The sequence below is a fragment of the Geobacillus sp. CCR genome, assembly GCF_052906625.1.
In genome coordinates, this window is the sequence record NZ_JBREBQ010000023.1 from 1 (window position 1) to 56,493 (window position 56,493).

The 56,493-nt window shown below is 54.4% G+C and carries 52 protein-coding genes, 1 riboswitch and 1 other annotated feature; of the genes, 17 read left to right on the forward strand and 35 right to left on the reverse strand.

What is annotated here, in order from left to right:
* Positions 1-236 precede the first annotated feature (236 nt).
* The 6 genes from ACVBDQ_RS12295 to ACVBDQ_RS12320 form a co-directional block, all read right to left on the reverse strand.
* On the reverse strand, positions 237-335 hold the full coding sequence (locus ACVBDQ_RS12295) for a transcriptional regulator (RefSeq protein ID WP_021322701.1): 99 nt from the start codon (positions 333-335) through the stop codon (positions 237-239).
* Positions 336-680: 345 nt separating this feature from the next.
* The gene (locus ACVBDQ_RS12300) at positions 681-995 is read right to left on the reverse strand and encodes a rhodanese-like domain-containing protein (protein WP_013144427.1); all 315 of its coding nucleotides are present in this window, start codon (positions 993-995) and stop codon (positions 681-683) included.
* Positions 996-1,052: 57 nt separating this feature from the next.
* Positions 1,053-3,470 (reverse strand): leucine--tRNA ligase, encoded by a 2,418-nt coding sequence (leuS, locus tag ACVBDQ_RS12305; protein ID WP_011232314.1) that lies wholly within the window; start codon positions 3,468-3,470, stop codon positions 1,053-1,055.
* 75 nt (positions 3,471-3,545) lie between these two features.
* Positions 3,546-3,767, reverse strand: a binding site (T-box leader).
* Positions 3,768-3,858: 91 nt separating this feature from the next.
* Positions 3,859-5,058: an MDR family MFS transporter gene (locus tag ACVBDQ_RS12310; protein WP_042381897.1), complete on the reverse strand. Its 1,200-nt coding sequence runs from the start codon at positions 5,056-5,058 to the stop codon at positions 3,859-3,861.
* A 210-nt stretch (positions 5,059-5,268) separates the two neighbouring features.
* Complete coding sequence (locus ACVBDQ_RS12315; protein WP_011232316.1) at positions 5,269-5,433, reverse strand: hypothetical protein; 165 nt, start codon at positions 5,431-5,433, stop codon at positions 5,269-5,271.
* 18 nt (positions 5,434-5,451) lie between these two features.
* The gene (locus ACVBDQ_RS12320) at positions 5,452-5,715 is read right to left on the reverse strand and encodes a YtzC family protein (protein ID WP_011232317.1); all 264 of its coding nucleotides are present in this window, start codon (positions 5,713-5,715) and stop codon (positions 5,452-5,454) included.
* A 285-nt stretch (positions 5,716-6,000) separates the two neighbouring features.
* On the opposite strand from ACVBDQ_RS12320, the gene ACVBDQ_RS12325 reads away from it, so the two are divergent.
* On the forward strand, positions 6,001-6,588 hold the full coding sequence (locus tag ACVBDQ_RS12325) for a tRNA (mnm(5)s(2)U34)-methyltransferase (RefSeq protein WP_042381894.1): 588 nt from the start codon (positions 6,001-6,003) through the stop codon (positions 6,586-6,588).
* 47 nt (positions 6,589-6,635) lie between these two features.
* Here ACVBDQ_RS12325 and ACVBDQ_RS12330 read toward each other — a convergent pair whose 3' ends face one another.
* Positions 6,636-7,745: a tetraprenyl-beta-curcumene synthase family protein gene (locus tag ACVBDQ_RS12330; RefSeq protein ID WP_014196592.1), complete on the reverse strand. Its 1,110-nt coding sequence runs from the start codon at positions 7,743-7,745 to the stop codon at positions 6,636-6,638.
* 338 nt (positions 7,746-8,083) lie between these two features.
* On the opposite strand from ACVBDQ_RS12330, the gene ACVBDQ_RS12335 reads away from it, so the two are divergent.
* Positions 8,084-8,632, forward strand: coding sequence for a gamma carbonic anhydrase (locus ACVBDQ_RS12335; protein WP_011232320.1), 549 nt, complete (start codon positions 8,084-8,086; stop codon positions 8,630-8,632).
* A 22-nt stretch (positions 8,633-8,654) separates the two neighbouring features.
* Here ACVBDQ_RS12335 and metK read toward each other — a convergent pair whose 3' ends face one another.
* Entirely contained in the window at positions 8,655-9,866 is a 1,212-nt protein-coding gene (gene metK / locus ACVBDQ_RS12340) for a methionine adenosyltransferase (protein WP_011232321.1), read from the reverse strand.
* Positions 9,867-9,995: 129 nt separating this feature from the next.
* Positions 9,996-10,110: riboswitch (SAM riboswitch) on the reverse strand.
* A 218-nt stretch (positions 10,111-10,328) separates the two neighbouring features.
* Between metK and pckA the strand changes: the two genes are divergently transcribed.
* Both pckA and ACVBDQ_RS12350 read left to right on the forward strand, forming a co-directional pair.
* Positions 10,329-11,915, forward strand: coding sequence for a phosphoenolpyruvate carboxykinase (ATP) (gene pckA, locus ACVBDQ_RS12345; protein ID WP_025039216.1), 1,587 nt, complete (start codon positions 10,329-10,331; stop codon positions 11,913-11,915).
* Between the two features lie 645 nt (positions 11,916-12,560).
* Positions 12,561-13,808, forward strand: a complete 1,248-nt coding sequence (locus ACVBDQ_RS12350) for an MFS transporter (RefSeq protein WP_042381890.1) — start codon at positions 12,561-12,563, stop codon at positions 13,806-13,808.
* A gap of 291 nt (positions 13,809-14,099) precedes the next feature.
* On the opposite strand, the gene ACVBDQ_RS12355 is transcribed toward ACVBDQ_RS12350, so the two are convergent.
* The 3 genes from ACVBDQ_RS12355 to ACVBDQ_RS12365 all read right to left on the reverse strand — a co-directional run bounded on the left by ACVBDQ_RS12355 (position 14,100) and on the right by ACVBDQ_RS12365 (position 16,466).
* Positions 14,100-15,062: an Rpn family recombination-promoting nuclease/putative transposase gene (locus ACVBDQ_RS12355; RefSeq protein WP_042381887.1), complete on the reverse strand. Its 963-nt coding sequence runs from the start codon at positions 15,060-15,062 to the stop codon at positions 14,100-14,102.
* A gap of 280 nt (positions 15,063-15,342) precedes the next feature.
* Positions 15,343-15,585: a DUF2584 domain-containing protein gene (locus ACVBDQ_RS12360; protein WP_011232325.1), complete on the reverse strand. Its 243-nt coding sequence runs from the start codon at positions 15,583-15,585 to the stop codon at positions 15,343-15,345.
* 92 nt (positions 15,586-15,677) lie between these two features.
* Positions 15,678-16,466, reverse strand: coding sequence for an alpha/beta hydrolase family protein (locus tag ACVBDQ_RS12365; RefSeq protein WP_011232326.1), 789 nt, complete (start codon positions 16,464-16,466; stop codon positions 15,678-15,680).
* A gap of 291 nt (positions 16,467-16,757) precedes the next feature.
* On the opposite strand from ACVBDQ_RS12365, the gene ACVBDQ_RS12370 reads away from it, so the two are divergent.
* The 3 genes from ACVBDQ_RS12370 to ACVBDQ_RS12380 are packed head-to-tail and all read left to right on the forward strand — an operon-like array spanning position 16,758 to position 19,365.
* Entirely contained in the window at positions 16,758-17,762 is a 1,005-nt protein-coding gene (locus ACVBDQ_RS12370; protein ID WP_011232327.1) for an ABC transporter substrate-binding protein, read from the forward strand.
* Between the two features lie 18 nt (positions 17,763-17,780).
* The gene (locus ACVBDQ_RS12375; protein ID WP_011232328.1) at positions 17,781-18,572 is read left to right on the forward strand and encodes an ABC transporter ATP-binding protein; all 792 of its coding nucleotides are present in this window, start codon (positions 17,781-17,783) and stop codon (positions 18,570-18,572) included.
* Positions 18,556-19,365 (forward strand): ABC transporter permease, encoded by an 810-nt coding sequence (locus tag ACVBDQ_RS12380; RefSeq protein WP_011232329.1) that lies wholly within the window; start codon positions 18,556-18,558, stop codon positions 19,363-19,365. The genes ACVBDQ_RS12375 and ACVBDQ_RS12380 overlap by 17 nt, the downstream gene beginning before the upstream one ends.
* 118 nt (positions 19,366-19,483) lie before the next feature.
* On the opposite strand, the gene ytkD is transcribed toward ACVBDQ_RS12380, so the two are convergent.
* From ytkD to ACVBDQ_RS12400, 4 genes are all read right to left on the reverse strand, one after another.
* Entirely contained in the window at positions 19,484-19,951 is a 468-nt protein-coding gene (gene ytkD / locus ACVBDQ_RS12385; protein WP_011232330.1) for an RNA deprotection pyrophosphohydrolase, read from the reverse strand.
* 58 nt (positions 19,952-20,009) lie between these two features.
* Complete coding sequence (locus ACVBDQ_RS12390) at positions 20,010-20,342, reverse strand: hypothetical protein (protein WP_011232331.1); 333 nt, start codon at positions 20,340-20,342, stop codon at positions 20,010-20,012.
* 61 nt (positions 20,343-20,403) lie between these two features.
* Entirely contained in the window at positions 20,404-20,799 is a 396-nt protein-coding gene (locus ACVBDQ_RS12395) for a phage holin family protein (protein WP_011232332.1), read from the reverse strand.
* A 152-nt stretch (positions 20,800-20,951) separates the two neighbouring features.
* Positions 20,952-21,392 carry a Dps family protein gene (locus tag ACVBDQ_RS12400; protein ID WP_011232333.1) on the reverse strand — a complete coding sequence of 147 codons (441 nt, stop codon included), beginning with the start codon at positions 21,390-21,392 and terminating at the stop codon, positions 20,952-20,954.
* Between the two features lie 552 nt (positions 21,393-21,944).
* Between ACVBDQ_RS12400 and ytzI the strand changes: the two genes are divergently transcribed.
* Positions 21,945-22,106, forward strand: a complete 162-nt coding sequence (gene ytzI, locus ACVBDQ_RS12405) for a YtzI protein (RefSeq protein ID WP_075261502.1) — start codon at positions 21,945-21,947, stop codon at positions 22,104-22,106.
* 22 nt (positions 22,107-22,128) lie between these two features.
* On the opposite strand, the gene ACVBDQ_RS12410 is transcribed toward ytzI, so the two are convergent.
* Positions 22,129-22,605, reverse strand: a complete 477-nt coding sequence (locus ACVBDQ_RS12410) for an S-ribosylhomocysteine lyase (RefSeq protein WP_011232335.1) — start codon at positions 22,603-22,605, stop codon at positions 22,129-22,131.
* A 213-nt stretch (positions 22,606-22,818) separates the two neighbouring features.
* On the opposite strand from ACVBDQ_RS12410, the gene yidD reads away from it, so the two are divergent.
* Both yidD and ACVBDQ_RS12420 read left to right on the forward strand, forming a co-directional pair.
* Positions 22,819-23,064, forward strand: a complete 246-nt coding sequence (yidD, locus tag ACVBDQ_RS12415; protein WP_011232336.1) for a membrane protein insertion efficiency factor YidD — start codon at positions 22,819-22,821, stop codon at positions 23,062-23,064.
* A gap of 103 nt (positions 23,065-23,167) precedes the next feature.
* Positions 23,168-24,154 (forward strand): metal ABC transporter substrate-binding protein, encoded by a 987-nt coding sequence (locus ACVBDQ_RS12420; RefSeq protein ID WP_446663240.1) that lies wholly within the window; start codon positions 23,168-23,170, stop codon positions 24,152-24,154.
* A 216-nt stretch (positions 24,155-24,370) separates the two neighbouring features.
* On the opposite strand, the gene ACVBDQ_RS12425 is transcribed toward ACVBDQ_RS12420, so the two are convergent.
* From ACVBDQ_RS12425 to ACVBDQ_RS12440, 4 genes are all read right to left on the reverse strand, one after another.
* Positions 24,371-26,329, reverse strand: a complete 1,959-nt coding sequence (locus tag ACVBDQ_RS12425; protein ID WP_328212904.1) for a beta-propeller fold lactonase family protein — start codon at positions 26,327-26,329, stop codon at positions 24,371-24,373.
* Between the two features lie 96 nt (positions 26,330-26,425).
* Positions 26,426-28,504 carry a hypothetical protein gene (locus ACVBDQ_RS12430; RefSeq protein ID WP_094239129.1) on the reverse strand — a complete coding sequence of 693 codons (2,079 nt, stop codon included), beginning with the start codon at positions 28,502-28,504 and terminating at the stop codon, positions 26,426-26,428.
* A gap of 148 nt (positions 28,505-28,652) precedes the next feature.
* Positions 28,653-29,141: a hypothetical protein gene (locus tag ACVBDQ_RS12435; RefSeq protein WP_013524470.1), complete on the reverse strand. Its 489-nt coding sequence runs from the start codon at positions 29,139-29,141 to the stop codon at positions 28,653-28,655.
* 18 nt (positions 29,142-29,159) lie between these two features.
* Positions 29,160-29,450 (reverse strand): DUF2325 domain-containing protein, encoded by a 291-nt coding sequence (locus tag ACVBDQ_RS12440; protein WP_011232341.1) that lies wholly within the window; start codon positions 29,448-29,450, stop codon positions 29,160-29,162.
* A 328-nt stretch (positions 29,451-29,778) separates the two neighbouring features.
* Here ACVBDQ_RS12440 and ACVBDQ_RS12445 point away from each other — a divergent pair, with 328 nt between their 5' ends.
* Together ACVBDQ_RS12445 and ACVBDQ_RS12450 are read left to right on the forward strand one after the other, a co-directional pair.
* Positions 29,779-29,940, forward strand: coding sequence for a DUF1540 domain-containing protein (locus ACVBDQ_RS12445; protein WP_011232342.1), 162 nt, complete (start codon positions 29,779-29,781; stop codon positions 29,938-29,940).
* 65 nt (positions 29,941-30,005) lie between these two features.
* On the forward strand, positions 30,006-30,203 hold the full coding sequence (locus ACVBDQ_RS12450; protein WP_011232343.1) for a hypothetical protein: 198 nt from the start codon (positions 30,006-30,008) through the stop codon (positions 30,201-30,203).
* Positions 30,204-30,509: 306 nt separating this feature from the next.
* Here ACVBDQ_RS12450 and ACVBDQ_RS12455 read toward each other — a convergent pair whose 3' ends face one another.
* From ACVBDQ_RS12455 to ACVBDQ_RS12475, 5 genes are all read right to left on the reverse strand, one after another.
* Positions 30,510-31,982: an o-succinylbenzoate--CoA ligase gene (locus tag ACVBDQ_RS12455; protein WP_011232344.1), complete on the reverse strand. Its 1,473-nt coding sequence runs from the start codon at positions 31,980-31,982 to the stop codon at positions 30,510-30,512.
* A 115-nt stretch (positions 31,983-32,097) separates the two neighbouring features.
* Positions 32,098-32,916: a 1,4-dihydroxy-2-naphthoyl-CoA synthase gene (gene menB / locus ACVBDQ_RS12460; protein WP_011232345.1), complete on the reverse strand. Its 819-nt coding sequence runs from the start codon at positions 32,914-32,916 to the stop codon at positions 32,098-32,100.
* Positions 32,917-33,729, reverse strand: a complete 813-nt coding sequence (gene menH, locus ACVBDQ_RS12465) for a 2-succinyl-6-hydroxy-2,4-cyclohexadiene-1-carboxylate synthase (protein WP_011232346.1) — start codon at positions 33,727-33,729, stop codon at positions 32,917-32,919.
* An 11-nt stretch (positions 33,730-33,740) separates the two neighbouring features.
* Positions 33,741-35,474 (reverse strand): 2-succinyl-5-enolpyruvyl-6-hydroxy-3-cyclohexene-1-carboxylic-acid synthase, encoded by a 1,734-nt coding sequence (menD, locus tag ACVBDQ_RS12470; protein ID WP_015375677.1) that lies wholly within the window; start codon positions 35,472-35,474, stop codon positions 33,741-33,743.
* Positions 35,467-36,843: an isochorismate synthase gene (locus ACVBDQ_RS12475; RefSeq protein ID WP_033006477.1), complete on the reverse strand. Its 1,377-nt coding sequence runs from the start codon at positions 36,841-36,843 to the stop codon at positions 35,467-35,469. The genes menD and ACVBDQ_RS12475 overlap by 8 nt, the downstream gene beginning before the upstream one ends.
* A gap of 168 nt (positions 36,844-37,011) precedes the next feature.
* On the opposite strand from ACVBDQ_RS12475, the gene ACVBDQ_RS12480 reads away from it, so the two are divergent.
* From ACVBDQ_RS12480 to ACVBDQ_RS12490, 3 genes are all read left to right on the forward strand, one after another.
* Positions 37,012-37,941, forward strand: coding sequence for a 1,4-dihydroxy-2-naphthoate polyprenyltransferase (locus ACVBDQ_RS12480; protein WP_011232349.1), 930 nt, complete (start codon positions 37,012-37,014; stop codon positions 37,939-37,941).
* An 86-nt stretch (positions 37,942-38,027) separates the two neighbouring features.
* Positions 38,028-38,837, forward strand: coding sequence for a yteA family sporulation protein (locus ACVBDQ_RS12485; protein ID WP_014196611.1), 810 nt, complete (start codon positions 38,028-38,030; stop codon positions 38,835-38,837).
* 99 nt (positions 38,838-38,936) lie between these two features.
* Positions 38,937-39,731: a TIGR00266 family protein gene (locus ACVBDQ_RS12490; RefSeq protein WP_011232351.1), complete on the forward strand. Its 795-nt coding sequence runs from the start codon at positions 38,937-38,939 to the stop codon at positions 39,729-39,731.
* A gap of 114 nt (positions 39,732-39,845) precedes the next feature.
* Here the strand turns inward: ACVBDQ_RS12490 and ACVBDQ_RS12495 are convergent, their stop codons facing one another.
* The 5 genes from ACVBDQ_RS12495 to glgB are packed head-to-tail and all read right to left on the reverse strand — an operon-like array spanning position 39,846 to position 47,795.
* On the reverse strand, positions 39,846-42,260 hold the full coding sequence (locus tag ACVBDQ_RS12495) for a glycogen/starch/alpha-glucan phosphorylase (protein WP_446663241.1): 2,415 nt from the start codon (positions 42,258-42,260) through the stop codon (positions 39,846-39,848).
* Positions 42,247-43,704 carry a glycogen synthase GlgA gene (gene glgA, locus ACVBDQ_RS12500; RefSeq protein WP_446663242.1) on the reverse strand — a complete coding sequence of 486 codons (1,458 nt, stop codon included), beginning with the start codon at positions 43,702-43,704 and terminating at the stop codon, positions 42,247-42,249. Before glgA ends, ACVBDQ_RS12495 begins: the two co-directional genes overlap by 14 nt.
* Positions 43,701-44,735 (reverse strand): sugar phosphate nucleotidyltransferase, encoded by a 1,035-nt coding sequence (locus ACVBDQ_RS12505; protein WP_014196616.1) that lies wholly within the window; start codon positions 44,733-44,735, stop codon positions 43,701-43,703. The genes glgA and ACVBDQ_RS12505 overlap by 4 nt, the downstream gene beginning before the upstream one ends.
* Complete coding sequence (locus ACVBDQ_RS12510) at positions 44,732-45,901, reverse strand: glucose-1-phosphate adenylyltransferase (RefSeq protein WP_025038910.1); 1,170 nt, start codon at positions 45,899-45,901, stop codon at positions 44,732-44,734. Before ACVBDQ_RS12510 ends, ACVBDQ_RS12505 begins: the two co-directional genes overlap by 4 nt.
* Positions 45,783-47,795, reverse strand: a complete 2,013-nt coding sequence (glgB, locus tag ACVBDQ_RS12515; RefSeq protein WP_047819394.1) for a 1,4-alpha-glucan branching enzyme — start codon at positions 47,793-47,795, stop codon at positions 45,783-45,785. The genes ACVBDQ_RS12510 and glgB overlap by 119 nt, the downstream gene beginning before the upstream one ends.
* Before the next feature lie 206 nt (positions 47,796-48,001).
* Here glgB and ACVBDQ_RS12520 point away from each other — a divergent pair, with 206 nt between their 5' ends.
* Positions 48,002-48,952 (forward strand): cation diffusion facilitator family transporter, encoded by a 951-nt coding sequence (locus ACVBDQ_RS12520; RefSeq protein ID WP_069304483.1) that lies wholly within the window; start codon positions 48,002-48,004, stop codon positions 48,950-48,952.
* A gap of 123 nt (positions 48,953-49,075) precedes the next feature.
* Here ACVBDQ_RS12520 and ACVBDQ_RS12525 read toward each other — a convergent pair whose 3' ends face one another.
* Positions 49,076-50,623 carry an acetyl-CoA hydrolase/transferase family protein gene (locus ACVBDQ_RS12525; protein ID WP_414842598.1) on the reverse strand — a complete coding sequence of 516 codons (1,548 nt, stop codon included), beginning with the start codon at positions 50,621-50,623 and terminating at the stop codon, positions 49,076-49,078.
* Positions 50,624-50,758: 135 nt separating this feature from the next.
* On the reverse strand, positions 50,759-51,406 hold the full coding sequence (locus ACVBDQ_RS12530; RefSeq protein ID WP_041470742.1) for a LytTR family DNA-binding domain-containing protein: 648 nt from the start codon (positions 51,404-51,406) through the stop codon (positions 50,759-50,761).
* Positions 51,407-51,710: 304 nt separating this feature from the next.
* Between ACVBDQ_RS12530 and ACVBDQ_RS12535 the strand changes: the two genes are divergently transcribed.
* A complete protein-coding gene (locus ACVBDQ_RS12535) occupies positions 51,711-52,337 on the forward strand; it encodes a LysE family translocator (RefSeq protein WP_033009727.1) in 627 nt (208 codons plus the stop codon).
* A 37-nt stretch (positions 52,338-52,374) separates the two neighbouring features.
* Here ACVBDQ_RS12535 and ACVBDQ_RS12540 read toward each other — a convergent pair whose 3' ends face one another.
* The 3 genes from ACVBDQ_RS12540 to ACVBDQ_RS12550 form a co-directional block, all read right to left on the reverse strand.
* The gene (locus tag ACVBDQ_RS12540; protein ID WP_162924028.1) at positions 52,375-52,623 is read right to left on the reverse strand and encodes a hypothetical protein; all 249 of its coding nucleotides are present in this window, start codon (positions 52,621-52,623) and stop codon (positions 52,375-52,377) included.
* 62 nt (positions 52,624-52,685) lie between these two features.
* Entirely contained in the window at positions 52,686-53,318 is a 633-nt protein-coding gene (locus ACVBDQ_RS12545) for a LysE family translocator (protein ID WP_069304485.1), read from the reverse strand.
* An 800-nt stretch (positions 53,319-54,118) separates the two neighbouring features.
* A complete protein-coding gene (locus ACVBDQ_RS12550; RefSeq protein WP_069304487.1) occupies positions 54,119-56,158 on the reverse strand; it encodes a bifunctional 2',3'-cyclic-nucleotide 2'-phosphodiesterase/3'-nucleotidase in 2,040 nt (679 codons plus the stop codon).
* Between the last annotated feature and the right edge of the window lie 335 nt (positions 56,159-56,493).

A 56,493-nucleotide genomic window follows, 5' to 3' on the forward strand; every position in this document is an offset into this window, starting at 1 on the left:
TCCGACGTTGTACATGTTCTTGGCAATATGGCACAGTTCTCGAAGAGTCAAGTATTCTTCTTTGGTCAAACCATTTAGCTGTTGTTTGATACAAAAATACATTTTTTCACCTCCCATCTAACTATATGATACTATATTTTACTGAATCTATCCTATTTTCAGCAAAATATAGTTAAGGCGATTCATCTCCCACTTACTCCGCTTCGCTTCGTTGAAGTGGGAGTCTTCTCGCCTAATTAAGATAAATAAGAAACCGAAATAATGCCTTCAGCCGTTTCTTCTTGGGTCAGGCCTTTCATCAAGCGGGCGAATTTCAAGCGGTCGCCGAGTTTCAACAGAGAGCTCCTCCTTCGAACAAGTGTCTGATTTTACCGAAAATTATATCCTTTCCTTTTTTTTCTTGCATCACACTTTGGTACTAAAACAAAATGGAAAAAGCGCCCCAAAAAGCTGGGACGCTTTTTCGCTCCTACCCCGCAAGCGGACCGGGGAAGCGCAAGCCGCCGACGCATGAAAAGGCCCGCGGCAGCCAGCCATTCCTCTGCCTCTTGACTGAACGGGGCCGTTCGGATGGATCCATTTCCCATCCGCTGACACGTTCCGTCGTTTTGGTCTCGACAAAAACGGGATCACTTGGATGACGGCCCGCCGCCATGCCCTGTTCTTTGAGCCGGAAGCGCTTATCGCTTCGGCACTGTTTCGCCTTCCCACTCGAGCATGCCGCCCGTCATGTTGCGGACGCGATAGCCAAGCTCTTGCAAGTAGCGGCAGACGTTTTCGCTCCGCCGTCCGGAGCGGCAGACGAAAATATATTCTTCGTTGCGGTCGAATTCCTCAAGCCGATCGGGGATGTCGCCCATTTTAATATGTTTGGCGCCGGGGATCATGCCGAGGGCGACTTCCTCGTCTTCGCGCACATCGACAATGTTCAGCTTTTCCCCGCGTTCGAGTTTTTCTTTCACTTCAGCCGGCGTGATTTCCTTGATCTCTTCCATGGCAGATCGACCCCTTTCGTTGGTGGATAGGGAGCGGGCCGAAGCCCGCCCTCATCATCAGTTGGCGACGATATTGACGAGCTTGCCGGGGACGGCGATCACTTTGCGCACGGTTTTGCCCTCAAGCTGCTCTTTGATTTTTTCATCGGCGAGCGCCCGCTCCTCGAGCGCTTCTTTTGGCAAGTCAACTGGCACGTGCAAGCGCGACCGCACTTTGCCGTTGATTTGCACGACGATTTCCACGACGTCTTCCACAAGCTTCGTTTCATCATACGTCGGCCACGGTTCATAGGCGATCGTGTCCGTGTGGCCAAGCTTTTGCCACAGCTCCTCGCCGATGTGCGGGCAGACCGGCGACAAGAGCTTGACGAAGCCTTCCATGTATTCTTTTTTCATTTGCTCCGCTTTGTACGCTTCGTTGATGAACACCATAAGCTGCGAAATGGCGGTGTTAAAGCGCAAGGATTCGTAGTCTTCCGTCACTTTTTTCACCGTTTGGTGATAGATGCGCTCGAGCGTATCGTTTGCCGGTTCGTCGACAATGTTCGGGTTCAGTTCGCCATTCTCGGTGACAAAGAGCCTCCAGACGCGGTCGAGGAAGCGCCGCGCCCCGTCAAGCCCTTTCGTCGACCAAGCGATCGACGCCTCAAGCGGCCCCATGAACATTTCATACAGCCGCAAGGTGTCGGCCCCATGGCTTTCGATGATGTCGTCCGGGTTGACGACATTGCCTTTTGATTTGCTCATTTTTTCGTTGTTTTCGCCTAAAATCATCCCTTGGTTGAACAGCTTTTGGAACGGTTCTTTCGTCGGCACGATGCCAAGGTCATAGAGAAACTTATGCCAGAAGCGGGCATAAAGCAAATGCAAAACCGCGTGCTCCGCCCCGCCGATGTAAACATCGACCGGCAGCCACTTTTTCAGCTTTTCCGGATCGGCGAGCTGCTTGTCGTTGTGCGGGTCGATGTAGCGTAAATAATACCAGCAGCTTCCAGCCCATTGCGGCATCGTGTTCGTTTCGCGCCGCCCTTTTTTCCCGGTTTTCGGGTCGACAACATTGACCCATTCTTCGATGTTGGCCAGCGGCGACTCGCCCGTTCCCGACGGACGGATTTCATCCGTTTTCGGCAACACAAGCGGCAATTCCTCTTCCGGCACCGGCGTCATCGTGCCGTCTTCCCAATGGATGATCGGAATCGGCTCGCCCCAGTAGCGCTGGCGGCTGAACAGCCAGTCGCGCAGCCGGTACGACACTTTTTTCCGCCCTTTGCCGTGCTCCTCAAGCCAGGCGATCATTTTGTCGATCGCTTCCTGCTTGTTCAACCCGTTCAAAAACTCGGAGTTGATATGCTCGCCATCTCCGGTGTACGGTTCTTTTTCGATATCGCCGCCGGCGACGACTTCTTTCATCGGCAAGTGGAATTTTTTCGCAAACTCGTAGTCGCGCTCATCGTGCGCCGGCACGGCCATGATCGCTCCGGTGCCGTAGCTCATCAAGACGTAGTCAGCGATCCAAATCGGAAGCCGATCGCCGGTGACCGGGTGAATGGCGTACGCGCCGGTGAACACGCCCGTTTTTTCTTTCGCCAAATCGGTGCGCTCAAGGTCGCTTTTGCTTTGAATTTCCTTTAAGTAGGCGTCAACGGCTGGCTTTTGCTCCGGCGTCGTGATTTTTTCAACGAGCGGATGCTCCGGCGCCAAGACGGTGTACGTCGCGCCAAACAGCGTATCCGGACGCGTCGTGAACACGGTGAATGTTTCGTCATGGCCGTGGACGGCAAACTCGATTTCCGCTCCTTCCGAACGGCCAATCCAGTTGCGCTGCATCTCTTTAATGCTTTCCGGCCAGTCGAGCTCTTCCAAATCTTCAAGCAAGCGGTCGGCATAGGCGGTGATTTTCAGCATCCATTGCCGCATCGGCTTGCGGATGACCGGATGCCCGCCGCGCTCGCTCCGGCCGTTGATCACCTCTTCGTTCGCCAGCACCGTGCCGAGCGCCGGACACCAGTTGACCGGCACTTCATCCATGTAGGCGAGCCCTTTTTCATACAGCTTCAAGAAAATCCATTGCGTCCATTTGTAATAGTTCGGGTCGGTCGTATTGATCTCCCGGTCCCAGTCGTACGAAAAGCCAAGCGATTTGATTTGCCGGCGGAAATTGTCGATGTTTTTTTGCGTAAACTCCGCCGGGTCGTTGCCGGTATCGAGCGCATATTGCTCGGCCGGCAGCCCGAACGCGTCCCAGCCCATCGGGTGAAGGACGTTGTACCCTTGCATCCGCTTCATGCGCGCCAAAATATCGGTCGCCGTATATCCTTCCGGATGGCCGACGTGCAAGCCGGCGCCGGATGGATACGGGAACATGTCGAGAACGTAAAACTTCGGCTTGTCATCATCATCGGGCGTGCGGAACGTTTTGTTTTTCTCCCAATAGTCCTGCCATTTTTGTTCAATTTCGCGGTGGTTGAAGCTCATCGCAGCACTCCTCCTATCAAGTTCTACTTGCATCATTGACGAAAATATGTACAAAAAAACCCCCCATCCCCACAGCAAAGGGACGAGAGGCGCGCTTCCCGCGGTACCACCCTTTTTGGCGCGCCAAACGGCGCACCCGCTTTCTTCCTTAACGCGGATGGACGGCCGGCGCTGTCGATGACCGTTCACGCCGGCAACTCCGAGGCGAGTTCACGAGCCGACTTCGGTTGACTCGCACCATCCGTCAACTCTCTGCCGTCCGTCGGGCCCGCTACTGCTCCTCTTCACCGTTATTCGCCTTATTCGCACATGAATCGACCGATGAGTGGACAGAATGACAAATTTATTATTATTTTAAAAAATTTGTCGATCAATTGCAAGCCGAAATCTATACGGAAGCCGCGGTTTTTTCATCCGCGTTCTCCGTCCGCTTCGGGAGCCGACGATCATGCAAAAGCGCGGCCAGCACCGCCAATAAGGCAAACAATGCTAACATCATGATGAGCAGTTTCATTCCAAACAGATCGGCGACCGAGCCGCCGATGACCGGTCCGATCATCCGTCCGGCCGTGGCCGTCCCGTTGACGATTCCTTGGTAAAACCCGGCTTTCCCCGGGGGCGCCCATTCGTTCACCGCGGCCGGAATCGCCGGCCAGACGATCATCTCGGCGATCGTGAGCACAATCATGGACGCGGCAAACTCTGCAAACGAATGCGCCCCCAACAGCATGGCAAACGAAACGGCGAAAATAAAAAAACCGATCACGATTTGCCGCTTCAACGTCGGCATGAAGCGGCGGATGACCGCTGACAACAGCGGCTGGGCCAAGACGATCAACGCTCCGTTGATCGTCCAAAGCAAGCTGTACTGCCCGACTGGTATCCCGAGCTCGCGTGTATAGGCGGCGATCGTCGTCGACCATTGGACATAGCTCAACCAACACAGTCCATAGCCGGCGCAAAGGAGGGCAAGCGCCCAGCCCGCGGAGCGGGATGGCGCTCTTTCCGCTTCTCCGGATCGTTTCTTTCTCGGCGGCGGCAAGAGCGGAACGCGGCGCAGCCCGGCCACAACCGTAAACAAAAACGCGGCATACAACAAAAGATTGGCGAAAAAAACGAGCGAGAACGAATATGAAGCGACAAGCCCGCCAAGCGCCGACCCGACGGCGACGCCGATGTTTTGCGCGACATACAAGGCGTTGAACGCCCGCCGCCCCCCTTCCGGCCAAATCGCCCCGGCGTACGCCGACGCGGCCGGAAAGACGACGCCGCTGCCAACGCCGACAAACGCCAAAAACACCGCATAATGCGGCCAACCGTGCCAAACGCTTAAGCCGCCGAGCGCGGCTATCGTCAACATCGCTCCGGCCAACAAAACGCGAAACCCGCCGATCCGGTCAAACAAAAAGCCGCCGGCCAAGCTGCCGATGACGCTTCCCCCAGAGTTGAGCATGAGCACGACACCAGCGACAGCGAGCGGCTGGCCGAGCTGTTCGTGCAAATAGATCGTGTTTAGCGGCCATAGAAACGACGCCCCTGTCACATTGAGCGCCATGCCGACAAGCAGCCACCAAAGAGCGCGGGGCATCGGTCATCATCCTTTTCTGGCTTTTATTTTGAGTTCCGAAATAATTGTAGGGGAAAACAGGAAAAAATGCAATCAAAAAGGCGGAGCGTTCCGATGCGTCCGCCACTTTTTTGCCAAACTAACTCCCCACGGAAACAATGGCTTTTGAAGCGGGGCTCCTGCGCGAAAAGAAGAACAAGACGGAGCGGCTTCCGCCCCTTTGGCTTGTCGTCACCCGTTCCGCTGCTTGGAGCGGATCGGTTGGCCGCCCGTTTCCTCGTATTGCTTTTTCGCCAGCTTCACCGGGTCAAAGTCTTGACCAAGCTCAAGATCGTTATTGTTTTGGCCGTTGCGTGTTTTTTGTTCCGGATTCGTTTGTTTCAAGCGTCGCTTCATGTCGTGTTCCTCCTCGTTTCAGCGGTCAAGCAAAATCATGTCGTTTTGCAATTGCTCCAGTTGGAGCCGCATCCGATGCAGCTGCTCGCGCTGCTGGGCGTTGCAGCTTCGCGCCAAGTGCGCTAAATCGATGACCGTCTGCTCGAGCATCTGCTGGGCGTTGGTGTATTCGGTGATGTTGTAATGCTCCTGCTTTTGCGCTTCCGTATATTGCTCTTTCGCGTAGCGGATCACATCTTCACACCGCTGCAAAAATTCCTCAACGGATTGTCTTGTCGCCATGCGCTCACCTCGTTTCGTGATATTCCCTCATGTTTACTATGCGCCGCATAGGCCGGCCGTATCACGCCAATGATTGGCAGCGGTCGATTTTCCATGAAGTTTTTGTTACAATGCCGACGTGAGGATCTTCGTTCAGCTCGATCAATGTCGGTCAGCTCAAGGTTTTCTGTCACGCCGGCGCAGAGGATGGAAAGTTTAGGGGAAAAGCGATGGCATCCGACACTTTGGCGCAACGCCACGCCTGCCAACGTAAACGATGAAACGATCACAAGGAGGGGCCAACCGATGGCTTTGATGAACATTTTGCCGTTTGCCCGCTTTTTGCTTGATCAAGCAGTCAACGAAGGCGACATCGCCGTCGACGCGACCGTCGGCAACGGGCACGACACCGTGTATTTGGCCCAACGCGTCGGGGATTTCGGCCATGTGTTCGGCTTTGACATTCAGTCTGAGGCCATCACCGCCGCTTCCGCCCGCCTCGCGAAACATGGGCTATGCGGGCGGGCGACGTTGTTCGAGCGAAGCCATAGTGAACTGCTTGAGGCGCTTCCCGCCGATGTACACGGGCGCATCGCCGGCGCGGTGTTCAACCTCGGCTATTTGCCGGGCGGCAATAAGCAAATCGTCACCCAGCCGAAATCGACGATCGAAGCGGTCCGCCAGTTGCTTTCCGTCATGAAGCCGGGCGGCGTCATCGTTCTTGTCGTCTACCACGGCCATCCGGAAGGAAAGCGCGAACGCGACGCGCTCCTTGATTACGTCCGCTCTCTTGATCAACGGCGCGTCCATGCCTTGAAATACGAATTCATCAATCGGCAAAACAACCCGCCGTTTTTGCTCGCGCTCGAAACCCGGGCGGATAAGGGCGCCTGAATCAATCGGATCCCGCCCCTTTTGCCAATACAAGCAAACGGCCGCCCTTATGAAAAGGACAGCCGTTTTTGCCGCTCCTGCCAAAAGCGGTATGCTTTTCCGTTCCAATAGAAAAACTGCGACGCCGCCCCGCCGGCGCGGACGAGCCGGCGCGCCAGCCGGCGCAGCCCGCGCTGCTTTTTCACCTTGGCATCCGACAAATACAATCCAAGAAGCCCTCGGTGAATAAGGCGGTGAAACTCGCCGTGCGGAAGGGCGCCAACATGGCGGTCGGCCTCTTCGATGAAATGGCAAAGCCGCTCAAGCATCACCGTTTCATTCGGATAGTAAAAGCAAAAGTTTAAATCGCCGCCGTCCCGGTCTTCCTCCTGATCGATCAAATAGTCGAGCAAAATGTGCAGTCCTTGAATGTAAGGAAAATAACCGTCGCGCACTTGTCTCGCCATCTCCGGCGGCAGCGATTCGCCAAACGCATAGGCGACGAGGCAGAAAATGCCGAGCGTCGAACCGGAGCAGGCGGAAAACTCATACCACTCCATCGGCGGCAAGGCGTCTTTGTATTGCGCGAACCATTTCTCCAGCCGCGGCACCCGCTCGCTCGCTTCGACATGTTTATGCACTTGCAAGTCGCAATAATATCCGGCCAATTCATGCAAAAATGGGGCGATCGTCTCATAATGGCGCACCGTCTCGAGCACCTCTTGGCACGTGCGGACGAGCGCCGGCAAATAGCCGCCGTCTTCCTGTTCGCGGCGATGACGGTAATAGTTCGACGGCTCTGCTCCGATCGTCAAAGCGTCCGGCATCGAATCGTGCAAGGCGCGAAAGTCGAGCGGATCGAGCGAGGTGCTGCGGTCGCACAAATTATCCAAATAATCGCTGATCGTCTGGTAAGCAACGATAAAGCGGATGCAATCCTCCATGTTTTCTCCGGCCAAGAGCGCCAAAATGGAGCCGCCTTCGCAATGGAACGTTTTCGAAGCGATGCTCGCGAGCGCCTGGCGCCGCAATTCCGGGTCGGGAATGCGCTCGGCTTGGCGCCGCCAATAGGCAAGCTCGCGGTGGACAAGCGGAAGCACGTCACGATACACCATTTTCATCAAGGCGATGGGGTTTTTCGGAATGTTCAATCGGCTCACCTCAGGTGCAAACACCATGGTCTCGTCTCCTAGCATTTCCATCTTATCGGCAACCAAAATCGTTTCGCGTCTGAACAGCTTGCGATCTCGTCTTCCAGTATTGCCATCAATGCGGCCGGGGCAAACCATAAAAGGGTTGGCGACGGAGTGAAAAAGCCGCTCAACAACGGTTCTTCTCACGTTGAGAAGCTTTGTGAAATCGGATCTTCTTCCCCGATCCCAACCACTCATCGGGCGAAACGAAACGTTTTTCACCAATCCCGATTAGGCGCGCTCGCTTTCGTTGGCGATTTGGACGCAGCGTTGTACAATACATGGTGAACGATCGATTTTGCAACAGAAAGGAACGAACGCCCATGATTTACCCATACAAAGGCAAAACGCCGCAAATTGCCGCCTCCGCCTTTATCGCCGACTATGTGACGATCACCGGCGATGTCGTGATCGGCGAAGAGACAAGCATTTGGTTCAATACCGTCATTCGCGGCGATGTGGCGCCAACGGTGATTGGCAACCGGGTCAATATTCAAGATAACTCAATTTTGCATCAAAGTCCAAACAATCCGCTTATCATTGAGGACGGGGTGACGGTCGGCCATCAAGTCATTTTGCACAGCGCCATCGTTCGCAAAAACGCGCTCATCGGCATGGGCTCAATCATTTTGGACCGCGCGGAAATCGGGGAAGGCGCGTTTATCGGCGCCGGCAGTTTAGTGCCGCCGGGCAAAAAAATTCCGCCCAACACGCTCGCCCTCGGCCGGCCGGCGAAAGTCGTCCGCGAACTGACGGAAGACGATATCCGCGAAATGGAGCGCATCCGCCGCGAATATGTCGAGAAAGGGCAGTATTACAAAGCGCTGCAGCAACAGCGGACATCGTGCGCCGACAAAAAAGAGCTGCCGTGATCAGGCAGCTCTTTTTCTTTCATCACTTGTCCGCCAACGCCAGCGCTTGTTCTTTCAACAAGGCGGCTTTGTCGGTGCGCTCCCACGGCAGGTCGATGTCCGTACGCCCAAAATGGCCGTAAGCAGCCGTCTGTTTGTAAATCGGGCGGCGAAGGTCGAGCATTTTGATGATGCCCGCCGGGCGGAGATCGAAGTTGTTGCGCACGACTTCAATCAAAATGTCTTCCGACACTTTGCCGGTGCCGAACGTATCGATCGAAATCGAAACTGGGCGGGCGACGCCGATCGCGTAGGCAAGCTGCACTTCGCATTTGTCGGCCAGTCCTGCCGCGACGATGTTTTTCGCGACATAGCGGGCCGCATACGCCGCCGAGCGGTCGACTTTCGTCGGATCTTTGCCCGAGAACGCGCCACCGCCGTGGCGGGCGTAGCCGCCGTACGTATCGACGATGATTTTGCGCCCCGTCAACCCAGCATCCCCTTGCGGACCGCCGATGACAAACCGTCCTGTCGGGTTGATGAAATATTTCGTGTTCTCATCAAGCAGCTCCGCGGGCACGACCGGCTTGATGACCTGCTCTTTAATGTCGCGCTGGATTTGCTCTTGCGTAATTTCCGGATGGTGCTGCGCGGAAACGACGATCGTATCGACGCGCACCGGTTTGCCGTTTTCATCGTATTCGATCGTCACTTGCGTTTTCCCGTCCGGCCGCAAGTACGGCAAGACGTCCGTTTTGCGCACTTCCGCCAATCGGCGCGCCAAGCGGTGCGCAAGCGAAATCGGCATCGGCATCAATTCTTCCGTCTCATTGCAGGCGAACCCAAACATCAATCCTTGGTCGCCGGCGCCGATCGCTTCGATTTCCTCGTCAGTCATCTGACCTTCGCGCGCCTCGAGCGCCCGGTCCACCCCCATCGCAATGTCCGGCGATTGTTCGTCAATCGATGTCAGCACCGCGCACGTATCGGCGTCAAATCCGTATTTGGCGCGCGTGTAGCCGATCTCCCGGACCGTATCGCGGACGATGCGCGGAATGTCCACGTATGTTGATGTCGTGATTTCCCCGCTCACGAGCACCAGCCCGGTCGTAACGCTCGTTTCGCAGGCGACGCGGGCGTTTGGATCTTTTTCCAAAATGGCATCCAAAATGGCGTCAGAAATTTGGTCGCAAATTTTATCCGGATGTCCTTCCGTCACAGACTCTGAAGTAAACAAGCGGCGTTTGGCTGACATTCGGTTTGTTTCCTCCTCTTGGCATAATGTGGCGACACGGAACTCATTTCCCTTTTTCCCTTCGCAATATAAAAAACCTTTCCTGTAACGGCTGAGGAAAGGTCATGGCAATCGTATTGCTTCCTTTCACTCTTATCGTTCAAGGACTGCGCCTTGCCACAGGTTAGCACCATTTCACACATGTACAGTTGTGACGGTTGCTGGGCTTCATCGGGCCTGTCCCTCCACCGGCTCGGGATAAGAGTATCCGTTCAATGACTTATCTTATCGCAACGGAATCGGCAAAGTCAACTATCAAAATTCATTTTTTATCATTTCCAGCCGCGAAAATTCTTTCCTCAAGGAAACCAACACATTGGGCAAAATAAAGTTTGAAAAACCCACACAATTAGTATGGACTATTAATAAAAATGTGTTATACTATTTTCAAGAGTGATTACAAAAAGAAGGCAGGTTTTGAATATGGGGATCGCAAACATGACGAATAAGCTTGATTTATTGCTGCAAAAACCGTACGTGCATCATCAACTGTCCGTCGCCGAGCTCGTTGAGAAAGTCCTGCAACGGAACGAAGGACGGCTGACGCACACCGGAGCCGTCGCGGTGACAACCGGCAAGTACACAGGGCGGTCGCCGAAAGACAAATACATCGTCGAAGAACCGTCAACGAAGCAAACGATCGACTGGGGCGCGGTCAACCAGCCGATGTCTCCGGAGACGTTTGATAAACTGTACGACAAAGTGCTCGACTATTTAATGAAGAAAGATGAACTGTTCGTGTTTAAAGGCTTTGCCGGCGCCGATCCGAAATACCGGCTGCCGATTCAAGTCGTCAACGAATTCGCCTGGCACAACTTGTTCGTCCATCAGCTGTTCATTCGGCCGAGCGCCGCAGAGCTCGCCGCGCATGAGCCGCAATTCACCGTCATTTGCGCGCCGAACTTTAAAGCCGACCCGAAAGTTGACGGCACGCGCTCGGAAGCGTTCATCATCATCTCGTTTGAACGGCGCACCGTGTTGATCGGCGGCACCGAGTATGCCGGCGAAATGAAAAAATCGATTTTCTCGGTGATGAACTATTTGCTGCCGGAACAAGGCATCCTGCCGATGCACTGCTCGGCCAACGTCGGCCAGGAAGGCGACGTCGCCCTCTTTTTCGGCTTGTCGGGAACGGGAAAAACGACGCTCTCGACCGACCCGAACCGCCGCTTGATCGGCGATGATGAGCACGGCTGGTCAAACCGCGGCATTTTCAACATCGAAGGCGGCTGCTATGCGAAATGCATCAACCTATCGCGCGAGAAAGAGCCGCAAATTTTTGACGCCATCGGCTTCGGCGCGGTGCTCGAAAACGTCGTCCTCGACGACGCGACGCGGGTGCCGAATTACGACGACGGCACGCTGACGGAAAACACGCGCGCCGCCTACCCGCTTCAGGCGATCAAAAACATCATCGACCCAAGCGTCGCCGGCCATCCGTCCACGATCGTGTTTTTGACGGCTGATGCGTTCGGCGTCCTGCCGCCAATCAGCAAGCTGACGCGTGAACAGGCGATGTACCATTTCTTAAGCGGCTACACAAGCAAACTCGCCGGCACCGAACGCGGCGTCACCGAACCGGAAGCAACGTTCTCAACGTGCTTTGGCGCACCGTTTTTGCCGCGCCCGGCCGTCGAATACGCGGAAATGCTCGGGCAAAAAATCGCCGAACACAACGTCCGCGTCTTTTTGGTCAACACCGGCTGGACAGGGGGACCGTACGGCGTCGGCAGCCGCATGAAGCTCGCCTACACCCGGGCGATGGTGCAAGCCGCCGTCGAAGGGGAGCTGGACAACGTCGAAACGGTGCAAGACCCGATTTTCGGCCTCGCCATCCCAACCCACGTCCCCGGCGTGCCGGATGACGTCCTGCAGCCGCAAAACACATGGGCTGACAAACAAGCATACGAACAAAAAGCAAAAGAGCTGGCGCAAAAGTTCCGCGCCAACTTCCGAAAGTTCGCCCATATCGACCCGACGATCGAAAAACTCGGCGGACCGCTCGTGTAACAAGAACCCGGCCGGACAGGGAACATCCTGTTCGGCCGGTTTTTCTGTTCTTTCCTCTGCTTTCGTCTCCGACACTGAATCGTTAGACATTTCTGTACGTCGGTCCGTTTCATTCGCCTCAAACAACCAGACTCGAGCAAACGCAATGAGCTTCTGTGTTTTCATTTGCCGCAATGGCCATGAGTTCTGCAAGGAATACGTAATGTCATCAAAAGATGGATGATTAATGAACTTGCGCATTATTTCTAAAGTTTTTACTCCCTGTTTCCCCAAGAATTGTGTTCTTACTTCTATTTCTCCAACTGTTTTCCGCAAATCATTCATATACTTATCACAATTTTTAGTATCATTAAACAAGTGATCAAGATGCATAATTCCTATAGAAACTCCAGCAGCATGATATGCTCTGTCTAAAGGCCTTTTGATTTTCAAGATACTCTAAACAGAATAAGGGGGAGGCTTCCATTGCTTCAGTATATCCATTTACCTTTAGCAGATTGTTGAAAATCAACCCGTTTTCCTTCGCTCCATCGTTTTGGGGCGTGGCAAAAAGCCAGTTTCATCAAAGACTGAAGATCTGATTTTTGGTTCATTTTGACTATTCCATCACCAGTCGTTTCGATGATCAAAGAGAGGATTGAGGTCATGAAAAATAAAACATTTCATTTCCTTTGGATCGGACAATCTTTCGCGAATTTCGGAGATGTGTTCTACATTGTTTCCGTTGTCTCTTACCTATATCATTTGACATCGAAAGCCATGGCTGCCGCATTAGTCCCTTTTTTCGTTACATTGTCGTTATTTATTAGCGGAATCGTCGCACCGATATTTTTCGAAAAATATAAACTAAAAACGTTATTGTCCTACGGACAAATGTGTAAAACATTTCTGCTGCTTTTTCTCTCGCTGTTTTTGCACTGGGGTGCGGAACATTACACTGCGATCGTTTATGTTTTTGTATCATTGATCGCTTTTTTAGATGGGATCAATAATCCGATTAAAAACTCCCTCGTTCCTTTTATCGTTTCCAAGGAGGAAATCTTGAAAGCCAACAGTTTTGTAAACACGTTAGACCAATTCATCAAACTTAGCGCATGGCCGATTGGGAGTTTGATTGTCAGTGTAGGGTCGCCGTTCCTTTTAATCAATATCACCTTATTGTTCTATGTCGTCTCAAGCATTCTCATGTTTCTGTTGCATATACAAGAACATACAAAGAAGAAGACGGCTCAAGGCAAAGGCCTAAAGAACTTTCTCCTTTCGATCCGTCTAGGATGGGAATACACTTGGAGAAATGTGCACGCTAAATCGATTAGCTTCATGTCATTTTTTGAAGGAATCGGAAATGGGGTCTGGATTTCGGCCATCCTTTATATGTATGTGAAAGAACAATTACATGTAGGAGAGGAATGGTGGGGATATATTAACTCTGTTTTCTTTGGCGGCATGGTGATAGGGGGATTGTTAAGCGTTAAGTTTAGTCAATCGGTTGAAAAAAATCAGCAATTTTTTGTATTGTTTGGCCCGTTTTGTATCGCTATTGTCACACTGTTATTTGGCACAACGACGCACGGTGCGCTGGCGCTTCTGTATTCCGCCCTGTACGGGATCATCGAACAATGGAAGCTGATCTGTCTTCAGACGATTCTTCAAAAAAATGCCCGGATGGACGCTCTGCCTCATGTTTTTTCCGTGCAGGGAGTCATTAGTTCCGTAACGTTCGGGATTTCCGCCTTATTGATGAGCTTTATAGCCGATGTTTACGGGATTCGCTTTTCGTTTTATTTGTCTGTTTGCTGCTTTTTGATCAGCGGCTGGATCAGTTATCGTCAGCGAAAAATCTGGAGTTATAAGGAGAACCAAAAAGGAGAAATCACTGGAACTATTTTGTGAGCTCCCTCTGTAAATGATCACTTTATTTCAGAACAAAGCAAAGGAATCAGTCTTGCTTAATCATATGGCAGAGTGCAAACCGAAGGATTGTTTGCGCTCCTGCCTTTTCAAAATTAGAATAAAAACGCCAATCGGGACGATGAACGTCACCGACAAATTCTGTCAATAGACTTTACCCTCGATGGCCGTAAGGTTCGAACGCATAAAATGATTGTCGTCGATCCCCCGGGGTTTTTGCACGATTGGGGGTCGACGACAATGTGAGGCTCGACGGCGAAGAGTCTGCTCTGCTTACCCCTTCACCCGTTCGATCTTCTCAACCGGCAGCCCGGTCAGTTCGTGGATCGTGTCGACATCGTACCCTTTCGCCAACATTTTCTTCGCGATGTCGATTTTCCCTTCCTCGATCCCTTTTTGACGTCCCTGTTCAATCCCTTGCTTCATCCCTTGCTTCATCCCTTGCTTTATTCCTTGTTTCAACCCTTGTTCGATTCCTTGTTTGACTCCTTGTTGAATGCCTTTCTCGATTCCCCGCTGTTCGTATGAGATGATGAGCTCCATCACTTGTTTCGCTTCCTTCGTCTCCATTTGGCTCACCTCGTTTCGCAGTTGGATTTCCTCCGCTTCGGACAACCGCAAATACGTTTCAAAAAACCCAAACAACAGCCGCTGCTTCGCCTCATCGAGCTCGAGGCGGACTAGCATGCGCAAAAACTCCTTTTTCACTTCCACCTTCTCGCTTTCATTATACCCCATTTTGCTTAACAAGGCGGCGGCAACCGGATTGTCACGGCGGATGTACTCGCGCCACGGCAGTTTGCGCAGCTCCACCGTCAGAAAGCGGAAGTCGAGAACGGTCAAAAACGGAAACTGGACGACCAATGAGGAAGGTTCATCGTGGTGTTCATCATAGCTGAAGATGGCGATCGGAAGAATGCGGCGGCGGTATTTTTGAAACAAGCGGCTGAAGTAGAGGAACATTCGCTCGGGGAAGGTCCGCTGTGCGTAGCTTTGGTGTTCGACATGGACGATGATGAGCCCTTCCTCCCCCTTCATCTTCGTTTCGACCAACAAGTCGACGCGATGCTTCTCTCCGGCCGTCACGTCGGTAAACAGTTCTTCTGTGAGGAAAGAAAGGTGGCGAACGTCGATGTGCTCGTACACGTTGGGAAAGAAAAGAAGCAAAAACTCTTCGAAAAACGTCGACAGCAACTCTTTGAACAACCGGTCGTGATCGATTCGCGGTTTGGCCACGTTTCCCCTCCTTGCGGCATCGAATTCATCGTATGATATTCGCTCTCCGCGGCCAAACTCCTTCTCCTCCCCCCTACTTTTTTTATGGTATGATCAAACGTCGCACAGGAAATCCTCAAGCAAAGGCTATTTTTATGCTTGTCTGAACCGGCCTGACGCCACAAGTTAACTATAGACGGAAAAAACTTGAGCCAAGAGCGCAAACCGTTCTTCCGTTTGCGCTCCTGTCCGATGAACCCGTTCAGCTCTCATTCAGCCGCTTCATGGTGTGCAGCCTCGTTCAATTCGTCGAATACAGGCTGACGAGCTCATACGTCACCGTCGTCCGACTGTCTTCCCATTCGAGCTTTCTCACGACCGCGACGCCGCTCGCTTCGCTTTGCACCGTCCGGCGCACTTCAAGCGGCACGTCAAGCGGATACAAGCGGTAGCCTTCTTTTTTCAACACAAACACATTTCCTTGAACGCGCTGTTCCTTTCCTTTTGTCACAATGACCGTCTGCAGCTCCATCGGCATGCCCATATGATTCCAACCTCCTTGGCACCCCATCGATTCGTTGGCGGCCGCGCCGCCACCCGAGCGGCGCACGCAGCCGCCCCTCTAGTTGTATCGTATCACATCGTCGGCTGTTGTTTCATCCATTCCGTGAGCCTTTGCACCGTCTCGCGATTGGCTTGCGGCGGAAAATAGTGGGTGAACTCAGGGAAGTACCAAGCCGTGACCGGTTTGCCGAGCTGCTTCAGCCGCCGTTCCAGCCGCCAGGCGTGCTCAATCGAGACGTTCTCATCGCGCTCGCCGTGGATGATGAGCACCGGGGCCTTGAGCCGTTCCAGATGATAGAGCGGCGTGCGGTGCCGGTAGCGCTCCGGGCATTTGTTCGGCGTCCCGCCGATGACGCGCTTCATCATCCGCCGCAAGTCAGGCCGCTCCCAATACGTAAGCTCCATATCCGCCACCCCTCCCCAGACCGCCACCGAACAGACCCCCTCGGCCATTAGGGCGGCATGGAGCGCCATCGCCCCGCCGCGGGAGAAGCCGAACATGTGAACGCGCCCGGGATGGACGAGCGGATGGCGGCGAAGGAGATGAAACCCAGCGAGCGCGTCATAACGGTCTTCACCGGCGAAATCTTCGTTTCCTTCTCCGCCCCCATTGCCGCGATAGAGCGGAGCGAAGACGACAAACCCGTGCGAAGCGAATTGGACAAGGCGCGGCACCCGCACTTGCCCGACGTTTTTGATGCCGCCGCGCAAATACAAAAACCCGTCATAAACGCCTTTTCGCTTCGGCGCCGCTAAAAATCCTTTCACCTTCAGCCCTTGGGACATATAGGTGACAAAGAACACATCGATTCCCGGATGCGGCGACGGAAACCGGTATTGGTCGATGATGTCCCCGTCCATACGCCTGCCTCCTTCCTACGCGAAAACAGATGATGCGAACCACCCGTCATCATCCCCCAACGCCTTCTTTCATTAGGGCAAGTGGGGCTGTCCGACTGCCTCGCTGTTGGTGCATGCCGCCCCTTGGCCGAGCGTCAGCTTGAAAAAGCCCTGGAGCGCGAGGAGCGTCCCGACCGCCGCCCGTTCTCGTTCGACCGCCCATTTTTTCTAGGCATTCACACATTTTGGCTGCGTGCATACGATAAGGTGAAACCACGGTTTACCGCATGCGAACCAAGGGGGTTAACGAACATGAAAAAATGGGCCGTATGGTTATGCTCGCTTCTGCTGCTTTTGCCGCTTTCCGCCTGCACGAATGACGGGGGCCAAAGCGAAAAGCCGCTCCAAAAAGTGCGGCTCGCCGAAGTGACGCACTCGATTTTTTACGCACCACAGTACGTCGCCCTGGCAAAAGGCTTCTTTAAAGAAGAGGGGCTGGATGTCGAACTGACGACGACATGGGGCGGCGACAAAACGATGACGACGCTGCTTTCCGGCGGCGCGGACATCGCCCTTGTCGGCTCGGAAACGTCGATTTACGTCTACAGCCAAGGAACGGACGACCCGGTCATCAACTTTGCCCAACTGACCCAGACGGACGGAACGTTTCTCGTCTCGCGCAAAAAAATCGGCCACTTTACATGGGAGATGTTGAAAGGAAGCACGTTCCTCGGCCAACGGAAAGGCGGCATGCCGCAGATGGTCGGCGAGTTTGTGCTGAAAAAACACGGCATTGACCCGCACAACGATTTGCATCTCATTCAAAACGTCGATTTCGCCAATATCGCCAACGCCTTTGCGAGCGGCACCGGCGATTTCGTCCAGCTGTTTGAGCCAACAGCGAGCATTTTTGAACAAGAAGGGAAAGGCTATATCGTCGCTTCATTCGGCACCGAATCCGGGCGCGTGCCGTACACGTCGTATATGGCAAAACGAAGCTACATGAACGAAAACAAAGACGTGATTGAAAAATTTACGCGCGCGATCTACAAAGCGCAGCAATGGGTCGAATCGCACAGCGCAGCTGAAATTGCCAAAGCCATTCAACCGTACTTTAAGGACACGGACTCGGCCATCATCGAAAAAGTGGTTGAGCGCTACAAAAGCCAAGGGACCTATGCGACCGATCCGATTTTGGATGAAGAAGAATGGAACAACTTGCAAACCATTATGGCCGAAGCCGGCGAGCTGCCGAAGCGCATCGACCTGAATACGCTTGTCGATTCGTCGTTTGCCAAAAAAGCGATGAACGATTGACGAAAGCGGGTGAACGTCATGTTTCTTTCGATCGACCGCCTTTCGCATACGTATTTGACGAAAACGACCGCTGTCACTGCGCTCGATGACGTGTCGCTGTCCGTCGAGAAAGGAGAATTTGTCTCCTTTCTCGGCCCAAGCGGCTGCGGCAAAACGACGCTTTTGTCGATCATCGCTGGGCTGATTGAGCCGACGGAAGGGGCGGTCCACATCGAAGGCCAACCGATTTGGCCGAGCGGAACGGCCGCGCCGGCGGCGCGGCGCGCGGTCGGCTACATGCTTCAGCAAGACTATTTGTTTCCGTGGAAAACGATCGAAGAAAACATCCTTCTCGGGTTGAAAATCACCGACACGCTGACCGCTGACACGAAAGAACGAGCGCTCGCTCTGCTGTCGGAGATCGGCCTAGCCGGCGTCGAGTTGTATTACCCGAGCCAGCTGTCCGGCGGCATGCGCCAGCGCGCGGCGCTCGTGCGCACGTTGGCGACCGACCCGAAGCTGCTTTTGCTTGATGAACCGTTTTCCGCCCTCGATCAACAAACAAAGCTGAAACTGGAAGAACTCGTTTGGAAGACGTTAAAACAATACGAAAAAACAGCGGTGCTCGTCACCCATGACATCGAAGAAGCCATCGCCATGAGCGATCGCATTTTCTTGTTTTCGCCACGCCCCGGCCGCCTGGTGCGGACGTTTGTCATCCCGGATGAACTGCGCTGCCGCCCGCCGCTTGCCGCCCGCCAGCAGCCATCGTTTCCGGCGCTCTTTCAATCCATTTGGAAGGAGATGGAGGCCCTTGAATCCGCCCAATGAACGCATTGAAGCGCTGCACACAGAATACCTCACCGTCTTGCGCAAAGAACAGCGGATCATCCGCCTTTGGCAGACGGTGCTGCTTGTCGCCTTTTTCGCCGTCTGGGAAGCGGCAAGCCGCTTCCATTGGGTCGATCCCCTTCTATTTAGCTCTCCATCCGCCATCGCCAAGCTGTTTGTCGAAAAAATGAGCGATCACTCTCTATTCGCCCATACATGGGCGACGCTGTTTGAGACCTTGCTTGGATTTTTCATCGGCACAGCCGGCGGGGCGCTGATTGGCGCGCTTCTTTGGTGGTTTCCGCGTCTGGCGAAGACGCTTGATCCGTATTTGGTCGTGTTCAACGCCATGCCAAAAGTCGCCCTCGGGCCGATTTTGATCGTCGCTCTTGGACCGGGATTTACGTCGATTGTCGCCATGGGCGTCGTCATCTCCATCATCATCACGACGATCGTCGTCTATTCGGCGTTCCAAGAGGTCGATCCGAACTATTTGAAAGTATTGCGGACGTTCGGCGCCACCCGCTACCAATGCTTTCAAGAGGCGGTGCTGCCGGCGTCGTTCCCGGCGATCATTTCGACGTTGAAAGTAAACGTCGGCCTCGCTTGGGTCGGCGTCATCACCGGCGAGTTTCTCGTCTCGAAACAAGGGCTTGGGTATTTAATCATTTACGGCTTCCAAGTGTTCAACTTCACGCTTGTGTTGATGAGCCTGCTCATCGTCGCCTTGCTGTCGACCGTTATGTATCAGCTTGTCGCCTTGATCGAGAAAAAATGGGGAAACCGCCGCTAGCGGGACGCCCGCCGAATGTTGCCGGGCGTCTCGTTTCATTCCTGTCGTCCCAATGAGCCGGCATCCGCCGCTTTTGGGAAGCCCATCTTCGGGAGCCGCCGCCGATCGGCGCCCCTTTTCAATCGATCAGCCCGCGCTGTTTCAACTTGGCAAGCGCCAGTGAAAGCACGTCATCTTTCATGAAATAGCTGAAACGCTGATCGGCGCGGATGTCATCCGGCAGCGCCTCAAGCAGCACCGGGCCGTTCGTTTCCAAATACGACCCCCGCTCGACGAGCGCAGCGATGTCGGCAAAATACATGTTTTTCACGATATCCGGCTCCACTTCATATTGGCCGATGTATTCAAGCCGGCCGACGATTCCCCCCGTTTCTTCCATCACTTCGCGGGCCGCGGCTTCCGCCGCTGTTTCCCCTTCTTCCACCTTGCCGCCGGGAAACTCAAGGCCGCGGCGCGGATGATCCGTCAACAGCCATCGCCCGCCATAGCGGCAAATGACCCATACATGCCCGGGGGAGGGGGAAAACGGATGATCCGCAAAGGCCAGCCGAACGCGATGTCCGTAGTAATCGCGAAATTCATGCATCGGACTCTCCCCTTTCCTCTCCCCATTATACAGAAAAACGCCGCTCGACTCGCGGCGTTTACTCTTCTTTTTCGTCAGGAAGGATGCCGAGCGAGCGGATATGCTCCTTCGCCTCCTCGTTGCCGAGGCGGTAAATCATTTCATAAATTTTCGTCAACGTCCGGTCGTAAGCATCGTTTTCCCGATCATAATGGTATTGGATGTACGGCACATGGGTGCGCCAAAACGCCTGCCAGTCGGTCGAATAATTTTGATCAAAATATTCGCGCAGCTGGGTGATTTCCTCATCCGTTGCTTCAATTTGGAAGTCCCACGGCGAAGCGGTTTTCAACTGCGAGATTTCTCCGGTTGCCATCGAGACGTAATACGTCTTTTTTCGTTCGTCTGCCACCTTCGTCCACTCCTTCTTTTGCTCTTTTTGCTTAGTGTGGGGCAATCGGGGAAAACTATGCTCATTTTATTTCATCTTTCAACAGCTCGATCGCCTTGCGCAGCACGGACGGGATCGGAACGCCCGCCCGGCCGGCGTTTTCCACAATCGAGATAAACTCATTGGCGATATAGAAAAAAATGATCGCATCGCGGATGACATGCATGTTCCATCCAATGGCCAAATCGACGAGATGCGATGCCGCCACCAGAATGAAAATCAACAGTTTGCGGATGATGCCGCGAAAGCCGACTTGACTTGATAGCTTGCCTTCAACCGCGCTGGCGGCGATGCCGGTGAGGTAGTCGACAATGACCAAAGCAAGCAAAATCACGACAAATGAGTCCACGCTGCCGACAAACAGCGACAAAAACGAACCGAACAGCGACACGGCAACCATCGGGATCGGCTTGTTCACGCTCCCCCCTCCTTGAACATAGGATACGCGTAACTATCGTATGCCCGGTGAGGAGAACGCGACGCGGCGCATTCCCTAAAAAATCGCCCTTTTTCGACAAAGACAGGACAAAGCAAAAGGCCGTCCCCCGGCCTGAGGACAGCCTCCTCTTCTTATCGTCCTAAGAACGATTTCAACATCCAGACGTGTTTTTCCAAGCTGCGATGAATGCCAAGCAGCATATCCCCCGTCGTTTCATCGTTCACTTCATCCGCCAGCTGCATGCCTTCTTTCAATTCGCCGATCATCGTTTCAAAGTCGCCGACAATCGAAGCGACCATTTGCTCCGCCGTTTCCGTCCCGGCTGCTTCTTTGACGGACGCCTGCTTGAGGCAGTCTTTCATCGTCGCCACAGGCTTGCCACCCAAGGCCAACAGCCGCTCGGCCAGTGCGTCAATGTGGGTCGCGGCTTCGTTGTACAGCTCTTCGAATTTTTCATGCAGCGTGAAAAACTGCGGCCCGGTGACATACCAATGATAGTTGTGCAATTTCACGTACAACACAGTCCAGTTGGCGATTTGCTTGTTGACAAGATCGATCAGTCGAGTTGTCATCCTCTCACTCCTCCTTATGGTTCTTGTACCCAGCTGGCTTGTTGGTCAACTACCCCCACTTCGCGAACGCTTGAAGTGGGGGCTTGCAACTCCCCAGAAGTGCGAGCGGACTTCGTCCTCCTTCCTTGACTTGGGGTTGCATCAGGGGCAGGTTGACAACTGCCCAACGATGCAGGTCATGCCTGCATCGTTGCCGATTCTCTCGGTGTGTCTGTTGGCAGTACTTGGCTTCCACACACAACAGACGGACCTACGCTCGATGTTTTACGGTTGCAACGTTTCCTGCAACCAACCCCATCCATCGAGCAGCCGTGATTGGAGTGCCTTTATTGAACAGTTTTCTCCACGCCTTTATTCGATCATACACAAAAGAAAGGGGGAACGCGCATTCCTCTCCCACTTACTCCCTTTGGTCGTTGAGTGGGAGTCTCCTGCGCGAAATAGAGATGAAACATGGAAAACGTGTCGATGGATAGCTTGCCCGATTTCACCGGAAATATGAACGCCAGCTCTGCCAGATATGGTATAATAAAAAGAAAAAAGGCGGGCGTCATGATGTACTGGACCTTGATCGTTTGCCTCATCATCGCCGTTGTCGTTCTCGTGCTGGCGGTCGTCACGACGTCCAAAGCGTATGCCTACAAGCATACGGTCGATCCGCACCCGAATGAACACGGCGGCGAACAACAAGCCGGCCCGAAGCAGCCGCAGTAGCGGCGCGGGGCTGGCTTGTTCATCAACCAAACACCTTTTTCAACTCTTCTTTCTCTTGCGAAAGCCAAAAGCGCATCAGCTGTTTGGCCGCCTCTAGATCATGCAGCTTCGCTTGGCCGCATTGCCGCTCGGTCGCGGCTGGCACTTCCGTCGCGGCGAGCGCGTCCTTCATGGCTTCTTCCAACAAATCAATGATCTCGTCCACGGTCGGCGAGCCGCTCACGACAAGATAAAACCCGGTTTGGCAACCCATAGGCGAGATGTCGATAATATCGAAATGATCATATTTGGCCGCATGTCGGCGCAGCGTATACGCCAACAGATGTTCGAGCGTATGAATCGCGGCCGGGTCCATCGCTTCTTTGTTCGGCTGGCAAAAGCGAATGTCAAACTTATTGACGACGCCGTCACTGCCGACTTTGTGAACGCCACAATGCCGAACGTACGGCGCTTTGACCGCGCAATGGTCCAATTCAAAGCTTTCCACCGGTGAAGGCATGTCAATCACTCCTAGCTATTTTGATCCTCTTTCTTTATCATAACCAAAACGAGGGGCGTCCCGCATCTTTTTTGCCTCTCGCTTGGCGTCTATGCCCAAAAAGCAAGGTCTGGGCGAGCGCCCCCATTCCGAGCGAACGACAGTCGTTTTGCTTGAACAAAAGAAAGGTTTGTTCTATTGTAATCATGATGATCACAGAAAGGAGAACTGGGCATGGGCCAATGGCTGATTTGGTGCATCCGCTTTTATCAACGCTTCCTTTCTCCGCTCAAGCCGCCGACATGCCGCTTTTATCCGACCTGCTCGAACTATGGCATCGAAGCGATCCGGCGCTTTGGCGCCATAAAAGGGGGATGGCTGACGGCGAAGCGCATTTTGAAATGCCATCCGTTCCATCCGGGCGGTTTTGATCCCGTTCCTGAATCATCAGAACACGCGAAAAGAAACAAAATCACTTAATGGCCTTGCCATTTGCTTTATTTTTTTGTATGATCGATCTTGTAAATCGTAATGATTACGATATAATAAATGCGGACATCTTTATTCCAGAAAGGAGTTCAACATGAGAGCAACGTCCATCATTTTGTCTTTCCTTTTGGCGACGAGCGCCTTGCTATACGGCTGCCAAGCAAAACCGGAGGCACATAAGGCCCAAACATCGAACGACCCATTGACGATTTATACAACCGTCTATCCGCTTGAAGACTTTACGAAAAAAATCGGCGGCGACGCCGTGAACGTCAAAAGCGTTTACCCGCCGGGAGTGGAATCCCATACGTTCGAACCGACAACCAAAACCGTGCAGCAGATTGCCGATGCGGACGCCTTCATTTACATTGGCCACGGGATGGAACCGTTCGCCGAAAAACTGCAGGAAACATTACAAAATGAGCACGTCCGATTTCTCGTTGCCACAAACGGCATCGAATTGCTTGAATCGAACCATGAACAGGAGCATGCGCATGGCGAAGGGCACAAAGATGAACACGGAGAGGGACATGAGGAAGAACATGGCCATGAACACGGAGACAAAGATCCTCACGTATGGCTTGACCCCATCCGATCCATTGCGATCGCCGAGAACATCCGCGATTTGCTGATGGAACTGAAACCTGAAAAAAAAGACCTGTTTATGAAAAATTTTGAAACGTTAAAGATGAAACTCGAGCGCCTTGACGGGCAATTCCGTTCAACAGTGGAGAAAGCTCCCAGAAAAGAGATACTCGTTTCCCATCAAGCTTACGGATATTGGGAAGACCGCTACGGAATCAAACAGCTGAGTGTTTCCGGGCTTTCTCCGAGCAACGAACCATCGCAAAAAGAGCTGACTCAGCTCATCCAGACAGCCAAACAGCATCACATCCGCTATGTCATTTTCGAACAAAATGTTCATCCCAAAACGGCGGAAGTGATTCAGAACGAAATCGGCGCCAAGCCGCTCCGTCTGCATAACTTGGAATCGCTGACCGATGAAGATCGAAAAGCCCACAAAGATTACTTTGCTCTTATGGCCGAGAATCTCCGCGTGCTGCAAAAAGCCCTTTATTGAAATACAACCGCCTGCCTCTTTCGATTCGTGGGCTTTCTCATTTTGTTTCCCGGCTTCGTCTATTTCTGGCGTTTGTTTATGCACGATAAGCGCTATGTACGGCCAAAACAACAAGGAAAAAGGTGTCCCCAACACGCGTGGGACACCTTCCTTTATGACGTGCGATCTTCTGCCCTGCAGAAAGAAAAGCACCCTTTTCCTCACCCATCACTCTCACTATTGCAGCGAGCGGACATAGGCCGCAATGGCCGCAATTTCTCCCGGCGTCAATGTTTGCACTTCTTTCGTCCGATGGCGCCGGATTGCTTCCTCGATCGTTTTCGCGCTGCCGTCATGCAAATACGGGGCTGTCGCCCATACGCCGCGCAGCGTCGGCGTATCCCACTGTTTGGGCGTCCGCGGGTTTGTGAACCGGGCGCGGGCGTCGCCTTTGGAGGCGCGGTCCTTCGGATTGGCCGTGCCGATATCGTGCAAGTAGGCGGTATTGGCAGTCGTCAATTTCCCGTCCGGCCCGACCGCCTTGACGCTGTCGGTGAAATACTCGCCCCCATGGCAGCTTAAGCAATTCCCTTTCCCGTTAAACAGGCGCTCCCCTTCCTTCGCTTCCGCCGTCAAGCTGCCGTCCGCCTTTCGATACGGGCTTTTCGGCACGGGGAACGAACGCGGGTCGTTCAAGTAGGCGAGAATGGCGTCAAACATATGCTGGACGTTCGGCGGCAGCGGCTTGGACGGGTCGATCGCCGTCATGCCGCCCATCTCGCCTTGCACCGTATGAATGTAGTCGGTAAAATCGTCGCGCGAACCATCCCACATAAACAGCCCGGTTTTCGTCGCCAAAATATTGCTCGGCACGTTGCGCGGCCCTTTCGCCGTCATGAGCGTCAAGCCGTTGATGTCGCCGTCGCTATGGCACGAAGCGCAGCTCATCCAATTGTTTCCTGTAATGTTGATGGCAAACTCGTCGCTGTTGGCGCTGTAAAAGATCGTTTTTCCTTCACGCACGAGCGGGGAGAGCGAATCTTTCGCAATGAGGCGGATCGTGCCGCTCTCCTGCTTCGCTTTCGCATATGGGCTTTTTCCTCCGGTTTTGATCACGGCCAAATCATGGCTCATGGCGTTGTGGACGTAAAGCGTCTTCCCATCCGGCGAAATCGCAATCCCGCGCGGATTGTTGCCGTGGATGCGCCGCAAAATTTGCGTCGCCTTGCCGCCGCGGCGCAAGTCAAAGACGACGAGGTCCTCGCTTCCAGACATGACCGCGTACGCTTTGCCGCCGTCCGGGGAAAACGCCACATCGTACGGATTGGAGACGATGATCGTCTCGTTATGAACATCCGTGACATTGATCGCGGCAAACAGCTCTTTCCGCTCGTCCGGCAACTCAACGTCGTTCGTCACATCAATGACCGAGATGGCCGGAAAGACCGTTTCCTCAAATTGGATCGGCGTATCGATGTTCGTCAATAAGTGCGGAATATACGCTTTTTTGCCGTCCGGGGCGATGACGATTTGCTCAAGCGTGTTCGGAATGCCTTGGCTCTTTTTTCGATCGGCTTTATCCGGCGACGGGGCGAGGGCGATTTCCTTGACCGCCCGCCGTTTCTTTGTGTCAATCACGGTGACTTTAGCCGCCAAATATTGCGTCACGTACAGCTTCCTTCCGTCCGCTGTCAGCGCCAGCGCCCGCGGCCGATCGCCCGCTTGGATGTCTTTGGTCCGCTTCCCGCTCTCAGCGTCAAACACCGAGACCGTGCCCGAGCGGTAGTTGGCGACATATACTTCCTCCCCATCTGGACTGGTGACGATGCCGAACGGCTCGATCCCCGTTTTCCAACGGTCGACGACTGTCCGCTTGTCAAGCGATACGACGTCCACTTCATCATCGTACATGCAGGAAACATACAGCGTCCGTCCATCCGGGCTGAGCGCCAGCTGGCGCGGTTCGCGGCCGACGGGAATTTCCGCTTCCTTCGTTTTGGTTTTCGCGTTGATGATTGTCACTGTATCCACATCGATGTTGGCGGTGTAGACATAGCGCCCGTCGCTGCTTACAGCGATGTTGTCGCCGTGCGCCGGGGCGTGTCTGACCACTTTCGGCTGCTCATGCCATGCCTTTTCGTCCTGACAGCCGGCCAACAGCGCAGCGATCGCCGCGGCGAACCACCATTTTCGCATTTCAATATTCCCCCGTTTTTTCACGAAAATGATAACCATCCTCAATTTTACAAAGAAAAGCGGCGAATCTCAATCGTATTCGCCGCTTTCTTTCTGTTATTTGTTGCCGGATCCAACATTGACCTTGACCGTCCGCAACACCGGCGCCACGCCGTATGGGCCGCCGGCCGCCTGCACTTGCGGCACATGGTCGCGGTCAGTGTTGCCCAATTTTTTCCCTTTGATGTAGACATCTCCCGTATCCCAAAACTCACTTGCCTGCATCCCTTCCTGAAGCGTCGGGCCATCGACGATCCGGTCGTAAAAGTCGACGTAGCGGGAGATGATCGTTTCGCGGTCAAGGGATTTCGCCGTCTCATCCGCTTGGTCGTTGTTCAAGTTTTGCAGCGCCACGCGGAACACCCCCGACAACGCGCCGGCGAGCCACGGGGTGTACTTGTCCTCTGTTTCTCCCGTATGGTACACGTGCCATTTTTGATCCCAAAAATGGCGGTCCATCGCCTCATAAACAAGGCGCGCCGCATCGCGGTACGCTTCGTCTTTCGTCGCCAAAAACGCCGCCGTCAGCCCGCGGATCGCACCAAGCTGGGCAAGAAGCGTCGGCTCGTCTTGATCCGGCCCTTGGCCGATCGTATAGCCGTTTTCGACAAGCCCGTCTTTTCGCATCAAGTTGTGCATGATAAAATCCGCTTGCCGGCGGATGAGCTCAAGCGCCCGCTTTCCTTCCGGCGTGCCAAGCCCTTTGGCGCTCTCTCCGCTCGCATAGCCGACCGGCATCCCGTCAATCGCCCGTTCGAAGATGCGGAGCGCTTCCATTGTATAGCCGGCTTGGAACGTATCGACCCGATTTCCTTGCGTTCGCCCGTCATGTTCGGTCACAAACGCGCCCGCTTTTTCATTGAAATGCATGGCATCGATGTTGCGAAACACTTGCAGCAGCACGTCGCGGTTGACGGAATACGGGTCGTCGGCCACGCGGTCGTTGGCTGGATCGGCATCCACATTTTCTTTTGCCGCTTTCGGGAACGGTTTTCCGTCAAACACGGCCAAAAACGCGGGGTTTTGGTTTTTGTTTTCCGGCCGCTGGTCGGTCATGCCGAAAAACTCCGCCGCCGGCCATAGCATGAGCCATTGATCCTCAAGCAAGCTGCGGGGATCTTTGACGACCAACTTCGCCGCATCCGGCGCCAGCTCGCTTCCCCCTTCAGCCACTTCCACCGCGTGCGGCAAATAGACGAATCCCCCGCTTGGGTTGTAGCGGCTGCCGGCTGCCTTCGTCAACGCCTGTTGCTTCGCATCATAAAATAAATGGTCACGGATAAAAGCCAGCTTGTTCCATATTTGTTCCGTCAAAATCATCCCTTGCATCCCGTCGGCGGAGCTGACGCCAAGAGCGACGTTCCCGCTTTGATCGTCGTTTGGCGTTTTCGCCTCCACCTCTTCATCGCTGTCTTTTTGATGAAAATTGCCCAAAAAGTCGCCGGCCCAAAGCGCTTGCTTCAAAAAGACACCGCCGTAAGCCGATGGCGTGAGCACTTTGTCCATTTTTCCGCGATCCCAGCGAAGCGATTGGAAATCGACTTGATAGACGGGAACGTATGTACCGTCGTCATTTTCCGCGTACACGTCCGTGTCAACCTTTTGCGCATAATGCGGATCGCCGCCGGCGTACTCGATGAAGGTCGGGAACATGTTGCGGAAAATTTCCTCGCGCGGATAGCCGACGCTGTCCGCAAGCTCATAAAAACGGTCGGCGAGTGCTTCATCGGCTGGCTTATGCCGCTGTTCGGCCCTTTGCTTGGCGATCGGGCCGTTTATGAGATGGAGCCCGAGCCCTGACTTTTCCGTCACCTCATACATGGCTTCTTCGGAATACTCGTATGACTCGATGCCGGCCGTATAGTCAAATTTCGTCGGCTCATCCGGCTTTCTCGCGTCAAGGGTGTCCAAATCAAGCCCGAGCCCTTCCGCCAACGGCTCTCCGGACAGCTCAAATTCGGAGTAGGCAAACATATTGCCGGCCGTATCAAAATGATCGTCCGCCACCGGCACGTGCAGGCGCGGCGCTTCCGCTGAACGGCCGTTCTCTTTCTCCCCGACGGCGGAACAGCCGGACGCCAAAAGCAGCGAGGCCGCCGCCGACGTGGCCATGACTTTCCAAGGCATGCGTTTCATGACTTGCTCCCCCATTTTATTTAAAAATAACGATTTTCATTTTCAACCTATTTCATTATACGCCGGCGATCCCCTTCATTCAAGCCGGAATCCGTTCCATCACATTCCACCCGAGAAAGACGCTTTTCATGCCTCTTTTCTCCTTCCCTCAAGCCGGAATCCACTCAATGCGGCGTCCGCCCGTCCATAAAAAGCAGCATTCCAGTTCGTTCGGACAACGTCCGATTGTTTTGCGGCATAAGGACGACGCCGTTTCTTTGCATCGCCGAATGGCTTCCTCTTCCTCACACCACAGCAGCACACGAACCCGGTCGCGGTAAACGATGTACAACTCCCGATCCGCTTCTTCGCCCAATCCGCCGTCCGCCAGCAGCAGCGGCTTGCATGCCGCCTCTTCCATCGAACCGAAAAACTGCAGCAAATGATCCGTCACCTTGGCCAGCACAAGTCCGTAATGCAACGGCGTCGGAAACATCGACAAAGGAAGGAGCGAACGGTGCTGATCAATCAACCGAAGCAAGCAAAGCGGCGACCGCAGCGAAGGAGCGGTGTCGCAATACGCTTGAATGACGCGGCGAAGAAACCGGCGCAGCGCATACGGCCAGACATCCAACGTCTCGTGATGGATAGGCACCATGGCTCGCCTCCTGTTTGTTCACGCATGTTTTTCCAGCTGCTCCAATACAGCGTTTATCGAGCTCCATGACCGTTTCGCAAAATAAATAGGCTTGTCTTTGCTTTTCGCCTTCTCTTTCACTTTCTTCGCCAAATTATGGTTCACGTAATCGATCATGACCAATATGGCGTCGACATGCTCCGGAATGTCACGTCTCACCATATTCACTTTTCGTCCATTGAGATGAATGATTTCCCGGAATCCGGAACGCTCCAATTTATCGGTAATATGGCCTAAATGATCGGCTCCGACAACAAGCAGTGATGCCATCACGAAAGCCTCCTTTGCTCGCTTCTTTCTTTTTTATTTTAATTGAGAATGATTTTCTATGTCAATTATAACAAGAGATATTTTCATCATTTTTTGGGGCGATGAGCCCCCGCTTCAACGATGGTAAAGAAGGAAACGCCATTTCTGCGCGAAGTCCTTCTTTTATATTTGGGGCGGCGTGGGAGAACAACCATGATGGAAGCCGCCGATTACCCCTGCTTCCGTTGATCATGGAAGCGGGAGTCTTCTCGGTTAGAGATGGATAAAATGCCTGCAAATGCGTCAAACTATAGAGGCGGGCGATTTCATCACGACAAGGGGGATGACCATGGCGAAAGATGTTCTTTGCGAAGTGCACAACTGCCGTTATTGGGCAGAAGGGAATCGCTGCAGCGCTGAAGCCATTTACGTGGTCAGCCATGCAGGAAAAATGGCGTCTGATTCAACGGAAACAGACTGCAAAACGTTTGTTCCGGCCCATAAAGCATGATGCGAGACCAACGAGGCGCTGCCCGGCCAACCGGGCGGCGCTTGCATCGTTCGAGGGGGATGACGATGGACAAACGCGCCAGCCTCATTCAAGCGCTGCAAACGGAAATGAAGCGGGCCGCTTTAGGAACATACCCAGCTTGCATCGACTCCTTCGCCCGTTTGTGGGATTATGAGTTCGGTTCGTTTGATCAACTCCCACCTGAGATTGAACGGCTCATCGCCCATCGGGCCGCTGAACTCGGGTGGATGGATGACGTTTGAGGGCCGTCCATTTCGGAACAAACGCCAGGTGGAGCAAAAAACGACGTTGGATGGCCATCCCTATGTTTCCATCTGCGCGATGGAAATCGGCCGTGCAAGGAATGACGTTTGACTGCCGTCCTCCAACAGGGGACAAAGCGGACGGATGAAGCTGGATCGCAGCGGTCTAAAAGCAAGGGCTTCGATTCGGCGAACGCCATGCCTCCCGGTCGGAACGCCGCGGGAATGGCAGCGGCAAAAAGGCAGGAACCTCGACTTAGGCGAGGCCCTGCCTTTTCTGCTTCCGAACAGGTGTTTCTACTCCTATCAAAAGGTTTGTTCCGTTTTTGGAATGAGCCTTTTCAGTTCGCGTCGCAGCAGTTTTTGCGCGGCGTTGCGCGGCAGTTCGTCGACGAAGTAAATGCGGGCCGGCACTTTATATTTCGCCAGCCGCTCGCGGCAAAACGCGCGAAGGGCCGCTTCGTCTGGCGACGCTCCGCGTTTCAGGCGGACGAACGCATACGGCACTTGCCCCCACGTTTCATTCTCGACGCCCGTCACCCCGGCTTCTTCCACATCGGGATGCGACAGCAGCACCGCCTCCACCTCAGCGGGATAGACGTTTTCGCCGCCGGAAATGATCAAGTCAGAACGGCGGTCAAGGACGTACAAAAATCCGTCTTCATCAAGATAGCCGATATCGCCGGTAAAAAACCAGCCGCCGCGGATCGCTTGCGCCGTCGCTTCCGGGCGTTGCCAATATCCTTTTGTCACATTCGGCCCTTTGACGACAATTTCCCCCGCTTCATGCGGCGCAGCCGGCTTTCCGTCTTTTAGGATGCAAAGCTCCGCCGGAAAAAGCGGCTTGCCGGCCGAACCGAGCTTCGTCAAACTGTATTCCGGCGCGAGTGTTGCGATTTGCGACGCCGTTTCCGTCATCCCGTATGTCTGGTACACCGGGATGCCCTTTTCTTTGCATGCCTCAAGCAGCGGGCGCGGCGCCGGCCCGCCCCCCAGCAGCATGCAGCGGAACGTATCGGGGTAGCGCGCTTCCCCGAGCTCGGCCACCATCCGCTGAAGCATGGCAGCCACGACCGACATGATCGTCACGTCGCCGCGCATGATCCATTCGTTCGCTTCCTTTGGGTCGAATGACGTTTGCAGCCGCATCGGCATGCCATAAATGACGCTGCGCATGGCGATCGACAGGCCGCTGATATGAAACAGCGGCACGGCGGCCAGCCAGCAGTCGCGCTCATGCAAGCCTAAATTGAGCGCCGAACCGACCGCGCTCCACCAATGGTTGCCGTACGTTTGCAAGACGCCTTTCGGAGTGCCGGTCGTCCCGGACGTATACATGATCGTGGCGACTTCCTCCAAATCGCACGTTTCTTTTAAGGAGACGTCCACTTCCGGAAGCGCGGCAACCGCGCCCACAGTCAGAACGCGTCCATCGCCGTCAAGGCTCCCGGCTAGCTCCTCATCGGCGATGGCAAGCCGCGCGCCGCTGTCATCAAGCTGCCAGCCAAGCTCATAGGACGTAAGGCGCACGTTTTGCAGCAGGACGCGGGCGCCGAGAAAAAACAACGCATGGATGATCTCGATCATCTCGATGCGATTTTTCATCAGCAAGGCGACAATATCTCCTTCCTTGACGCCTGCTTGAGCGAGGCGCCGCGCCCAGACGGCAGCCGCTTCATACAATTCGGCAAACGTTTTTGTCCGCCGCCCGTCGCTCACGGCGATTCGCTCCGGGGTTAAAAACGCCCGCTGCTTCAGCCAGTTTGGCATCGTTGTCATCTAGCGTCCTCCTTTCTTGCCCCCTCCTCCGCCGACGGCCAGCGAAAGGATTCCTCCCTTCGGAAAAGCGACAAAAAGCAGCTTGACGCGCCATCAAGCTGCTTCTTCGTTCTCATCACGGGAAGCGCGGGAATTGGCTGAAGTCCGGCTTCCGTTTTTCTTTGAACGCCCGCATTCCTTCCTTCGCCTCTTCGGTCGTGTAGAAGAGAAGCGTCGCGTCGCCGGCGAGCTGTTGGATGCCGGCCAAGCCGTCGGAGTCGGCGTTGAACGCCGCTTTTAAGAAGCGAATGGCCGTCGGGCTTTTTTCCAAAATTTCTTGCGCCCATTTGACCGTTTCTTCTTCAAGCTGCTCAAGCGGCACGACTTTGTTGACCAGCCCCATTTCGAGCGCTTCTTGCGCCGTGTACTGACGGCATAAATACCAAATTTCCCGCGCCTTTTTATGGCCGACGATGCGGGCCAAATAACCGGCGCCATAGCCGCCGTCAAAGCTTCCCACTTTCGGCCCGGTTTGGCCGAAGATGGCGTTGTCCGCGGCGATCGTCAAATCGCATACGACATGAAGCACATGCCCACCGCCGATGGCATAGCCGGCGACCATCGCAATGACCGGCTTCGGAATGACGCGGATGAGCCGCTGCAAATCAAGCACATTGAGGCGCGGAATTTCATCCTCGCCGACATAGCCGCCATGGCCGCGCACTTTTTGGTCCCCGCCCGAGCAAAACGCCTTGCCGCCGGCGCCGGTCAAAATGATGACGCCGATATTCGAATCATCGCGCGCTTTCGTAAACGCATCGATCATCTCGTTCACCGTTTTCGGCCGAAACGCGTTATGTACTTCCGGACGGTTGATCGTAATTTTGGCGATGCCGTTGTACGTTTCGTAAATAATATCCTCATAGTCGTACTGCTTCACCCATTCAAACGGCATTTACACTTCCCCCTTTGTCATGAATTCACTTACTATTTTAGCAAAAATGCCGGGCTGTTCCACGTGAATTGCATGTCCGGCTCCTTTTACACAGATAAGTTCGCTGTTGGGCAGCCGCTCGTGCATTTGGGCGGCGATGCGGCAAAACTTCTCATCGCGCTCCCCGCAAACAAGGAGCACAGGCATGGCAAGTTCGCCAAGCCGTTCCCAAAACGACGGCTGCACGCCGGTCCCCATCCCGCGCAAACTGTTGGCAAGCCCCGTTGCCGTATGGCGGAGCCGCTCGCGGCGAATCGCCGCTCGCACCGGATCCGGGAGCGTCTGCTGAGTGGCAAACAGCGGGATTTTTTCCCAATCATCGACAAAAGCACGGACGCCTTCCGTTTCGATCTTTCGCGCCAACGCCTCATCCGCTTCCCGCCGCGCGCGCCGCTCCTCCTCTGTCTCCAAGCCGGGCGAACTGCTTTCCAGCACTAAGCGGCGAACGCGGCGCGGATGCCAAACGGCGAACGCCAACGCGAGCCGGCCGCCCATCGAGTAGCCGAGCACGTTCACTTGTTCGACGCCCCATTCGTCAAGGAGCGCCGCCAAGTCAGCCGCCGCGTGTTCGATCCGATACCGTCGGGCGTCCTTTGGCGCCTCGGTCCGCCCATGGCCCAACAAGTCGACGGCCATCACACGGAAGTCCGGCCAAAACGGGGCGAGCGGCCGCCACGTGTCCGCGCTGCCCGTAAACCCGTGAAGCAACAGAAGCGGCTCTCCTTCTCCGTATTGTTCCGCATGGTAACAAACCCCATTCACCATCATGGTCATGCCAATCCTCTTCATTCGAGACATTTCGCGATTTCCCGGGCAACCTCGTTCCACAACAATCGATGCATTCGGACATTTTCCGCGCGCGACGTGCGCACTTCAATGACATGAAGCCCGCCTGACGACAGCGATTCCGATACATGGCGGCGGAACTCCGCCCAATTGTGCGGCACCGTATGGCGGCCGCCGTACATCTCGACGGCGTGGGCAAACGACAAATCCGTCGGCGTGCCAAACAGCGTTTCAAACGCCCCTTTATGGCGCGCCTGCGGCAAAAACGAGAAAATGCCGCCGCCGTTGTTGTTCAACAACACAATGGTAGCTGACAACGAATGCATCTTCGCCGCCAACAAGCCATTTAAATCGTGGTAAAACGACAAGTCGCCGATCACCAGCACAAGCGGGTTCGCGGCAACGCTTGCGCCCAAGGCGCTCGAGACGACTCCGTCAATGCCGTTGGCGCCGCGGTTGGCCAAAACGCGAAGCGGCTTGTCCGTCGCAAAGAGAAACGTATCCGCATCGCGAATCGGCATGCTGTTGCCGACAAACAGCGCCGCCCCGGCTGGAAGCAAATCGGCAAGCTCCGTGAACACGTTTCCTTCAAACCATTCTTCTTTCGGCAGATGGCGCTCAAGCGCCGCGCGGGCGATCGCGTTCATCTCGCGCCATATCGCCGACCACGCGCTTTTGTTTTCTTTCGGTTTCGCCCATTCAAGAAGCTGGCGGCAAAGAATCCATTCATCACTCTGAACGAAGCTGTCCGCGGACAACGTCGGATCACGCCAGCCGCCGTCGTCGACAACAATTTGACGAATCGCGCGATGGCGCTTGAGCCATAAAAAGAGCGGCTTCGACACCGGCATGGCGCCGAACCGAAGCACCACATCCGGAACAAGCTTGGAAGCGGCGGTTTCCTCCCGCAATATGGCGTCATAGCTGTCCAGCACGTACGTTTTGTCATGCGTACCGGCGCGCAACTGGGAAAGCGGATCGGCCAAAATCGGAAAATCAAGCGCCCGCGCCAACTCGGTGACCGCCTCGGCAAACCCAGGGCGATCGAGCGGCCCGCAGACGATCAACCCGCGTTCCGCCGCCGACAGCTGCTCATACAGCGCCGATACGCTCTCTTGCGGCAGCGCTGGGCGGCCGCGCCATACTTGCGGCGCTCTCGAAACGGACCGCACCCGCTCCCAAACCGCCTCATCGATATGCGGGACAAGCGGCTCGCGAAACGGCGCGTTCACATGCACAGGCCCGCACGGTGCACCGGCGGCCGTTTGGACGGCTCTTGCCGCCATCGTCCGCGCGTATCGCAGCATATCATCCGCCTCTTCCGGCAGCGCCAAGTCCACAAACCACTTGGCGTAGCGTCCGTATAAGTGCAGCTGATCAATCGCCTGCGGCGCCCCGACATCGCGCAGTTCATGCGGCCGGTCGGCCGTCAGCACCACGAGCGGCACGCGCGAATAGTATGCCTCGACAACCGCGGGCCCATAGTTGGCCGCCGCCGTTCCGGACGTGCATACGAGCGCGACCGGACGCTGCTTCGCTTTCGCCAAGCCGAGGGCGAAAAACGCGGCCGACCGCTCATCGATATTCATATATAGTCGAAGGCCAGGGTGGGCCGCCATCGCCATCGCAAGCGGCGTCGAGCGCGAACCGGGGCTGATCACCGCCTCCGCCACCCCGGCCTGCGCCAATCCGTCCACCAATGCCGCTACATAAACAGACAAGGCATCAGCCATCGTTCATCACTCCCAACGCCGATAACATCGGAGCCATTTTCACATTTGTCTCTTCATATTCGCTGTTTGGGTCGGAATCGGCGACAATGCCGCAGCCGGCAAACAGCATGGCTTCCTTCCCGGCGAGCAAGGCGGAGCGAATGGCGACCGCCCATTCCCCATTGCCTTCGCCATCCACCCAGCCGATCGGCGCTGCATACCATCCGCGGTCAAGCGGCTCAAGGGCGCGGATCACCTCCAGCGCCCGATCGCGCGGCGTTCCGCCGAGCGCGGGTGTCGGATGCATCATTTCCACTAAGCGGAGCACCGAGCGCTCGCGGCAGCCACGGCCGACAACCGGAGTGCATAAATGCTGGATGTGCGGCAGCTTGAGCAGCTGCGGCGCGGGCGGCATCTCGACCGTCTCGCAGACGGAAGAAAACAAGCGACCGATCATTTGCACAACAAACTGATGTTCTTCGTTGTTTTTTCGATCTGCCCGCAGCCAAGCGCCAAGCCGCTCGTCTTCCTCCATAGCGGCCCCGCGGCGCACCGATCCGGCGAGGCAAACCGACCGGCACATTTTCCCTTCTTTTTGGACAAGCTGCTCAGGGGAAGCCCCGATAAAACAGCGGCCGTCCTGTTCAAACGCAAAAATGTAAGCAAACGGCTGCTGCTCGCGAAGCCGCTGGAGTACGGCCGCGGCATCCAACGTTTTGGCAAACGCCAGGCGCCGAGCGCGGGCGAGCACCACCTTGTCCAACGCCCCCGCCCGAATCGAGGCGATCGCTTCGCGAACAGCCGCCAACCATCGTTCTTTCTCTTCTTCTTCGTCTGACACAAGGCGCGGAAGCCGCTTTGGAGCGGCCATAGGGTCGCTGATCCGCTCAAGCAAGCGCCCGACCCGCTCCCAGTCCCGTCCTCTTTTGTCCGTTGGGACGGTGACGGTCAACGTCGTTTTGCCGTTTCTTACGGCAAGAAGCGCGGCCGGCGCCACGAGCTTCCCGGCCGGAAAGCCGCGCCACATGTCGGTGCCCGGCCGATAGGGGTCAAACGAAAATCCGCCAAACAATAACGGCGGCGCATCGGCCGCGCCGTATGGCTCCATCTCCTTCTCCCATCGGCGCCGGCCCGCTTCCACGTCATCAAACCGGCTGTCGGCCTTCTCCGTTTCGATCGCATAAACGGAGCCGAGGCCGACCAATATCGTGCCTCCGGTTCGATCCGCCCAAAAAAACCGTTCGCGGAAGCCGCATGACGGCCCTTGCATAAAAAAAGAAACCGGATCAACGCCCTCCCACGGTTCCGTCCAGCTGACAAACGGCCGCCCTGCATTCACCGCCAATCTATGCAATTGTTGCTGCAGGTGATGTCGAAATCCAATCGCCACGTTCCTCACGCTTTCTGTCGTAAAATTCCCCCTCCATCCCCACTTCCCATTATAATATAATAGGAAATCATTTATCTATCGGGAAGGGTTGACATGCTTTCAACGTTTGCCTACACTTATTTTGGACATAAACGAATGACATTTTCACAGAATCTAAGGGGAATGAATATGCAATCATTCACACATATGGACCATCGCCCGCCGGCGCGCCGCGACTGGCGCGTCTTTTGGCGGCTGACGCGCCCGCATACGCTGACGGCGGCATTTGTGCCCGTATGCGTCGGCACGGTGCTGGCGCTTGGCGAAACATCGATCGATTGGCTGCTGTTTGCCGCGATGATGATCGCCTCTTTGTTGATTCAGGCGGCGACGAACATGTTCAACGAATACTACGATTATCAACGCGGCCTCGATTCACCGGAGTCGGTCGGCATCGGCGGCGCCATCGTCCGCGACGGCCTCAAGCCGAAAACGGTGCTGGCGTTGGCGTTTGGCTGTCTTGGGTTGGCTATGCTCATCGGCATCTACATTTGCGCCGAAAGCAGTTGGTGGCTCGCCGTTGTCGGAACGATTTGCATGGCGGCCGGTTATTTTTACACCGGAGGGCCGGTTCCGATCGCCTATACGCCGTTTGGCGAACTGGCGGCTGGGTTTTTTATGGGCTTTGTCATCATTTTGATTTCATTTTTCATCCAAACGGGCTATATCAGCGGCGGCGCCGTGCTCACCGCCATTCCGATCGCGATTTTGGTCGGCGCCATTTTGCTGGCGAACAATATTCGCGACTTGGACGGCGACCGTGAAAAAGGGCGAAAGACGCTCGCCATTTTGATTGGCCGCGATTGGGCCATCCGCCTGCTCGCTGCCATGTTCGCCGTTGCCTTTCTTTGGACGGCCGCGCTTGCGGTGTTTCAGATCGTGCCGTTTTGGGCGCTGCTCGCTTTATTGAGCATTCCAAAAGCAATCGCCGCGACGCGCGGATTTATCGGCAAAATCAAGCCGATCGAGATGATGCCGGCCATGAAGGCGACGGCGCAAACGAATACACAGTTCGGCTTTTTGCTCGCCGCTGGCTTGCTCATTGCCCATTGGCTGTAACACGGTCAACATGACCGTGTTTTTTTTTTGATTTTCGCCCATACTACACCATATAGACGCTACTGCGAAGGAAGGGATTGCGACTGATGCTGACGAACGAACAGCTTGCCGCCCTCCGCTCAAGACTGCTCGACATGAAACGGGAGACGGAAGACCGGCTGAAGCAAAACGACCATTTCGGCATGATCCGCAGCCACGCCCACGATGCGGTCGGTGAGCTGGCGAGCTACGACAACCATCCGGCCGATGAGGCGACAGAGCTGTATGAGCGGGAAAAAGATCTCGCCCTAAAGGAGCATGCCGAGCGCGAAGTTCGCGAGATTGAACGGGCGCTTGGCGCCATCGCCGACGGCACATACGGAACGTGCCGCGTATGCGGCCGGCCGATCCCATACGAACGGCTCGAGGCGCTGCCGACAACACTCTACTGCCGCGAGCACAGCCCGGATCAAACGGTGTCGCAAAAGCGGCCGCTTGAAGAGGGCGTGCTTATGCCGCCGTTTGGCAAATTCGATTTCGATGACCGCGCGGAATCGGTCGCTTACGACGCGGAAGATGCATGGCAGGAAGCAGCCCGCTACGGCACATCCGACACCCCTTCGGACCTTGGCAAAAACGTCGATTCCTACAGCGAAGTGTATGCCGAGTCGGAAGAGAACGTCGGCTATGTCGAAGACTTGGAAAATTTCGCGGCCGTCGATTTGCATGGCAGACACGTACGTGTGTACCCGACGCGGGAGCATGAGCTGCTGGAAAACATATTGGATGACGAAGGCATCATGTCGAACATCGGCGATTTGCCGGCGTATGAAAAAGACCCGTATACATCGACAGACAGCTACCGCCGGTACGATGAAAGACCGTCCCAGCAGCATTTTGGGGAAACAACTCCATGAAAAAGGCCATCGGCAAGATGGTCTTTTTTGTGAAACGGGCCGATGCCGTTTTCCGTAGTACAGAGCAGAACGTCATATGATCCGAATGGAGGCGAAATGATGAACGCACATGAGATCGATTACCGGCTGTACGGCGATGACATGCAGTTTGTCGAAATCGAGCTCGACCCATACGAAAGCGTGGTCGCGGAAGCGGGCGGGATGATGATGATGGATGACGGCATCGTCATGGAAACCGTATTTGGCGACGGCTCCTCGTCCGGAAAAGGGCTGCTTGGCCGCCTTGTCGGCGCGGGAAAGCGGCTGCTCACCGGCGAAAGCTTGTTCATGACCGTGTTTACCAACCAAGGAAGCGGCAAGCGCCGCGTCGCCTTCGCCGCTCCGTATCCGGGAAAAATCATCCCGGTCGATTTAAGCGAACTTGGCGGGAAGCTCATCTGCCAAAAAGACTCCTTTTTGTGTGCGGCAAAAGGCGTTTCCGTCGGCATTGAGTTTCAGCGCAAGCTCGGCGCTGGCTTTTTCGGCGGCGAAGGGTTTATTATGCAAAAGTTGGAAGGTGACGGGCTTGCCTTTTTGCACGCCGGCGGAACGATCCACCGCCGCGACTTGCAACCCGGGGAAACGCTTCGTATTGACACCGGCTGCCTTGTCGCCATGACGAAAGACGTCAACTACGATATTGAATATGTCGGCAACATCAAAACCGCCTTCTTCGGCGGCGAAGGATTGTTTTTGGCCACCGTCACCGGTCCGGGAGCAGTGTGGGTGCAGTCGCTTCCGTTCAGCCGGCTCGCTGACCGCGTCCTCGCTGCCGCCCCGAGCGCCGGCGGACGGTCGGTCGGCGAAGGCAGCATCCTCGGCGGCATCGGCGACTGGCTCGACGGCGACGACTAAGCGAGAAAGGGCGCTCCGGCCAAACGGAACGCCCTTTTGCTTTTCTGCCTTCCCCCTCGAAATTCCCTAAAAAGACGATGATTGAATGAAAAAGCAGCCCAAAAACGTCCTTTCCTAAGTTGAGAAACGTTCCCCCGACGGCAAAAGACCCCAAATTTCGGCGGCGTATTCCGCTACGGTCCGATCGCTGGCGAAACGGCCGGAATGGGCGATGTTGACGGCGCTCATCCGCCACCAGCGCGCCGGATCGCGGTAAGCGGCCTCAACCCGCTCGTGCGCCTCGGCGTAGGCGGCAAAGTCGCGCAGCACAAAATATTCGTCGTTTTGCGCCAGCAGCGAGTCGTAAATCGGCTCAAAGTAGTCGCCGACATCAGGGAAAAAGCCGTTGATGAGCTGGTCGACAACTTGCTTGATCCGTTTGTCATGATGGTAATACTCATGCGCCCGATAGCCTCCGTGTTCGTAGTAGCGGAGCACTTCATCGGCCGTCAGTCCGAACAAAAACATGTTGTCCTCCCCGACGGCTTCCGCGATTTCGACGTTCGCTCCATCCAGCGTGCCAAGCGTAACGGCGCCGTTCATCATAAACTTCATGTTGCCCGTCCCGGACGCTTCTTTGCTGGCTGTTGAGATTTGCTCGCTCACATCGGCGGCCGGAATGATTTCTTCCGCGAGCGATACGCGGTAATTTTCCAAAAAAATGACCTTCAGTTGCTCGTTCGTCCGTTTATCGTTGTTCACCTGATCCGCCACCGAATGGATGAGCTTGATGATCCGCTTGGCGTAGTAATAGCCTGGCGACGCTTTCGCTCCGAAAATGAACGTGCGCGGGTGGATCGAAACATACGGGTCTTCTTTCAGCCGATTGTATAAATGCATAATGTGCAAAACGTTTAACAACTGCCGTTTATAAGCGTGCAGCCGCTTCACTTGCACGTCAAAAATGGACGATTCGTCCACGCGAATCCCGGTTTTTTCGTAAATGCGGGCGGCGAGCCTCGCCTTCCGCTGCTGTTTGACCGCAGCCAACGCCTGCTGAAACGCCGGATCGGAAGCATAAGACTTCAGCTCAATCAATGCTTCCGGCTCGCGGATCCAGCGCGGACCAATCGTTTCCGTAATCAACGCCGACAGCTCCGGGTTCGCCTTTAACAGCCAGCGACGATGCGTCACCCCGTTCGTTTTGTTGTTGAACTTGTGCGGCGCCCATTCGTAAAACAAGCGCATTTCCCGCTGTTTCAATATGTCCGTATGCAGTTTCGCCACACCGTTGACGCTATGGCTCGCAACAACGGCCAAGTGCGCCATTTTCACCATCCCGTGGGCGACGATGGCCATTTGTTCAATCCGCCTCCAATCGCCGGGATAACGTTCCCACAGCTCGCGGCAAAACCGTTCGTTGATTTCCTCGACGATCATATAAATGCGCGGCAACAGCGGCTGAAACAGACGAATCGGCCATTTCTCCAGCGCTTCCGCCAGCGTCGTATGATTCGTGTACGCGATCGTATGGGTCGTAATGTGCCAAGCCTCTTCCCAGCTCATCCCTTCCTCATCGAGCAAAATGCGCATCAACTCCGGAATCGCAAGCGCGGGGTGCGTGTCGTTGATATGAATGGCGACATATTCATGGAGGCGGCGCAAGCTCCCGTGCTGGCGGCGATGGGCGCGAGTGATGCTGCCGAGGCTGGCGGCGGCGAGAAAATACTGCTGCTTTAACCGCAGCAGTTTGCCTTCATCGTGCGTATCGTCCGGGTACAAAAACTCCGAAATGGCTTCCGTCTCCCGTTTGTACTTCATCGCATCTTTATGAAGCGGGAACGTTTTCGCCGGCTCGGCGCTCCAAAGCCTGAGCGTGTTGACCGTGTTCGTCCCGAAGCCGATGACCGGCATATCGTACGGCACAGCCATCACGTTTTCGCTGTCGACATGGCGGAACACAAGGCGGCCGTTTTGTTCCGACACCTCGACCCTTCCCCAGAAGCGAACTTCGACCGCCAGCTCTTCTTTCCGGATTTCCCAAACGTTCCCGTTTCGCAGCCATTGCTCCGGCAGCTCGACTTGATAGCCGTCAACGATTTTTTGATCAAACAGCCCGTGTTTATAGCGAATGCCGTGGCCGTGGCCCGGCAAATTCAATGTGGCGAGCGAGTCAAGAAAACAGGCGGCGAGCCGCCCGAGCCCGCCATTGCCAAGCCCAGCGTCCGCCTCGCTCTCCTCGACGTCTTCGAGGCGGATGCCGAGCTCGCGAAGCCCCTCTTCGACCATCGGGCGGACACCGAGGTTTAACAAGTTGCTTCCGAGCAAACGGCCGAGCAAAAACTCGATCGACAAATAGTACACCTGCTTCCGCCGCTCCGCCCGGCAGCGCTCGTTCGTCGCGATCCAATGGCGGCTGATATGTTCGCGCACCATATGGCCAAGGACATGATAATGATCGCGCGCCGTCGACTCCGCAAACGGTTTGCCGCACAACGCCTCGACCCGCGTCACAAACGCCCGTTGAAACGTTTCTTTATCCGCGAACAAGCGCGTCTTCCCCCTTTTTGTTCAGCTGTTCGTACGCTTTTCGATACTCCCTCGCCGACCGGCGCCAGCTGTAATCGCCGCGCATCGCCCGCTCCATGAGCCGCTCCCAGACAGACGGCTGGCGGTAAAACGACAGCGCCCGGCGGATCGTGTACAACATGTCGTGGGCGTTAAAGTTCGTAAAGCTGAACCCGTTCCCTTCTCCTGTGAATTCATTGTACGATTGCACCGTATCGTTCAGCCCGCCCGTTTCCCGAACGATCGGAATCGTCCCATACCGAAGCGCGATCATTTGGCTCAGCCCGCACGGTTCAAACAACGACGGCATTAAAAACAAGTCCGCGCCCGCATAAATTTGATGGGCGAGCGGTTCGTGAAAGCCGATGTACACCCCGACTTTGTCCGGATAGGCCGCCGCCATTTGCGAGAAAAACTGTTCAAACCGCCAATCCCCCGTTCCAAGCACAACAAGCTGCATCTCTTCCTGCATCAAATCATGAAAGACGCACGTGACTAAATCGAGCCCTTTTTGCGCCGTCATTCGCGTCACCATTGCGACAACGGGTGCATCATCCCGCTCTGGCAGACCAAACCGCCGCTGCAAAGCGCGCTTGTTGAGTTTTTTTCTTTCCCGCGTATGTACGCTATAGGTCGCCGCTAAAAACGGATCGGTTTCCGGGTTGTAAAACTCGTCGTCAATGCCGTTTAAAATGCCAAGCAAATCATCCCGCCGCGCCCGCAACAGCCCGTCAAGCCGCTCGCCGTAATAGGCGGTCTGAATCTCTTCTTTGTACGTCGGGCTGACCGTCGTAATCAAATCGGAGGCGACAAGAGCCCCTTTCATAAAGCTGACGCTTCCGTAAAACTCGAGATGGTTGACGGTGAAATACCGTCCGTCCAAATTCAACAAATCCTCTAAAATCCCGCGCGGAAACAGCCCTTGAAACTGCAAGTTGTGAATCGTAAAGATAGTGCGGATATCCGCATAAAACGGATCATGACGGTATTGCTCGCGCAAGAAAAACGGAATCATGCCGGTGTGCCAGTCATGGCAATGAATGATGTCGGGCTGAAACGAAATCGCCGGAAGCGCGTCCAGCACCGCCCGGCAAAAATAGGCGAACCGCTCGCCGTCGTCACCATGGCCGTACAGCTGCGGCCGTTTGAAATAGTATTCGTTGTCGATCAAGTAATAGACGACCCCGTCATGCTCGAGCTTCTCAACGCCGCAATACTGGCGGCGCCACCCGACCGGCACGACGAGCTCCGCCACTTTGCCCATTCGTTCTTTCCACTTTAGAGCAATCGTTTCATACTTTGGCATCATAACACGGACGTCCACGCCGAGCCGGCGCAGCTCTTTCGGCAGCGCGCCGGCGACGTCAGCCAATCCTCCCGATTTGGCAAACGGAGCGCATTCTGATACGGCAAACAGCACGTTCATCGATTCACGACCTCCCCTTGCACCGTTCCTTTGCGAACGACAAACGGCCGCTCCGCCGTCCCTTGCAAAACGACCCCCGGTTCGATTTTCGCGTCTTTGTCGACGATGACGCCATCAAGCACACAACCATCGCCGATTTGGCATTTTTGCATAATGATGCTGTTCTTCACAACGGCTCCTTTGCCGATTTTCACGGAACGAAACAAGACGCTGTTTTCCACCGTTCCTTCAATGACGCAGCCGTTGGCGATCATCGAGCGCTTCACATTCCCTTCCCGCCGGTATTTCGTCGGCGGCTCGTCTTTCACTTTCGTATAAATCGGCCGCGATGGAAGAAAAAGCTGCTCCCAAACACTGCGGTCAAGAAGCTCCATGCTCGCGCGGAAATAGCGGGCGAGCGAATCGATGACGGCCGCATACCCGCTGTATTCATAGTCGCAAATGGACAGCGAATGACAGTTATCGCAGACGACATCGACGATGCTTCGATAGCCGCGGTTTTTATAATTGGCAATGAAATCAAGCAGAAGAGACGTCTCCAACACGTACATCTCCAGCGGCTCGCCGCGATGGCAGATTCGCGTCACATCGCAGCCGCGTTCGATATGGCGCTCGAGGACGGCGTCAAAGTCGATGTTGCACACCGTGTAGCTATTGACGATGACCGCATACTTTTGCCGACTCCGCAAAAAATAGTCGATATGCTGCTCAAAATGGGCAAACGCCCCGACCCGGCGCTCACCGGAAAACAACAAGTCCGGCGATGGGAAGAAAAACAATCCGTCCCGCTTTCGGTTTAAATCCCAATTCTTCCCTGATCCTAAATGGTCCATCAGCGACCGATATTGGTATTTCGGAAAAATCGCGACGCTTTCAATGCCGGAGTTGACCATGCTTGAAAGCACGAAATCAATGAGCCGATACCGCCCGGCAAACGGCACCGCTGCGATTGAGCGTTGCTCGACAAGCGGCGCCATTGCCTCCATATACGTGGTCGCGTCGATGACGCCCAACATCATGTTGTTGTTCATTGTGCTCCATCCTTCCTTGCGGTGTCCTTATTCCGTTGCTTGATCCACTCGGTCGTTACGAGCACGACGTCATCATCAGCATCGCCCGGGCTCACAGTCGAATGCGGCGGGATGACGATCTCCGGAGTGACGATCGCTCGCTCGACATACGCTCCTTCACCAACTGTTGCCCCTGGCATAATGACGGATTCTTTCACAACCGCTCCCTTGCCGATGCAGACGCCTTGAAACAGCACCGAGCGCTCCACCGTTCCTTCCACGACGCATCCCTCATTGATGAGAGAATCGCTCACTTCCGCCTCGGGAGCGATGTATTGCGGCGGCTGGTTCGGGTTGACCGAATAAATGCGCCACGAGCGATCAAACAAGTCAAGTTCATTGTGTTCATCGAGCAAATCCATGTTGGCTTCCCACAAGCTTTTGACGGTGCCGACATCTTTCCAATAGCCTTTGAACGGATAGGCCACGAGCCGCTTGTTCTCCCGAAGCAGCCGCGGAATCACATCTTTGCCGAAGTCGTGCGACGAATGCGGATCGGCGTTGTCGATTTGCAAATACTCCCTCAATAACGGCCAATTGAAAATGTAAATGCCCATCGATGCCAAATTGCTTTTCGGATTGGCCGGCTTTTCGGCAAATTCGACAATTTCCATGTTTTCATTCGTGTTCATAATGCCGAATCGGCTCGCCTCTTCCCACGGCACTTCAATAACGGAAATCGTTGCATCCGCCTGTTTGGCGATATGGTAGTCGAGCATCTGCTGGTAATCCATCTTGTAAATATGATCGCCAGACAGCACGAGAACGTAATCCGGGTCGTATTGTTCAATATAATTCATATTTTGATAAATGGCGTTCGCTGTGCCTTCGTACCATTTGACGCCGGAAGAGGCGGAGTAAGGGGGAAGGACGGTGACGCCCCCGTTTCTTCGATCTAAATCCCATGCGCTTCCGATGCCGATGTACGAGTGCAAAAGAAGCGGCTGATATTGGGTCAACACCCCGACTGTGTCAATGCCCGAGTTCGTGCAATTGCTCAACGTAAAATCAATGATCCGGTACTTCCCCCCAAACGGCACGGCTGGTTTCGCGATGTTTTTCGTCAGCGAGCGAAGCCGGCTTCCTTGCCCGCCGGCCAATAACATGGCGATGCACTTCTTCTTCATTCTGCTTTCTCTCCCCTCGTTTTTGCACTGGCCGCAAAATGGAAATGCCAAACGGCGGAATCGTCATGCGCACATGGTACGGTTTTCCATGAAACGGCTCACTGAAAGCGGGAAGCCGCTTCCCGTTGACATGTCCCGAACCGCCAAACTCCGCTGCATCGCTGTTAAGCACTTCGCGGTACGGCGCCAAAAGCGGCACGCCGACTTTGTAATCGTCATACGCCTGATTTGTGAAATTACAAACAATGACCAGCACATCACCTTCTTTTTTCCCCCGGCGGATGAATGAAAAAATGCTTTGCTCGGCATTATGAACGTCAATCCATTCAAACCCTCTCGGATCATGATCAAGCTCGTAAAACGGCTTATACCGTTTATAGCAGGCGATCAGCTGCTTCACATATTCGTCCATTTTCCGGTGCAATTCAAAATCGAACAGCACCCAGTCCAGCTCCTCGGCAAACTTCCATTCATCAAACTGGGCAAACTCACTGCCCATAAACAGCAGCTTTTTCCCAGGGTGGGCCATCATGTAGCCATACAATAGGCGCAGCTGGGCGAACTTCTCTTCGTACGACCCAGGCATTTTATTGAGCAGCGATTTTTTGCCATGCACAACTTCATCATGGGAAAATGGCAAAATGAAATTTTCCGAATACGCATAAAGGAGGGAAAAACTGACTTGGTTATGGGCGTATTTCCGCTCATGCGGCGGCGTTTCCATATACTTCAGCATGTCGTTCATCCAGCCCATGTTCCACTTGTAGTTAAACCCAAGGCCGCCATCGTACGTCGGCGCGGTCACCCGAGGCCAGTCGGTCGAATCTTCAGCGATCATCCAGACGTTCGGGTCATAGGCAAACACCGCCTCATTCAACTGGCGCAAAAACTCGACCGCATACGGATTTTCATAGAGCCGGTCGTTGTTCGGCCAATAAAGCATATTGGCGACCGCATCGACGCGAAACCCGTCCACATGGTAATACTCCAGCCAAAACAACGCATTGGAGATCAGAAAACTGCGCACTTCCGGCTTGCCCAAGTCAAAATTCGCCGTCCCCCAGACGTAATTTTCTCGGTCTTTTTCATTCGCGTATTCATACGTCGGCGCGCCGTCAAACATGTACAGCCCGTGGGCGTCCTTGCAAAAATGCCCCGGCACCCAGTCGATGATGACGCCAAGCCCCGCTTGATGGCAGCGGTCGACGAAATACATGAAATCGTGCGGCGTGCCATAGCGGCTTGTCACCGAATAATAGCCGGTCCCTTGATATCCCCACGAACGATCGAGCGGATGCTCGACAAGCGGAAGCAGCTCAATGTGCGTAAATCCGCGCTCCAGCACGTACGGAATGAGTTCGTCGGCCATCTCACGGTACGTATAAAAGCGGCCGTCCGGTTTCTTTTTCCACGAACCGAAATGAAGTTCATAAATGACCATCGGTTGGTCATAAATCCGCTTTCGCCGTTTCTTCCGCTGCCAAGGTGAATCATTCCACTCGTATCCTTTCAAATCGTAGACAATCGAGGCGGTATGAGGGCGCAATTCGGAGTAAAAGGCGTACGGGTCCGCTTTCAACAGAACACGGCCATCCGGTGTGATGATCTCATATTTATAGAGATGCCCTTCCAAGTTTTCTGGAACAACGATCGTCCATACCCCTTCGTCGTTCACCTTCGTCAGGGGGGAATTCGTCCCATTCCAATCGTTGAAACTGCCGACAAGACGGACTTCCCGCGCATGGGGCGCCCACACGCAAAAGCGAGTGCCGACCGCTCCGCCGCCGCGGATGACATGAGCGCCGAACAGCTCATAACTTTGATACAAACGGCCTTCATGAAACAAATACACTTCTAAATCTGTCGGATTCGCCGCAATCAAGCTGGATCGCATCCTTTCCGAAGCAAAATGATGGCCATACACAGCATTGATTCCTATTCGCCAACAGAAGGCTTTATTCCTTGAATGCTTCGTCTATATTTTTAGACAAATTCCAACAACCGCTGTTTCTGGCTGTCGAAATTTCATTTGCACACAGGTGGATTTTTATATTATAATATATACAAGTTGATAATTATTATAAATAATGGAGGTGCATTATGGCTCCAACACTGTACGATTTTCACCATCTCCCGCACGTCAAAACGCAAAATGAATCGAAAAAAGCGCTCTGGGTGACGCTTTTGTTGACCATGTTTTTCACCGCCGTCGAAATCATTGGCGGACTGATTTCCAACTCACTCGCCCTCTTGTCCGATTCGGCCCATATGGCATCCGATGTACTGGCGCTTGGCTTAAGCATGGTCGCCCTCTACATGGCGACGCGCCCGCCGAACCGTCGGTTTACGTTCGGCTTTTTGCGGTTTGAAATCATCACATCGTTTTTGAATGGGCTGACGTTGGCCGTCATTGCGCTGTGGATTTTATGGGAAGGCATTCAGCGTTTTCTCCATCCTGAACCGATCAACTTTCGCCTCATGCTCGGGATCGCAGCGATCGGCCTCGTCGTCAACTTGACGTTGACCATCGTCTTAAGCCGGAGCACGAAAGAGGAAGACAACTTGAACGTTCAGAGCGCCCTTTGGCATTTCATCGGCGACTTGATTAGCTCGATCGGCGTCATCGTTTCCGCGCTGCTCATTTACTTCACCGGCTGGACGGTGTTCGACCCGATCATCAGCTTAGTGATCGCCGCCATCATTTTCACAGGCGGGGCGAAAATTATGCGCGAATCGTATCTCATCTTAATGGAAGCCGTGCCAGATGGGTTCGACCTCGAACAAATCCGCGCCGATATTCGAAAGATCGAAGGGGTCGAAGACGTGCACGACATGCACTTATGGGCCATCTCGACCGACCATTACTCGCTGTCGGCTCATGTGTTTGTCAACGAACGCATCCAGCCGCTATGCGTCATCTTGGCGGTGAATGAAATGTTGAAGGAAAAATACGGAATCGAGCACGCCACCATCCAGGTGGAGCACGCCATGCTCCATGACCACGGAACCTATGGGAAGGCGTTTTTGGAGAAAAAGAAGCAGCCGCAATGATAAAGACCGCCCATGCCGAATCGGCAAGGCGGTCTTTCGTCATTTTGCCGTCTATTGCGCTCGGCCGCTATGAAAAAACCAGCGCAGAACGCGGTTTGGCGCCACGCCCTGTGTTTCTTTCCATCATTGCAGCTGATACGTTTCTTCCCGCATCGTTCCAAATTGTTCATACCGGATATGCCAGGACAACGCTTGTTCCAATACGTGCGGCGTATGGCCGCCGCGCTTGAGCGCTTCAGCGAAGTAATCGCGCAGCTGCGGACGGTAATCCGGATGGGCGCAATGTTCGATGATGAGCGGGGCGCGCTCGACAGGGGCGAGCCCGCGCAAATCGGCATATCCGTGTTCCGTGATGATGACATCGACATCATGCTCCGTATGGTCGACATGGGAGACGAACGGCACGATGCTCGAAATCGCCCCATGTTTGGCGCTCGATTTCGTCACAAAAATCGTCAGGCGCGCATGGCGGGCAAAGTCGCCCGAGCCGCCGATGCCGTTCATCATCTGGGTGCCGCGGACATGCGTCGAGTTCACATTTCCGTAAATATCGGCCTCAAGCGCCGTATTAATGGAAATGAGGCCGAGGCGGCGAATCAGTTCAGGATGATTGGAAATCTCCTGCGGCCGCAGCACGAGTTTGCCCCGGTACGCTTCCAAGTTGTGGTACACTTGTTTCATCTTGTTTTCCGACAAGGTGATCGAACATCCCGAGGCAAACCGCACTTTCCCTGCATCAAGCAAATCGAACATCGCATCTTGCAGCACTTCCGAATAGACTTCCAAGTCGCAAAATTCAGAATCCAATAGGCCGTAAAGAACCGCATTCGCGACAGAGCCGATCCCGGCCTGAATCGGCGCCAGCCGTTCGGACAGCCGCCCCGCCGCTACTTCGCGGCGAAGAAACTCGATCAAATGCCTGGCAATCGCCGCTGTTTCCGCATCCGGAGGCACAATCGTCGACGGTGAATCCGTTTGGTTCGTCACGACAATTCCAGCGATTTTCTCCAGATCAACAGGAATGCCGATCGTCCCGATCCGGTCGTCCACTTTCGTCAGCGGAATCGGGGCGCGCTCCCCTTGCTTCCCGACTTCATAAATGTCATGAAACCCGTAAAGCGCTTTCGGCTGGGCGACGTTCAATTCGACAATGACCCGTCTTGCTTTTTCCACAAAAATCGATGAGTTGCCGACAGACGTCGTCGGGATGATCATGCCGTCCTCCGTAATCGAAACCGCTTCCACAATAGCGTAATCAATCGGTTTCAGCACACCGGAACGGACGAGTTCCGCCGTATGCGACAAATGCTGGTCGACAAACAGCAGCTCCCTTTCGTTAATTTTCCGACGCATCGCGGCGTCAGCCTGAAACGGCAGCCGTTTCCGGACAATGCCTGCTTCTGCCATCATCTTGTCAATATCCGATCCGAGCGAAGCCCCTGTATAGACGTCGACTTTCAGCGGCTGCCGCTTTGCCCGCTCAATAAGCGCCGTCGGCACCGCTTTTGCGTCCCCCGCGCGGGTAAAACCGCTCAATCCGAGGGTCATGCCATCTTCAATCCATGAGGCGGCCGTTTCCGCCGTCACGATCCGCTCCCGCAACGCCTGATGGCCGATCCGTTCGAAAACGAATGGTTCCAAAGCGATTTCCCCCTTTTGTTTTTCCCTCATTATAGCGGCTCGCAAGGGGAAAATCATTCGAATTGGAGCAAAAGGGCTTTCTTTTGCGCCGAAGCAGCATTTTCCCTGCATCACGCAGAAAAACTTGCCGCTTCACAAAAATAACCGCCTGTATCGGCGGTGTCATCAAAAGCCGAGCCATCTCCGGAAATGGCTAGCGTACGTTTGGCTGACCGGCACTTTGGAGCCGTCCTTCATCACAAGCAAAAACGTCGAGTGGGAATCCGGCTGAATTTCGGCGATATACTCAACATTGACAATATACGACCGATGGCAGCGGATAAACCGGTCAGCCGGCAAAGAAAATTCCAATTCGGTCAAATTGTATTTATGATAGCCCCCGACGTGCATCGATTTGACGAACGTTTTCCGGTTTTGCGCTTCCAAATAAACAACCGCGTCAAACGGCACCGGAACCCAGCGGTCCATCGTCCGTATCGTCAAATACGAAATAGCCAGAAGCGGCTTTTTCGGCCAGACAGCTGTCACGCATCCTTTTGGCACCCCGTTTTCCAAAATCGGAACCGACACGCCGAAATACGGAACGCCGAACACCCGGCTGTCTTTTTGCTCTTCAATTTTCCGGCGGATCACCAACGCCTTGTAGGTGACCGAATCCGGTTTGATTTCATCACCCGGACGGATTTTCAAATCAATTTGCCGGCTCGGCTGGTAGTAAATGTACCGCCGGTCGTCGGAAATCACAAGCGATGCCTCAACGGGAAACCATTCATTCACAACTTGGCGAATGGCCGAAACAAGCAGCGAATCCATATCCCCCACCTCTTGCAAGCCGTTCCATACTTTTATTTTCAGCCGCATCGCTGCGTTTGTCAAACGGCAAATCCGTTTCGTTTCGCTGCCGTGGAAAGCCGGTGAAAAACGAGTTTGGCACCCCGTCTGGCCATGTCGGACCAAAAAGCCCCCCATCTGACAGCGTTTCTCTAAGAGAACTGATCCGCCGGTTTTCGCTTTGATCGCCGCCGTTCGAGAAGGAATCGCCCGCTCTTTCGCGAATCCATATACATAACCGCCTTTCACGGCCGCCCCGCCAAACTGATCAAAAAGGAGGGTTCCGATGGAGATCGAGGTCATCTTGTCGTTTTTCGGCGTCGCCATATTGCTTACATTGGCGCCGGGTCCGGACATTTTATTCGTCATCGCCCAAAGCGTGTCGCAAGGCAAATGGGCGGGCATCGCCACCGCGCTCGGGCTTTGCACAGGGCTGCTTGTCCATATCAGCGCCGCTGTGCTTGGCGTCTCGGCCGTCATGTACCAATCCGCCTTGGTGTTTGCCATCGTCAAGTACGCGGGCGCCGCGTATTTGCTGTACCTAGCCTGGCAGGCGTTCCGTGAACAAGACGAAGGCCTCGCCTTTGGGCGGCAGACGCCGATGGCATACACCTCGCTGTACAAAAAAGGCATTGTCATGAACGTGCTCAACCCGAAAGTGTCTCTCTTCTTCTTGGCGCTCTTGCCGCAGTTTGTCGACGAAACAGCCGGCCATGTGCCGGGGCAGATGCTTCTATTAGGCGCCATCTTTCTCGTGCAGGCGCTCGTTGTCTTCACCTTGGTGAGCATCGGCGCGGAAAAGCTGCGCCAATGGCTCTCGGCCCACACCGCCATCACCAAGCGAATCCATTGGCTCAAAGGCGCCATCTTCGCGCTGATCGGCATTCAAATCGCCGTCAGCGAACGGTCGTAGCGGCAAGAAAAAAGAGGGCGGCTGCCCTCTTTTCTGCTCATCTCCACAACAGCGCCGCGCCTCCCAATATGAGAAGCAGGGAGAGGAACAGCACCCACGTTGACCAAAGATCGATCATTTCAAAAAACAAGGCTATTCTCCGCTCACGCCCTCCTTCTTCTTGTATGCTTCCCCACTGCTGCTTAATGATCACGATCCCAAACGGAAACATCCCGATTCCCGCCACAAGGAGAATCACCGCTATTCCTTTGTCATCCGCCCCCATTTCTCCAACCAACCTCCTCACGAATCACCGCCCGCGCTTTCATTCGGCTGAGAATCGTGCGTTCCGACGCCGCCCGCCCTCGCTCACGACGCTTTCGTTTGCAGCAGCTTCACGCCAAGCCCGATAAACACGATCCCTGTCAGCCGATTCACCCAAAGCGCCGCTTTCGCATGTTGGCGCACCCGTTTCGTCGCCAGCGCAGCCACATAGACGACGCCAAGCCCCCACAGCGTGCTCGTCACCACGAACGAAACGCCGAGCAGCAGAAACGGGAGCGGACCGTACGGCTGAGCCGTTTGAATGAATTGCGGCAAAAAGGAAAGGAAAAACAACGCCACTTTCGGATTCATCACATTCGTCGTCACGCCTTGCCAATAAATCTTTTTCAGCTTCATCGGCGCCAGTTCCTCGGACTCCAACGCTGGCGGCGTCGACTGCCGCATCATTTTGATGCCAAGATACACCAAATACGCTGCGCCAGCGATTTTCACAGCCGTAAATAAGACAACCGACTGCTGCAAAATCACCGCCAAGCCAAACGCAGCGAGCAACGTATGAATGAACACCCCCGTCGAAATGCCCAACACCGAATACACGCCCGCTTTTCTCCCTTGCGCCACACTGCGCCCCATAATATACATCGTATCCACTCCCGGAGTGGCATGCATCAAAATCGACGCCAGCAAATACATCCCGTAACTTGTAATGCCTAACACATGTCTCCCTCCTGACCAAGCTAGCAAACAATCATCCATGGACAGTGGCACTGCTTTCGGGCAATGTTACAAAAGGTGGGTGGCTTCACCACCGATACAGTGACAAAATCGTTCCGTTTTCCAAAACGAATGATCCCAAGAACCTCGATGTCCACCGGCCTTCGAAAAAGCAGATGATGGGTAGCGCCCGGTCGGACAAGCAGCGCTTCCCCAATCGAACATCTTTTTTCCTTCCATGACCGCCCGCTCAACGAAAGCGGCTGTTTTTCACTGTCCTTGTTAGAAGCGAACTGCCCACCACCTACGCTTCGCTTAGAGGCAGGGGCTTCAAGCGACTTGTGCGTGTTCGCTGAACGGTAAGCCACAAACAAGAACCCTTTACGCTTCCCTTCGTTCCAAAGGTGTCGGTTTGAACCATAGACGATCATATTCATCGGCGATGGCCAACCGAAATTCATCTCCCACCTACTCATTGATCGATCGCTCTTCACATTCCTTGAGGTGGGAGACTTCTTTCGGAAATGACGTTAACGTAAAAGATCTTCTTCTCATCGTCAGTCAAAAAGGCGATATTTTCGAAATGGAAAAAATGGCAGTAGCGCCAGAAATACTTTTAGTCACATTTTCGTGTCACCTAAAAGGCCGGTAAAAAACGGCTGTCACGAGCAAATCAGCGGCATTTCGCCGAAAAAGAAGATTGATTCCGCAAGGTTGTTCTAATTAAGAAACAGCTGGAACTAGCAGTATTTTATACGAAATCACCTGCCTCCTAAATCACCTGCTATTTTTCCAACCTCTTCTTAACGTCCAGATTTTTCTAGCTCTTTCGAATGGTTTGTTTTCGTTTCTTTCCAAGACAACAGCGTAAGTTCGTATTGGGCAAACCCGTTGGACAATGTCGCCACATAGCGGATGCGGCTGTCTGGCGGCAAATATTTTTGTGCTTCCGGTGACGATTCAAAGGAAACGGTCACCGATGCTTTCCCTTTCACTGGCGCAAAGGTCCAGTTGCCGTCCACGGACGGGTTGATCGTTCCGCTTTCGCGAATATAATCGATGATCACTTGCCGGTTTTCATCCGGCGCGGCCAAAATCGTGTTTTTCCCGCCCGGATTGATGATCCGGTTCGTCGTCGCCCGATAGTTGTTCGTCGCAACGATAAATTCCATCTTCGCCGTCACCGGTTTGCCTTGGAATCGCAAGTTTTTAATGCGGTTTGCTTTCGGGTTGATCACATTTTGGTTTTTGTCGTATTTCGCCGGCTCGGTAACATCGATCTCATACGTCACGCCATCAATAATGTCGAAGTTGTACGTCGGGAAGTCGTTGTTGACAAGCGGCTGAATGCCTGTCTTGTTCGGGTCGATTTGGTTGAATTGTCCCGTCGACCACTCAAGCCATTCTTTCAACTCGGCTCCCGTAATTTTCAGCGCATACACCGTGTTTGGATACAAGTACAAATCGGCGACGTTTTTAATGGCGATTTCCCCTGCCGGAATATCCGTGTAATAGCTCGGTCCACCGCGCCCGCCGGCCTTGAACGGAGCGCCGGCTGACAGCACCGGAAGGCCTTCATACTGCGTCCCTTTTAACATTTTTTCCACATACCACTTTTGGGCGTTCGTGACGATTTGCACGGACGGATCATCTTGAACGAGTGCAAAATAGCTGTTGATCGGGCTCGTAGTTTTTCCCACTGGGCTGCGGACGTACTGGATCGTCGCTTCGTGCTCCGCCTGAATGGCCTGCTCAACGGCCGAATCGCTGTCAACCAACGGCGTTTTCGTCGCCTTGTCATACACCGGGCGAAGCTGGGCTTTTGCCTGTGTTACTTTCCATTTCCCATCCACTTGCTCAACCGTCAAGTCAATGACCCCAAGCGTATCGCCCCACGAACCTGGCATCGTCACCGGAACGCCATTGATCGTCCCGTTTTCATTGTTGATACCGTTCCCATCCAGAAAATCAGGCGTCGTTCCCGGAAGCGCCGGAAATTTTTTATGCTGGTGGCCGGTCAGCACGGCGTCGACCCCCGGAATTTGCGTCAAATAATAGGAGGCATTTTCCATATTCGGGCTGTTTCCGCCGGTTTCAATGCCCGAGTGCGACAGCACGACGATCAAATCGGCCCCTTCGGCTTTCATTTTTGGAATATACTTTTGCGCCGACTGCACAATGTCTTTCGCTATCACTTTCCCTTGCAAATTCGCTTTGTCCCAATCCATAATCTGCGGCGGCACAAAGCCGATGACACCGATCTTCAGCGTATGTGCCTCCCCGTCTTCATCAACGACTTCTTTCTCTAAAATGTGATACGGCGTGAAATAGTTGACATCGTTATCTGGATTTTGATCATGGTCATCGCGGTACACATTCGCGTTCACGATCGGCAGCTTGGCATCATCATACACCTCATCGAGGAAATCCAAGCCATAGTTGAACTCATGGTTTCCCACTGTCGCCGCATCATATTTCAACAAATGCAACAGTTTCACGGCTGGATGCACTTCGCCATCTTGCAGCGGCTTCACTTTCGCCACATAGTCGCCAAGCGGCGTTCCTTGAATCAAATCTCCGTTGTCAAACAGAAGCGTATTCGGCTGCTCAGCGCGCGCCTGCTCGATCAATCGCGCCGTTTTTGACAGCCCGAACTCATTCGTCGGACTATCTTTGAAATAATCATAGTTGACGAGATTCATATGTACGTCGGTGGTCTCCAAAATGCGCAGCTTGACGACATCCCGATCCTCCGCGCCTACCGCTGTCGGCCCAAACGAAGGAGCCAGCAGCCCCAACGCCAACAACACGCTCGCCGCCGCGTATTTCTTCCGTTTTTTCAATGCCCGTCCCCCCACTCATCAAATCATTGTCATCTGTATTATACTATAAAAGATCCAAAATTTTCGGGAAATGTTTCGCTGAAAGTTTAGCAAAGGGGGATATAAATGGTCCGTCAAGGACATATAAATGTTGTGCAGAGGGGTGGAGCCAAATGGATCATTTCATCGAGCAGATCCAGACACTATCGAAAAGGGTGAACAGATTAAAACTCACATTTCGCACCCTCCCAACGAAAATCGGGAGGATTTTTTATGTCCATCGTCGAATGAATCCTTGACATACAAGGAAAGTGAAGGAGTTTTTCTCTCATGAACGTTCAAGTCAAAAAGGTCTA

Bases quoted from the DNA above. Each gene is read 5' to 3' on its own strand.
- metK (WP_011232321.1), bottom strand. From the start codon at position 9,866: ATGTCAGCCAAACGCCGCTTGTTTACTTCAGAGTCTGTGACGGAAGGA.
- ACVBDQ_RS12310 (WP_042381897.1), bottom strand. From the start codon at position 5,058: ATGCCCCGCGCTCTTTGGTGGCTGCTTGTCGGCATGGCGCTCAATGTG.
- ACVBDQ_RS12315 (WP_011232316.1), bottom strand. From the start codon at position 5,433: ATGAAGCGACGCTTGAAACAAACGAATCCGGAACAAAAAACACGCAAC.
- pckA (WP_025039216.1), top strand. From the start codon at position 10,329: ATGGGGATCGCAAACATGACGAATAAGCTTGATTTATTGCTGCAAAAA.
- ACVBDQ_RS12455 (WP_011232344.1), bottom strand. From the start codon at position 31,982: ATGACAACGATGCCAAACTGGCTGAAGCAGCGGGCGTTTTTAACCCCG.
- ACVBDQ_RS12320 (WP_011232317.1), bottom strand. From the start codon at position 5,715: ATGGCGACAAGACAATCCGTTGAGGAATTTTTGCAGCGGTGTGAAGAT.
- yidD (WP_011232336.1), top strand. From the start codon at position 22,819: ATGGGCCAATGGCTGATTTGGTGCATCCGCTTTTATCAACGCTTCCTT.
- ACVBDQ_RS12490 (WP_011232351.1), top strand. From the start codon at position 38,937: ATGAACGCACATGAGATCGATTACCGGCTGTACGGCGATGACATGCAG.
- ACVBDQ_RS12430 (WP_094239129.1), bottom strand. From the start codon at position 28,504: ATGAAACGCATGCCTTGGAAAGTCATGGCCACGTCGGCGGCGGCCTCG.
- ACVBDQ_RS12480 (WP_011232349.1), top strand. From the start codon at position 37,012: ATGCAATCATTCACACATATGGACCATCGCCCGCCGGCGCGCCGCGAC.
- ACVBDQ_RS12300 (WP_013144427.1), bottom strand. From the start codon at position 995: ATGGAAGAGATCAAGGAAATCACGCCGGCTGAAGTGAAAGAAAAACTC.
- ACVBDQ_RS12525 (WP_414842598.1), bottom strand. From the start codon at position 50,623: ATGAGGGAAAAACAAAAGGGGGAAATCGCTTTGGAACCATTCGTTTTC.
- ACVBDQ_RS12530 (WP_041470742.1), bottom strand. From the start codon at position 51,406: ATGGATTCGCTGCTTGTTTCGGCCATTCGCCAAGTTGTGAATGAATGG.
- ACVBDQ_RS12325 (WP_042381894.1), top strand. From the start codon at position 6,001: ATGGCTTTGATGAACATTTTGCCGTTTGCCCGCTTTTTGCTTGATCAA.
- ACVBDQ_RS12365 (WP_011232326.1), bottom strand. From the start codon at position 16,466: ATGGACGGGGACATCATCGACCAATACCGGTTTCCGTCGCCGCATCCG.
- ytzI (WP_075261502.1), top strand. From the start codon at position 21,945: ATGATGTACTGGACCTTGATCGTTTGCCTCATCATCGCCGTTGTCGTT.
- ACVBDQ_RS12370 (WP_011232327.1), top strand. From the start codon at position 16,758: ATGAAAAAATGGGCCGTATGGTTATGCTCGCTTCTGCTGCTTTTGCCG.
- ACVBDQ_RS12375 (WP_011232328.1), top strand. From the start codon at position 17,781: ATGTTTCTTTCGATCGACCGCCTTTCGCATACGTATTTGACGAAAACG.
- glgA (WP_446663242.1), bottom strand. From the start codon at position 43,704: ATGAACGTGCTGTTTGCCGTATCAGAATGCGCTCCGTTTGCCAAATCG.
- ACVBDQ_RS12510 (WP_025038910.1), bottom strand. From the start codon at position 45,901: ATGAAGAAGAAGTGCATCGCCATGTTATTGGCCGGCGGGCAAGGAAGC.
- glgB (WP_047819394.1), bottom strand. From the start codon at position 47,795: ATGCGATCCAGCTTGATTGCGGCGAATCCGACAGATTTAGAAGTGTAT.
- ACVBDQ_RS12435 (WP_013524470.1), bottom strand. From the start codon at position 29,141: ATGGTGCCTATCCATCACGAGACGTTGGATGTCTGGCCGTATGCGCTG.
- leuS (WP_011232314.1), bottom strand. From the start codon at position 3,470: ATGAGCTTCAACCACCGCGAAATTGAACAAAAATGGCAGGACTATTGG.
- menB (WP_011232345.1), bottom strand. From the start codon at position 32,916: ATGCCGTTTGAATGGGTGAAGCAGTACGACTATGAGGATATTATTTAC.
- ACVBDQ_RS12360 (WP_011232325.1), bottom strand. From the start codon at position 15,585: ATGGGCATGCCGATGGAGCTGCAGACGGTCATTGTGACAAAAGGAAAG.
- ACVBDQ_RS12485 (WP_014196611.1), top strand. From the start codon at position 38,028: ATGCTGACGAACGAACAGCTTGCCGCCCTCCGCTCAAGACTGCTCGAC.
- ACVBDQ_RS12535 (WP_033009727.1), top strand. From the start codon at position 51,711: ATGGAGATCGAGGTCATCTTGTCGTTTTTCGGCGTCGCCATATTGCTT.
- menH (WP_011232346.1), bottom strand. From the start codon at position 33,729: ATGACCATGATGGTGAATGGGGTTTGTTACCATGCGGAACAATACGGA.
- ACVBDQ_RS12350 (WP_042381890.1), top strand. From the start codon at position 12,561: ATGAAAAATAAAACATTTCATTTCCTTTGGATCGGACAATCTTTCGCG.
- ytkD (WP_011232330.1), bottom strand. From the start codon at position 19,951: ATGCATGAATTTCGCGATTACTACGGACATCGCGTTCGGCTGGCCTTT.
- ACVBDQ_RS12400 (WP_011232333.1), bottom strand. From the start codon at position 21,392: ATGACAACTCGACTGATCGATCTTGTCAACAAGCAAATCGCCAACTGG.
- ACVBDQ_RS12420 (WP_446663240.1), top strand. From the start codon at position 23,168: ATGAGAGCAACGTCCATCATTTTGTCTTTCCTTTTGGCGACGAGCGCC.
- ACVBDQ_RS12520 (WP_069304483.1), top strand. From the start codon at position 48,002: ATGGCTCCAACACTGTACGATTTTCACCATCTCCCGCACGTCAAAACG.
- ACVBDQ_RS12505 (WP_014196616.1), bottom strand. From the start codon at position 44,735: ATGAACAACAACATGATGTTGGGCGTCATCGACGCGACCACGTATATG.
- menD (WP_015375677.1), bottom strand. From the start codon at position 35,474: ATGGCTGATGCCTTGTCTGTTTATGTAGCGGCATTGGTGGACGGATTG.
- ACVBDQ_RS12330 (WP_014196592.1), bottom strand. From the start codon at position 7,745: ATGGTGTTTGCACCTGAGGTGAGCCGATTGAACATTCCGAAAAACCCC.
- ACVBDQ_RS12440 (WP_011232341.1), bottom strand. From the start codon at position 29,450: ATGGCATCACTGCTTGTTGTCGGAGCCGATCATTTAGGCCATATTACC.
- ACVBDQ_RS12450 (WP_011232343.1), top strand. From the start codon at position 30,006: ATGGACAAACGCGCCAGCCTCATTCAAGCGCTGCAAACGGAAATGAAG.
- ACVBDQ_RS12335 (WP_011232320.1), top strand. From the start codon at position 8,084: ATGATTTACCCATACAAAGGCAAAACGCCGCAAATTGCCGCCTCCGCC.
- ACVBDQ_RS12410 (WP_011232335.1), bottom strand. From the start codon at position 22,605: ATGCCTTCACCGGTGGAAAGCTTTGAATTGGACCATTGCGCGGTCAAA.
- ACVBDQ_RS12425 (WP_328212904.1), bottom strand. From the start codon at position 26,329: ATGCGAAAATGGTGGTTCGCCGCGGCGATCGCTGCGCTGTTGGCCGGC.
- ACVBDQ_RS12445 (WP_011232342.1), top strand. From the start codon at position 29,779: ATGGCGAAAGATGTTCTTTGCGAAGTGCACAACTGCCGTTATTGGGCA.